Source organism: Neopararhizobium haloflavum (assembly GCF_002750855.1).
GTDB lineage: Bacteria > Pseudomonadota > Alphaproteobacteria > Rhizobiales > Rhizobiaceae > Georhizobium > Georhizobium haloflavum.
Genome location: NZ_NWUC01000007.1, coordinates 1 through 57671, shown reverse-complemented (window position 1 = coordinate 57671; position 57671 = coordinate 1). Strand labels below are relative to the sequence as shown.

Sequence of the window (57671 nt, the reverse complement as noted above, 5' to 3'; positions counted from 1 at the left end):
GATCTGCGAATTGCGGTTTCTGGAGCGAAATTGGCCTTTCGCTATCGAAGCCGCACCCCTTCCTTTCCATCACACCCTGCTGATCCGAACCATGGCGGCATACCGGACTTGTTCTCTTGGACGGGTCTAGGTCAATGAAATATCTGCGTGCGTTCTCGTTACGACCGAATAGAGGAAAGACGCGTTTCACGAAGCGCTCTTTCCAACAGTTCGGACCAATAGGCCACCGATCCGTCAGACGAAAGGAGGTCATTGCGAATCTCGAACTCAACGCAGGGAAGGCCGTTATTTTCCCCGTGGACGGGAATGGCGTAGTCGCTTTCGTCGCTGACCGCATAGGGCTCGTTGATGCCTATGATATGGTCGGAGTTCGCTTTCAGCCATTCGGCGATGGCAGGCGCGAACCGGCGATCGCGATTGAAGAGGACTCCGATCTCCCACGGTCGAGTACGACCCTGGAATACCGGTGTGAAGGTATGTATTGTCACGAGATTGGTTTTCCGACCCGCAGATTTTCGTCGCCCCAATGCCTGTGAAACAGCGTTATGAAATGGCCAGAATATCTCGTCGGCCCTCTTTTGGCGCTGTGCGGCTGTAAGATCGACATTGGCGGGCACGATCGTATCCTCACTGCGCTCAGGCGTGAAGGACGGCACATCCGGCCGCCGGTTGCAGTCGCAGACGAGGCGGGAATACCGCTGCATGTAAAGTGGGCAACCCAGTCGTTGGGACAGTGCGACCGCCAGTTGGCGTGCGCCGATGTCCCACGCGATATGGCGCCGCCGGTCATCTTCACCCAGTCCCATATCGCCGAGCGCACCGGGAATCATCCGCCCCGCGTGCTCGCAAATCAAAAAGAAGTCAGACTGCGCCTCACGGTACAGGATTTCAGTTGGATCCGGATCGCCTTCTTGCAAAAGGGTGCCAATGGCTCTGTCCTGCGACACATCGCGCCTCCTCAATAAATGTATCAAACCGTACAAATGAACCAATTCATTTACAATATGTATCTTTTGGTTGACGTCGAAACGACCAGCCGCCTATCTTCTTCGGCACGATAGGAGTTTCGCATTGCAGGCAGACGCCGCACCCAAGTTGGAGATCAACGACCTCAGCAAGCGCTTCGGTGGTTTGCTGGCCGTGGATCGCTACAACCTGGTTCTTCGGCAGGCTGATCTTGTCGGGCTGATCGGACCGAATGGCGCCGGCAAGACGACAGCGTTCAATCTTGCAACTGGGATCCTTCGACCAACGGCCGGCCGGATTCGGATTGCCGGACGCGACCTTACCGGCGCGCGGCCTCACGTCATCGCGAAAGCGGGACTCGCTCGGACCTTCCAGAACATCCGTCTTTTCGCCGATCTGACGGTGGCGGAAAACATCATGTGCGGCGGACATGCCCGGCATGCTGCGGGAACCGTTTCGACGCTGCTCCAACTCCCAAGTTTCTGGCGAGCGGAGCAAACGCTGCGCAACGAGGCCTATCGGCTGATCGAAAGCTTGGACTTGGGAGCGCTTGCCGCTCGCCGGGCCGGCGATCTTTCCTATGGCGATCAGCGCCGTGTGGAAATCGGCCGGGCCTTGGCGACCCAACCGGATGTTCTGTTGCTCGACGAGCCGGCTGCCGGCCTCAATCCCTCGGAAACGTCTGAACTCATGGCGTTTATTCGCAAGGTGAACGAGACCCTTGGCATCGCCATTCTGGTGGTCGAGCACGACATGAGCCTGATCATGGGCCTTTGCCAACGTCTGCAAGTACTCAATCGCGGGGCGCTCATTTTTGAAGGCGCGCCTCAGCAGGCGCAAACGAACGAAGCTGTCATCGAGGCTTACCTCGGCACTAGGCGCAGGGCGAAGGCCAATGCTTGAGGTTCGAGAGCTCAACGTGTTCCGCGGCGCGACCCATGTGATCAAGAACGTGTCATTCAATGTGGAAGAGGGGCAGATTGCAGCGCTCATCGGTGCAAATGGCGCAGGAAAATCAACAACTTTGCTGACGCTGTCCGGACTTTTGAGACCAAGAAGCGGAACGGCAGTCTTCCGACCCGACGCGCAAGAAGTGGACCTGACATCTGCGCCTTCAGAAAAGATCGTTCGAGCTGGTCTGATCCACTGCCCGGAGGGACGGCAGATCTTCCATTCGATGACGGTGCGCGAAAACCTCGAGATGGGCGCCTATGCCCAACTCGACCAGAAACTTGTATCAAAGACGACCGCGGAGGTGCTGGAGCTTTTCCCAATTCTGGCCGAACGGTCTGGCGGTATGGCGGGGTCGCTTTCGGGAGGGGAGCAGATGATGCTCGCGCTCGGGCGCGCGCTGCTCGCTCAGCCGAAGCTTTTGCTGCTTGACGAACCGTCGCTGGGTCTTGCGCCTCTGGTGATCGAACGTATTTTCGACGTGATCGCTGAACTCAGGCGGCGAGGCGTTACTATTCTGCTGATTGAACAGAACGCAGCCATGGCACTTGATCTCGCCGATACCGCCTTCGTCATGGAAACCGGCTCGATTGTGCTGTCCGGCAGCGGCGCGGATCTGGCGCTGAATGACAAGGTGCGCCAATCCTATCTGGGGGGAGCGGCATGACGCAGTACGTCTTTCAGCAGGTCATCAACGGTCTGGCGCTGGGTAGCCTCTACGCACTGCTCGCCATCGGATTCTCGATGATCTACGGCATCGTCCGGCTCATCAATTTCGCCCATGGCGATCTTGTGATGATCGGGGGCTTTGCAACGCTTGCCCTCGTGTCCGCCGGTGTTCCCTGGCCGGTGATCTTGGTGTTCGTCCTTTGTGTGGGAGCCATGGCGGGCATTGCGATCGAGACGGTCGTTTTCCGGCCGATGCGCGGCGCCGATCAGGTCACAGGCTTCATCGCGACACTTGCCGTTTCCATCGCCATTCAGAACAGCACGTTGATGGCTCTATCTGGCCAGCCGCGAAACTTCTCTTTCCCTGCCTTCATGCGACAGCGGATCGACATTGCAGGGTCGAGTGCATCTCTGACGGATCTAACGATCATCGGATTAACTCTTTTGCTGATCGGTGGTCTGTTCCTGATCGTCTACCGGACCAAAATGGGCCAAGCGATGCGCGCGACAGCTGAAAACCTGACTGCGGCCAGGCTGATGGGCGTGGCGGTCAATCGGACGATCATGACGGCGTTCGCCATCGGCAGCGCGCTTGCCGCGGTCGCAGGGCTCTTCTGGGGCGGCAAATTCGGGCAGATCGACCCGTTGATGGGCTTCGAGCCAGGCTTGAAGGCGTTCGTGGCCTGCGTTATCGGGGGTGTCGGCTCTATAGGCGGCGCCATGCTCGGCGGCTACATTCTCGGATTGGCCGAGATCCTGTTTGTGGGCCTTCTGCCCCAAGAATATTCGGGCTACCGCGACACGTTCGTGTTCCTCCTCCTTATCGTAATCTTGCTCGTGCGCCCCTCAGGACTTTTTATCCGTCAAACCGAGGAGCGGGCCTGAGATGATTCCTGATGCCTCGAGTACGAGTGTCGAAGCGTGGTCAAGGCCCCGTGCACCGCAATGGAGCTTCATTGCCAGCCTAGTAATTGTGTGTCTTGGTGCAGTGGTCGTTTTCACGATGACCCAATGGCTTGATCGATATGCGGTCACATTGTGCGCATTGCTGCTCATAAACGCAGCGCTCGCTGTATCACTCACCGTCTCGAACGGACTTTCTGGCCTCTTCTCCCTCGGTCATCCGGCATTCATGACCATCGGTGCTTATGTCGCGGCGATCCTTACGTTCCCTGCCACGCGCAAAGGGACAATGCTTCCCGATTTACCTGAATGGCTCGCTGCGATCGAAGCGCCAATGCTGCCGGCGGTGCTCCTCGGCGGCGGCGTCGCGGGATTGGTATCACTAGTCGTCGGATATGCCGTATTGAGGCTCAAGGGCCACTATCTGGCCGTGGCGACACTTGGTCTAATCATTGTAGTACAGGGTCTTGTTCGGAACTGGGACGGACTCACACGAGGTGGTTCCGGCCTGAGCGGCCTGCCGCGTCATGTTGATATCTGGTGGGCTTATGGTTATTTGGTCATTGTCGTCGCACTTGCTTGGCGAATAAAGTATTCGTCTCTGGGCCGCGCCATAATGGCGGTTCGTGAGAACGAACTCGCGGCCGAGTGCAGCGGTATCAACTCGGCGCGGCTGAAAATACTGGCGTTCAGCGTCGGGGCGGTGCTCGCAGGTGTCGGCGGTGCACTGACAGCGCATCTCATTAGCGTGATCACGCCGGGCACATTTTCGATCGTGCTGGCCTTCAACCTTGTTGTGATGGTGGTCATTGGCGGCGCAGGCAGCATCACGGGCGCCGTTCTTGCCGCCGCTGGGATAACGCTTCTGTCTGAAAGCCTGCGGCCAGTCGAGGAGGCCGCCAACCTTTACGGCCTCAGTCAGGTCGTCGTTGCCGTTTGCCTGATCGCGGTACTCTACATGCGACCTTCCGGTCTCTTCGGCAGCGGAGAGCCTTCAATCGTTAAGCGCATATTTGGTGGGCGGGGCCAAGCATGACCGGTCCGAGGGCAAAGGATGTCGTTTCCTCGCGCGAAAGACAAATGGACCCACATACGACGTGCCTGCTCGTCATCGACGCCCAGAATTGGGTTATGGACGAAGTAGCGCGTCCACCTCGTCCCGAATTCTACGCTGATGCCAAAGCCTGGGTCATCCCCAACATCGCGCGCTTGATCGCTGCGGGTCGATCGGCCGGCCTCGAAGTCATCTATACCGTGATGGAAAACGCAACCAAGGACGGCCGTGACCGAAGCCTCGACTACAAGTTGTCCAATTTCTTCATTGAGCGAGGTTCCTGGGACTCGACGGTAATTGAAGAGCTGGCAGCGGGAGATGACGAACTGGTCATCCCGAAAACATCGTCCAGCTTGTTCAATTCAACAAACTTTGAATACCTAATTCGCAACATCGGCATCGACACCGTCATTGTCAGCGGTTTCTTGACCGACCAATGTGTGGATCACACGATCCGTGACGGTGCCGATCGTGGCTTTCACATGATCTGTGCGAGCGACGCCTGTGCAACGGACACGCGCGAGCGGCATGAGGCGGCACTGCGCGCTTTCGGAGGTTACTGCCGAGTTCTGTCTAGCGAGGCCTTGCTCCAGGTCATCAGCGGATCCGCAGCATCAAGATCCTAGTAGGCGAGACGGTACCGCTCACATTGCTCTTCGATTGAGAGATCGCTCATTGCGCTAGCCTCGAAACGCTTGTGCGCAAGATAGGCGGCGATGAATTCCTCACCTAGGAAAGAAATGAGTTTCTCTTCCGCTTCAAACCGATCCAACGCTTCCGACAGCGACTGAGGTAGCCGTTCGATCGACAGTTCCCTGCGCTCTGAATCGCTCATGTTCTGCGGAGCTCCATGGCACACGTGTGGCGTTGGCAGAGGCTCATCGAGTCCATAAAGACCGGCGGCGATCAAGGCGGCCATGACAAGATAGGGGCTGGCGGCGGCATCGGCGGCCCTGAACTCGAAATGAAACTGCCGTGATATATCAGCGCCCGAACCTGGAAAGACCGGACAAATTCGCAGCCCAGCCTCGCGATCGCGCTCACCAAGATTGTTGTATGCCGCGCTCCAGCGGTTCGGGGTCAAGCGTAAATATGAGATGGGTGAGGCCGCCGTCATGGCTGTGATTGCCGGCATGAGCGCCAAGACACCTGCCAGGAACCGGCCGGCAGTATCCGCTACGCCATTTGGCCTCTGGGGATCGTAATTCGACGGCTGCCCGGTAGCCGCGTCAAAAAGACTAAAATGAACATGAACGCCATTGCCCACAGCGTCGGGTCGAAGGATTGGCGTGAAAGATGCACGGGTGCCCAGATGATGGGCCACGGCGCGTGCGATCTCGCGCACGGCGATCGCCTGATCAGCAGCCGCTATTCCTTCTGCTGGCCCGACGGTGACCTCGTATTGTTTAGGCCCGTACTCAGGCATGAACGTGTCCAACTCGAGGCCGGCAGTCTTCAATGCGGCCAGGTAGGTTTCAGCAAATATCCCCTGTCGCCGGAATGAATCGAGCGCATAACTGGCGTTGGGTCGTTCCTCGACCGATTCCAGGATAAATTCATGCTCGAAGGCAGCCTTGACCTTAAGTCCATGGCGCTGCTCCAATGCGTCCAACAATGCCTTGCAAAGTCCGCGCGGGCAAACGGGCCATCTTTCGCCGTCCAAAGTGCGAATATCGCCCATCACGAAATGGGTCGCAGCCGAATCGGGACCAAAATCCACTCGCACGCGCGATGACCCATCCGGGATGAGAACAGTATCCCCGAAAGGACCCCAGGGGGTGGGTGCGATGGGTCCGTTGGCGGTGATCATGCTGTTTGTGGGGGTCCAGCCGATGCCCTTTCTAAGGCGGGAGGCTAGGTCGGCTGCCGGAAATCCTTTTCCCCTGACCTGACCAGCCAAGTCAGCCGTACACAGCATGATGATCTCTTCGCGCTTCATGTCGCCCCCTTCTTTGATCTGTGCTTTGACCGGCCTGTGCCGTTGAAACCGGAAGCAAGGTCGGATCGAAGCGTTTCCAATTGTTCGATACGCTTCATGCCGGCCTCATCAGCCCGTTCTGCCACAGCGCCGACCAGAGCTTCTGCGAGTCCCATGCCGAGCGTGAGCATGTCGAAAATAGATGGGGAATCAACCGCGAAGGGTAGAACGACTTTGGATACCCGCGCCGCAGGTGACTGCCACACATCGGTCAACAGAATGATGGTCGCACCGCGTCGTGCGGCAGCTTCGGTGAATGCGACTACGTCTGATTGGTAGCGGCGCACGTCGAACACCACAAGAACGCTCGACCGGCCCATATCCAAGAGATGCTGGGGCCACGTCTCAGTCTGCCCGGAGATCGTTTCCACCTTGCCTCGGACTGCTGTCAAGAGGTCTCCCGTGTAGCGAGCCACGTTGGTAGAATATCGTCCGCCAATCAGATGAATATCGCGCTTTGGATCAGCGAGAAGCGCCACGGCGCTGTTGAACTCCTCGTCAGAAATATGATCGGCAAGCGAATCCAGATGATCCTTGATCCGCATAATCGTGCGAGAGAGAAACGAGGTCCCAGATGGCTCGCCTTTCTCCTTGCGCTCGCCGAGTCTCAGCAGCGGCGATTGCAGCGTTTCTTCAATGTGCGCTCGCAAGGCCTCTTGGAACTCCGCGTACAAGGGAAATCCGAGCCGGCGCACCAGCCGCAGTACTGTAGCCGTTGACACATTGCTCTTCCCGGCGAACTCGGCCACCGTGGTCAATCCCGCCATTGGATAATTTGCCATAAGGTGTCTCGCTGCTCGTGCCTCGCGCGCGCTGAGGTCGGGCAGCGTTTTCCGCAATGTTTCGAGCACGTTCATCCGATCGCAGTCCTCAGAAGAAAAGAGTGTGAAGCATCTACCGACCATTCCAGATGTATCAAATCAGACAAATTCGACATATCAAAGAAAAATGTACCATTCAATTGACGTGATCCCCCTCGAGAGTCATGTTGATGATAAGCGCGGACACATACCGAAATAGTCCGCGTCAAAGGGTGAACATCTAACAAGACCGGGAGACGGACATGAAGCTTCTATTCGCTGCATCGGTGGCCTCAATCGCGTTGCTGGGCGCCGCCGGCGCGCAGGAATCGATCAAGATCGGGGCTCTCTACAATGTAACTGGCGGCATGTCGTCGCTCGATGGGCCTTCGCTAAAAGGCGCTCAACTCGCAGTGAAGCAGTTGAATAGCAATGGCGGGCTGCTCGGTATGCAGATTGAACTGATCGCACCTGACGGACAGACAGATCAGCAAGAAACCGCCATCGCGGCGCAGCGTGTTCTCTCGGAAGGCGTCGTTGCCGGTATCGGCCAATCCGACACGACCTTCGTGATGGCCGCCGCACCCCTGTTCCAGGAAGAAGGTATACCCTTCGTCACATCCGGGGCGACCCACCCGGAACTGCCCGCTTGGGTCGGCGACTACATGTTTATGACGCCCTTTGGCGATGACGATCAATCCTATGCGATCGCCGACTATGCTTACGACGAACTCGGTATCCGAGAAGTTGCGGTCTGGACAGACAATTCGATGGATTTCACGAAGGCGCTGTCTTCCTTTTTCACGGAAAGGTTTGAGGAGCGAGGCGGCGAGATCGTCGGCACGGATCAGTTCATGATGGGCGATACCGATTTCTCCGCACAGATCGCGCGTCTGGCAGCCATTGATCCGGCGCCTGATGCCGTCTTCGTTTCGGCAATTCCATCCGAGGCCGGCCTTTCAGTGAAACAGATTCGCGAACAAGGCATCACGATGCCCATCATCTCCGGCGATGGTTTTGATACCGACCTGGTTGCGACCGTACCCGGGCCGGAGATGGCAGATGACGTCTACTTCTCAACGCACACCTACCGGGCGGACGATCGCGAGGAAGTGCAGACTTTCATTGCCGATTATCAGGAGGAATACGGCATCGAACCAGAGAATGCCTTCGCCCCCTTGGGATACGATGCGATGATGCTGGTTGCCGACGCCATTGAACGAGCGGGGTCGGTGGAACCAGCTGCAATCCGCGATGCCTTGGCAGAAACTAACGGTTTCAAGGCGGTGACAGGCGAAATTAGCTATACGCGTGATTCGATGGTTCCGCCGAAGCCGGTCTCGATCATCTCGGTTCAAAACGGTGAATTTGAAGTCGAGGAAATCTGGACACCGGATACTGCCGAATAGAGGTAGGTTACACACTGCCGGCGGCGGCAAGCCGCTGGCAGACCCCAGATTATCATCTGCAGAGAGCGCAAGTTAATGTCTAAGAACGCCCAGGGCACGCTGGCGCGACATGAAGGTCGTGACCGTATGCTCAATCCTGCCCAAACCGTGGTATTGGTTGTCGATGCCCAGAACGCGGAACTGCAGCCGGAGATTCTGATGAGGCACCCGGAGTTTGCCGATGCACTTGAGCAGCGTGCCTTGCCGGCCATGGAGCGGTTGCTCAAACAGGCGCGAGTTCGGAACGTGGAGATCGTCTATACAGTGATCGAAGCATTGACCAAGGATGGGCGCGACCGATCGCTCGATCACAAGCTGTCGAACATCCTTGTGCCTCGCGGATCAAAACTGGCTGGCGTGATCGATCGTGTCGCTCCATTGGAGGATGAGATGGTTCTTCCGAAGACCTCATCTGGTGTTTTCAACTCCACGTCGATCGATTATGTGCTCCGCAATCTCGGGGTCCAAAACATCATTGTCTGCGGATTCGTGACCGATCAGTGCGTCGATATGGCAGTCCGTGACGGCGCAGATCGCGGCTATTATATCGTTTGTGCCGAAGATGCGTGCGCAGCCTACACCAATCAGCGACACGAAAATGCGCTCCAAGCCTTCGGGGGTTATTGTCGGGTGCAGAAGGTGGACGAGGTAGTGGCAACTTTGAATGGCGGCTGATACGGTCGGGATGCGGTGTTGAGTTCGATGCCGCGCCAACCTCCTTCACTTGCCGCTTAAACATTGCAAGTCCAGCAGCCAATAGCTTGGCTGGTAAGTCGACAGTGAGTGGCACCAACTCGACATTACCCGGCTTTCGTCAAGAGCCAGACAGATAAGACCTACCTCCTAAAACGATTCGGTTGTTGTGCCGTCGGTCGGCAGCATTCTAGAAGCTTCGGCGGGCTAGAAACGAGAATTTTTGCCAAGGGAGGATGTCAATGGCTTTCGAACTCGACCGCCGCCGGTTCATGCTGGGAGCTTCTGCTCTTGCTGCAGGGTTGGCAGCACCTGCAACGCTGCGTGCGCAAAGCTGGCCTTCAGGGCCTGTGACCATCGTGTGCGGGTTCTCGCCCGGCGGCACGACCGATACGCTCGCACGCCTTCTGGCGAGCAGCCTCAGTGAGCGCTTCGGTCAGCCGGTCATCGTCGAAAACCGCACGGGCGCGGCTGGCGCAATAGGCATGACGGCAGTTGCCGATGCTGCGCCGGACGGCCAGACACTGCTCTTTTCCGCTGTGGGCCAGATAACGGTCGTGCCGCATGTGTCGAAGAGCCTGACGATCGACCCGGTCAACGACCTCGCCCATATCGCGCTGCTCGCCGAAGGCGACTTCGTGCTCAACGCCAGCGTCGGGTCGGGCTTCAATACGATCGACGAGCTCATCGAGGGCGCCAAGTCCGGCACCGTGCTATATGGAACGTCCGGTGCGGGCGGCAATCTTCACCTTTTCACCGAAGCGTTCCTGCATGCCGCCGGCATCGAGTCGCGCGGTGTGCATTACCAGGGCGGTTCGGCGCTGATGCCCGATCTTCTGAACAATCAGGTCCAGTTCGCGCTCAACTCGTTCAATCTGAGTGCGCCCTATATCGAAGAAGGCCAGCTGAAGCCGCTGTTGATCGTCGGCAAGGAGGGCAACGCGGCGCTTCCCGATGTTCCGACCGGACCCGAGGTCGGGCTGGATCTACTCGCTGCCTGCATGGACTGGTTCGGCCTTCACGCGCCCGCGGGCACCCCCTCCGACGTCATCGCGATGCTGGCGGAAGCCACGCGTGCCAGCCTCGACGGTCCCGAAATGGCCGCGCGCATCGAAACCGGCGGTCTGCGGCCCGTCGGCAGCACGCCGGAGGAATTCGCCGAGCGGATTCAATCCGACTACGCGCTCTTCGGCGAGATCGCCGAAGCTTCGGGAATGGCGGAGGGCTGACGCCCGCTAAAAGACGGTAACGCTCGATGGACACGGCCGGCCGGCAACGCTATGGCGCCACCGCGCTTCACGGCTTCGCCCGGTCCATCCTCGTTTCGGCGGGGATGGAGCCGGCGGGTTCCGGAAGCGTCGCGGATGCACTCATCCAGGCTGATTGCCGGGGCGCGGCCTCGCATGGCCTGATCAGGCTGCCGTTTCTGGTCAAGCGGCTCGTCGATGGCGGCGCAAATCCGCGCCCGGTTTTCCGCGTCGTAGGCGAGGCGCCGGCCACCGCCGTCGTCGATGCCGATGCGGCACTTGGTCCTGTCGCGGCGGAATACGCCATGCGGCTTGCAAGCGCCAAGGCGACCGACGCGGGCATCGGGGCCGTCACTGTGCGCAATAGCGACTTCATCGGCACATGCGCGCATTCCGCCATGATCGCGCTTGAAGCGGGCCATCTCGGCATGACCTGGACGAACGGCCATCCAGGCATGGCGCCCTGGGGCGGGCGAGCCAACGCCCTCGGCAACAATCCGCTGGCATGGGCGATCCCCGGAGGCTCGGGCGCGCCAGTGGTTCTCGACATCGCCATGAGCGTCGTCGCCGGCGGCAAGGTACGGCATGCATCCAAGACCGGTAAGGCCATCCCCGAGGGCTGGGTCGTCGATGCCGCCGGCAACGACACGACACGGCCGGAAGACTTTCCCGAGGGCGGCGCGCTGCTGGCTATGGGCCACAAGGGCTACGGGCTCGCCGTGATCGGGGAAATCCTGGGCGGCGCGCTCGCTGGCGCGGCCATGCTCGGCGGGGTGTCCCAATGGTTCACCGCCACCGACCGGCCGACCGGCAATGGCCATTTTCATTTGGCCATCGATCCGGACCGCTTCATCGGGCGCGACGATTTCAACGCGCGTATGGATCACCTGCGCGAGACGATCCGTCAGACGCCGCGACGGCCGGGGATCGAGGCGATCGTGCTGCCCGGCGAGGGAGCGGCCGCGCGCGAGAAAGCCGCGCGGGCCGATGGCGTGGCGCTCCCGCGGGAAGTGGCAGCCGACCTCGAGGAACTCTCGATGCGTTTTGATGTAGAGATGCCGACCGTAATGGCGAATTGAATGCTTGTGACCACGAAAGGCTTCGCCAACATGCGCAAATCGCTTGCCCACCTCACCCTCGGCGCGACGCCGGCGGAAAACATCGAGGCGGCCGCCGCTGCGGGGTTCGGAGGTGTCGGTATCCGCATTTGCGGGCGCTATGTCGGCGACAACAGCTTCCTCGACATCATCGGGGACGAGGCGGAGACCGCGCGGCTTGCACGTCTGGCGCGTGACGCGGGCATCGTCATTTCAAACGTTTCGGCTTTCCAGTTCTATCCCGGCCTGACGACCGACCATTTGCGGCGCGTCGTCGACACGGTCGTGGAATTGGGTTCCAATACATTGGTGGTGAATTGCTTCATGCCCGATCGCGGCGAGGCGCTGGACCTTTTCGCCGCCTATGACAGCATGGCGGAAAAGGCGGGTGCGAGCATTGCGCTCGAATATCTTCCTTATAGCACCATCACCGACCTGGCGGATGCCCGTACCTTTATCGCCGAGAGCAAGGCGACGACAGCGCGGTTGCTGATCGATGCGCTGCATCTCGACCGTGCAGGGGACAGCCTCGATGCGTTGGCGGCGCTGCCGCGCAAGGAACTCGCGTTTTGGCAGATTTGCGATGCTATGCGCCTGCGTGGCCAGCGCCCGGGCAATGAGGACCTGATGCAGGAAGCCCGTACCGCAAGATTGCGGCTGGGAGAGGGCGAATTGCCGCTTGGCGAACTTATGGCGGTCCTGCCTGACGATCTGGAGATCGAGTACGAGGTTGCCGACGCCGCCATTCGCCATCTGCCGGCGGCGGATCGGGCGAAGGCGGCTATGGCCGATCTGGATCGGTTTCTCGCAACGGCGAAAAGAGCGAACTGAAAATGCGGCCACTTGGGGCGCGGTGGCGACAAACTGGAGGGGCCTTCGGGCTTGACTGTCCATGAACGATAAAAATCTCCGCGTAGGCCTTCTCGGTTGCGGTCATATCAGCCGCGACCATCTCATCGCATGGGCCGATTGCCCCGGCGCCGACGTCGTGGCGGTCTGCGATCCGGTGAGAGATCGTGCGAGCGCCCAGGCAGAAGCGTTCGACATCGCCTCCGTCTATACCGATCCCGCTGCGATGATGGCCGAGGCGGGTCTCCACGCCGTCGATATCGTGACGCCGCGTCAGACACATGCCGGAATGATCCGGCTCGCGGCAGAGCACGGTCTCCACGCGCTGTGCGAGAAGCCGCTTTGCCCGACACTCCAGGAGGCGAAAGAACTCGTCGACGAAGTTGGTGAGCGCATCCGGATGATGGTAAACGAGAATTGGCGTTATCGCCGGTACTTCTGTCAGATCCATAGTTGGATCGCCGAAGGAAGGCTGGGAACCATCACCCAGGCCCGCATCGCCCTCTGGCGCTCCAACATGCTTCCGAGGTCCGACGGCATGGTTCCCGCCCTCAGCCGCCAGCCTTTCGTGGCCCGGGAAGAGCGCCTGCTCGTCGCCGAGTCGCTGATCCACGAACTGGACACCATGCGTTCGCTCTTTGGCGAAATGCGGGTGGTCGCCGCAAGGCTCGGTCGATATAGCGACCGCATCATTGGCGAAGACGCGGCCGCCATCCTTCTTGAGACCGACACCGGTCATGCGGTTGTGGTCGAAGGAGTTATGACGTCGGCGGGCCATGCGTTTCGTGCACCGAACCGCCTCGAAATCGCAGGCACGCGGGCCAGCGTCACGCTGGACGGTGGGCAGTTGCGACTGCACGGTCCGGACGAGGACGAGACCATCGCCTATGACGAGAATGAGGTCCGGCAGGGCTGTTTCAACGGCGCAATCGCGCATTTCGCTGCATGTCTTCGCACAGGAGAGCCTTTCCTGACGTCGGCACGCGATCAGCTCAACACGCTGCGTCTGCTGGAAGATGTCTATGGGGCGGCAGGACCGTTGCGACGACCGCATGGTGCGCCGGCCAATCAGGGCGAAGGCGTCAGCTCATGACCCGCGCACGGTTGATCGAGGCCGGCGGCGGCGGCATCCTCATCGCCTTCGGTCTCGCCTTCGCCATCGGCGCGTTCCGGTATCGGATCGGCGATTTCCTCGAGATGGGACCGGGCATGTTCCCGCTGATTGTCGGTCTCGCAATAACGTTCATGGGTGCCGTGGTGCTGCTCCTCGGCGTCGTCGGAGGAAATGAGGATCCCGAGCCGTTCGATGCTGCGGTGTTCAAGCGTCGAATGCGGGTTCTCGGTCTGGTCAGCTCATCCTTGCTGGTCTTCGGCCTCCTGATCCGCAGCTTCGGCATGTTTCCTGCCATTATGGCGCTGGTGTTGTTAGTTGGCCTGACGGAGCGCGAGCGACGCCCGGTCGTCTCCGTGCTGACGGCGATCGTGCTGGCCGTCCTCGCCTGGCTCATTTTCGCGAAGGGTCTTGGTCTCAATATTCCCGCCGTCCGGTGGGGGTTGTGATGTCAGATATCCTCGCCAATCTCAGCATCGGGTTCGGGGCGGCACTTTCGCCCATGAACCTTTTGTATTGCTTCATCGGCGTGTTCCTAGGCACGTTCGTCGGTGTCCTTCCAGGCATCGGCTCGCTAGCCGCCATATCGATGCTGATGCCGCTTACCTTCTACGTGCCGCCCGATACGGCCCTGATCATGCTCGCGGGCATCTATTACGGGACGCAATATGGCGGATCGACCGCCGCGATTCTGCTCAACCTTCCCGGCACGCCGTCTTCGGCGGTGGCCTGTCTCGATGGCTATCCGATGTCGCAGCAGGGTCGGGCGGGCGTGGCGCTCGCCATGACCACCATCGCGTCGTTCGCAGGCGCCACCGTCGGCATCCTCGTACTAACGCTCTTTGCCCAGAGTCTAGCCGGTTTCGGCATGTCCTTCGCCGCCGCGGATTATTTCTCGCTGATGCTGCTCGGCCTCGTCGCGTCATCGACGCTTGCGGCGGGCTCGCCGATCAAGGGCATCGCCATGGTGCTTGTCGGCATCGCGCTGGGTTCGGTTGGCAGCGACGTGCAGACGGGCGAACTGCGCTACACGTTCGGTATGCTCGGGCTCAGCGACGGGGTCAATCTCGTGGCGCTTTCGATGGGGTTGTTCGGCGTCGCCGAAGTGATCGCCACGATCGCCGGCAAGGAGAGGAGTGGGGTGGTGCAGCGCGTCAATCTGCGTGCGCTCCTGCCCACCTTCGACGACGTTCGCCGATCCGTCGGCCCCATCATCCGGGGAACGGCGTTGGGTTCGGTGGTCGGTGCACTGCCCGGTACTGGCACGAACATCGCTTCCTTCATGTCCTACGTGGTCGAAAAGCGCGTATCGAAGACGCCTGAAAAGTTCGGCACGGGCGCGATCGAAGGTGTGACGGCGCCGGAAGCTTCCAACAATGCCGCGGCGCAGACGTCCTTCGTGCCCACCCTGACGCTCGGCATTCCGGGCGACGCCGTCATGGCGCTGCTGCTCGGCATGTTGATCATCCACGGCATCCAGCCCGGTCCGCGACTGATCGAAAGCCAACCTGTGCTGTTCTGGGGCCTCGTCGCCAGCTTCTGGATCGGCAACATCATGCTGGTGATTCTGAACCTGCCGCTAATCGGCATCTGGGTGCGAATTCTCACCATCCCGCGCCGCGTGCTCATGCCGGCGATCCTGATGTTCATGGCGATTGGCGTCTACAGCGTCAACAACAACGCCTTCGACGTCTGGATCATGATCCTTTTCGGCATCGTTGGTTATTTCATGTCGACCTTCCGGTTCGAGGCCGCGCCGTTGCTGCTCGGATTTATTCTCGGGCCGTTGATGGAACAGTATCTCAAGCGGGCAATGCTGATTTCGGGCGGCGATCCGGCGGTCTTCGTCCAGCGCCCGATCAGCGCCACGCTGCTTGCCGCTGCGCTGCTCGTCCTTGTGCTGACGCTTTGGGGCGTGGTGCGGCGGCGCAACGCTGAGCCATTGATGGAGATCGGCAAGTGAACCGCAAGAAAATACTGCTCACTCATCCGGCCGGGTCCCGCCCTTGGTGGTACGGTGATGCCGCGATGGATGGCCTTCGCGCGCAAGGCACGCTTTATCTCAACGAGACGGACACGGAACTGGCGGGTGATGCGCTGGTCGCCGCTGCCGGGGGGTGCCAGGTGATCGTTCTCGACCGCGCGACGACGGTAGGCGATCCCGAAATGGCAGCTCTGCCGGACTTGGTCGCGATCCTTCGTAGCGGGGTCGAGACCCGGCACGTGGATGTCGAGGCAGCCAGCCGGCACGGGATCGTCGTGACGCGGACAAATCCCGGTTATGTGGCCTCGACAGCTGAACTGATCCTCGCCCACATGCTCAACGTCGCGCGTGACATTCCCGACCATGTCGCGGCCTATCGGGCCGGCAGCCAACGGGCGCCGAGTCACGGCCGGGAACTGTCCGGCGCGACGGCCGGGCTCATCGGCTTTGGGCGCATCGCCAAACATCTGGCCCGGATTCTCGACGTCATTGGGATGCGGGTGCTCGCCTACGATCCGTTTGCGACGCCTGCCGCACCGGCAACGGCGGCTTCATTGGACGATCTTCTCGCCGGGTCCGATTTCATCGTGCCGACTCTTTCGGCGACGCCCCAAACGCGCAATCTCATCGACGCGAAAGCTTTCGCCAAAATTAGGAAAGGCGCTTTCCTGATCAACGCCTCGCGCGGCGACGTGATAGATGAGAAAGCCTTGCTCGACGCTTTGGACGTCGGTCAGATCGCCGGTGTGGGATTGGATGTCGGAATGGGGCCCGACCAGACACCCTCGTCCTTGCTCGGGGCTCACCCACGTGTAACTGCGACACCGCACATCGGCAACCTGACCGTCGAGGCGGCGGCGCGACATCCCGCCGACACCGTGGCTCAATGCGCACAGGTTCTCGCCGGTGAAATGCCGTTCGGTGCTCTCAACGCTGACGCGGCGACACGGCTCCTCAAACGCAAGACATAACTGTCCTTCAAAAACCGGAAAGGTTCTCCATGCCCCTGATCGGCAAAGGTATCGTCGCGATCTGGAACGACATTCTACCCGAAATGCGCGACGAGTTCTTCGAATGGCACCCTCGCGAGCATATGCAGGAGCGAATGGGCGTGCCCGGTTTCCTCCGCGGCCGACGTTATATCTCGACCGGCGGCGGCGAGGAGTTTTTCACGCTCTATGAGGCGTCCGAACCGGAATTGCTAGTAAGCGAGGTTTACCGGCAGCGTCTTGCCAATCCCACGGAATGGTCACTCAAGGTGCTTCCGAACTTCCGCAACAACCTGCGCGGGGTCTGCCGCATCGCGGGCACGGCGGGTTATGGTGATGGCGGCAGTCTGTTGACCATTCGCTATGCCGACGAGGCTGGTAAAGGCGATGCGGCGCTGTCGGAACTGGTTGGAAGTCTCGTGGAGCGGCCGCGCATCACCGGGGCGCATTTCGTGATTTGCGACCGGGAACTGAGTTCGGGCAACCAGTCGCTTCAGCGGGGTCGCACGATCTCACTTCCCGACCGCGTGGTACTCGTCGAGGCGTCAACGGTGGCCGAACTGGATGTGTTGAAGGAGGACCTTGCGGGCAAGGTTGATGCGGCGGTGGGGGCGACTGAGCCGATATCGGCGATTTACAGCCTCGAATACCAGGTGATGAACCTTCCTGCCTGAACCGGCCCAACGGAAGCTCGCCGGGGCGTAATGGCCTTCGCCTTGCGTCCCCGCGCGATACTCCCTATCTTCCGCAGCGCTGCCGCCACCTGCCGGGCAGGTGGCATAGCTGTTCGGGAGCCGCACAATCAATCTCCGTCAATTGCGCTATTTCGCCAAGACGTACGAGACTGGCAGTTTTTCCAAGGCCGCAGAAGATCTGCACATCGCCCAGCCAGCCTTGGGGCTCCAGATCCGTCAACTCGAAAACGACTTGGACGTCAAGCTGTTCATTCGCCATGCACGGGGGGTGTCTCCGACCACGGCAGGTCGTCAGCTCTATCTGCGCGCAAACGAGATTTTGGACCTCGTGGATCAGGCGCGCGCCGAGGTATGCAATATTGACGCGAACGAGCGTGAGCCAGTCGTTCTGGGCCTAACTAATGGCGTCACTAAGATACTAGGCCACCAGGTTCTGATTGATGCGCAGTCTGAACTCCCGCGGCTTCACGTAAGTCTTGTAGAGGAAATGTCCAGCGTTCTGATTGATGCGATCGATCGCGGTGAGGTGGATGTGGCGCTGGCCTACGACGCACCGGATCGCCCCACCTATCGTCGCATACCGCTATTAGACGAGGAGATCGTCTATGTCCGCGCCGCCAAGGAGGACCGCGATAGTCGACCGATTTCGTTTACCAGCATACTTGATCTGCCCCTCGTTCTACCGAATGAACGCGACGTCATCCGAAACCGCATGCAGACCATCGCTGACCAGATGAGGCTGCCGATGCGCATCGGTTATGAAGTGTCGTCGATCGCCATGCTGAAGCGCCTGGTCGCTGATGGCGGAGTGGCGACGGTCATGCCCTTTGCATCGGTCTCCGACGAGTTCGAAGCAGGCGTTCTCCACATCCGACGCATCATCGAACCCGTACCGTTGCGACGACTATATCTTCTTCACAGCACCCGGCGCGGGCCGCTTGTGAGAGACGGTGATCTGCTCGACCTAATACAAAGGGAATTGGGCAGCTTCGCAACGCAGCTTGGTGATCTAGTCCAACTGCTTCCGGCATTCCACCACCCAATATCCGAACTGCCATCTGAGCTGGATAAAGGCGTTGCGCGATAATTGACCGAGGCCATTTGCTATCACGTAATCCTGTAGAAATGATGGCCCATTTGGTGCTGCCATTACCGTCTAGTTTCAGTCGGTTACGGAGGCATGAGACGGCGATCCCCCGGCAGGCCAACCACGCGCGAGCATCGCACATCGACGCCGACAACCGTGCCGAACGAAAGAAAACAATCCGGATCGGTGCATTTGGCGCCTCAAGTTGTGGAAGCGCTGATGCCTTTCGCGCGTAGCATGGTCCTAAGCTAAAATGGGATCAGCCTGGGCCAGAATTCTGCCCCAAGCCACTTTTCGGCCATCACACGTAGTCTCTAGATTGTAATCTACCGATTTTTCAGCACCACAAACCATTTACGCATCACACGAGATCGTCGTGGCCTCGACGGGGCGTCTTGGTTTTCAGTTCGTCGCAAATGTCGGCCCAATCTTGGGCCATCTGGACCCGCTCATCCCAATACGAATAACGGTTGTAGGTTCGTCTCACGACGTTCGGGTCTAAATGCGCCAGCGATGCCTCGATGACATCGCTGGGATAGCGGCGGCCGTTGAGAATCGTACTCGCACTGGCACGGAAGCCGTGCGATGTGTGCTCGTCCTTGGCGAAACCCATGCGTCGCAGGGCTGAATTCATCGCATTCTCAGACAGCGGTCGCTCAAGATTGCGGATGGAGGGAAACACGAGGCGAACGTGCTTTGAGACCCCCCGCACTTCTTTGAATACGGTCACTGCTTGCCGAGAAAGCGGGACGATAAAATCCCGACGCATCTTTGTATGATCGGCCGGAATGAACCATTCTCGCTTCTCAAGGTCGATATTCGACCATTCTGCTTTCCTAAGTTCAATTGGTCGCGGATAGCAGAGGGCCATAATCTGCAATGCAGCACGCAGCGTGATCCATCCACTGTATCCATCAACTGCTCGTAGAAGTCCGCCAAATGAACGCTCCTCTACGATAGCGGCTTGCGGTGATCAGTTCTGAGCTCGCAGCGCGCCCTTCAATGCAAAAGTAGGATCCGTTTCTGCTCTCAGTGTCGCCACAGCTAGTCGGTAGACGGCACTAATCGCAGATCGGACCCTATGGGCACTATGGATGCGTCCGCTTGCCTCGATCTTCTGAATCAACGCGAGTATCTCGGCGGCTGTGATGTCCCGGATCGGTTTTTCGGCTAAGGGGGACGCGAGCGTCTTCAATAGCCATTCGTTCTTCTCGACGGTGACATCGGCCCGACCCTCCCGACGCAGTCGATCGATATATTCGTCGGCCAAGTTGCCGAACGTTTCCTTTTGAAGGACCTCATTTCTGGCTGCTTCCTGCTTGCGGACATCAGAAGGGTCAACACCGCATTTTACTAGCTCAGCCGCCGCGTCACGAGCGTCGCGTGCCTCGCGCAGTTTTACGGCGGGGTAGGTCCCTAGTGACAGTGTCTTTCTCTTGCCACCGAGACCGTAGTCAAAACGCCACCAAACCGCCCCGTTGGGGCGAACTATCGCATAAAGACCCCGTTCATCGAACATCCGGTAAGGCCTGTCGCGTCCTTTCGCTTTGCGGATTGCTAACTCGCTCATCGCCATTCACTCATGCTCCCTATGCAGTAGCCCGATCGGACCTGCAGTAACTTTGGCAAAAAGTTACTGCAAATCAAGCGGGATTGGCTGGGGTGGGATGCAACGAGCTGGGATCGCGAAATTGCAAAAATCGAGAAAAAAGATTTTATAATCAGCCGTTTATGCTCACATATGAACAGCTATGGGGCTTCCTGAAATAGCGAAAGTGGTGCCGCCTACGTGACTCGAACACGTGACCCCATCATTACGAATGATGTGCTCTACCAACTGAGCTAAGGCGGCTCACCAAGCGCAGGGCGACCTACTATCGCCCTACTATTTTCTTCGTTTCACTGCCAACCCTTTGGCTTCGAACCTCATTCTCTAGCGGACCCGCTAATTACGAATGATGTGCTCTACCGACTGAGCAAAAGCGGCCCGGGCGCGGGCAACTGTCTGGCGCGCGCCGAATGTGCGGGCTGATAGCGCGAATGAACGGGCATTTCAAGACGGCAAACGCAAAGTTGCCGTCCCGGTTCGCGCAGCCTCACATGCAAAGGCGATCGCGCGCCGCGCGGTATTCACGCTCCAGCCTGTCGACGAGGTCGGCAACGGGCGCGACGTCCTTGACTGCGCCGATGCCCTGGCCGGAGCCCCAGATGTCCTTCCATGCCTTGGCCCTGGAATCGGAGCCGTTGAAGTTCATTTTCGACGGATCGGCTTGCGGCAGCGCGTCCGGGTCCATCCCGGCGCGGGCGATGGAGGGTTTGAGGTAGTTGCCCGGTATGCCGGTGAAATAGTTCGAGTAGACGATATCCTTGGCGGTGCCCTCGACGATCATCTGCTTGTACTCGTTGATCGCGCGGGCTTCTGGCGTCGCGATGAAGGGCGAGCCGATATAGGCCATGTCGGCGCCCATGGCTTCGGCGGCGAGGATCGCACCGCCCGTCGCAATGGCACCGGAAAGAAGCAGCGGACCGTCGAACCACTCACGGATTTCCTGGATCAGCGCGAAGGGCGATAGCGGCCCGGCGTGGCCGCCGGCCCCGGCAGCGACCGCGATGAGCCCATCGGCGCCCTTGTTGATGGCCGAATGGGCGTGCCTGTTGTTAATGATATCGTGGAGAACGATGCCGCCATAGGAATGGATCGCATCATTGACCTCCGGAACGGCGCCGAGAGAAGAGATCACCACCGGCACCTTGTATTTCACGCACATTTGAAGGTCGTGTTCGAGGCGCTGATTGGAGCGGTGGACGATCTGGTTCACCGCAAAGGGGGCCGAGGGCCTGCCTGGGTGCTTTGCGTCGTAATCCGCCAGTTCCTCGGTGATCTCGGCCAGCCATTCGTCGAGCTGTGCTTCCGGCCGCGCATTGAGCGCAGGAAAGGAGCCGATGACGCCAGCCTTGCACTGGGCCTTGACCAGCGGCGGATGCGAGACGATGAACAATGGCGCGGCGACGGCCGGCAGGCGCAATCCGAGCTTGAGAATATCCGGCAGAGCCATGCGCACTTTCCTCCAGAGAATTGACGTTTACGAAAACGTCAAAATGCTTAGCAAATTCGAACGGAGGAGAGAAGCCTTGGTCGTGTTTCGAGGCCGTCGCCGCGGATGCCTTGCGACCGGTATGTGCTGGCCCGCATCGAACGGCTTGCGCGGCAGCTTGGCACAAGGTACCGAACGGCAACGACATTTTAACCAAGCGCGGCGTCAGGCATTGACGCGGCGGCAGCCAGGACGAACGGGAATGACGATCCCGCAACCATCGGATCGTCAAGCCTCTCGTCCCGCCGGTTCGAAAGGCACGACCGTTGGACGGTTTGGAAACAGCCATCAGGAACGCGCTCGCCCGGGCCGGCAACCCGGATGCAACGGCCCGCGCCCGAATCTATGAGTCGGCGCGCGCTGCACTGGAAAAATCATTGCAGAAGCAGAGCGCGGATGCACAGACGCTGGCCGCGCAGCGCCAGCGCGTCGAAGGCGTGATCACTGCGATCGAGAGCAGCTACGCAGACAAGCCTGCGCCGGCTCAGGTTGGCCCGGATACGACAATATCCACGGATGAACCGGCATTGACAGAGGTCCGGGCTGAGCGGAGCGATGCGCCCGGAGCCGCCGATCCTGTGTTCAGCGAAGACGTCGCGCCGGAGCGCGAGGCGCCGCCGGTCGCGCTCGATCCCGTTTCGCGGCAGTCGCCGGCGACAGCCGAAGCACTCGCGGTTGACGCAGTGTCCCGTGCCGGCGGCGAGGTCGCGCATGGCGGGGTTGATGACCGGCTCGGACCGGAGGTGGTGGGGCGGGCCAGATCCACAGGGCCGTCTCACGGTGAGCCCAGACCGCGCCGCCGGTTCTTTTCGCGCTCGGGCCGCGCCAAACCCGTGAAGGAGCCGGCCACGGCGAAGACGCGGAAGCGGCGGCGCGGATCCAGCGTTCTCTCGCTGATCGCTCAGCTGGCATTTCTTTTCGTCTTCATCGCGCTCGGCCTTTGGTGGATTTCCGCCAATGGCGGCGTGGAACAGGTCGGGCGCCGCCTGGCCGATTCCGGCGTCGGCATGCTGAGTGAGGATGGCGGCGATGCGGCCGTGGATGCGCCGGCACAGCGCGTCGGCGCGGGCCAGTTTTCCGGGACCTGGCAAACGGTTTTCGATGCGGATGCTTTCGAAAGTGCCGTCGCGGGCGGCGCGGCGACCGTCGAGACGGTCGAGGAGGGGGAAGCGCCGGCCCTGCGCATCGCGTCGATCGATGCCGGAGCGCCCGGCGAAGTGCGCATTCCGCTCGATCCCGAGGTTCTGGGCCAGCTGGCGGGAGGGGCGGCGTTGGTCGCGCTGACCGTGCGCGCGGCAGGCGACGAGGCCACCCAGATCTATGTCCGTTGCAGCCTCGGAACCGGTGAGGATTGCGGGCGCCGCCGTTTCGACGTCAACCAAACGCCGAGCGACCTCGTTATCGACGTCGATCTTGCGGCCGGCGTGTCGCCCGAGCCGGCGCTGATCGTCAACAGCGACGTGGCCGGCGAAGGCAAGCGCATCGACCTTTTCAGCGTGCGCGCCCAGCCGGCCTCATGACTTCGGTTCGAGGATCGAGGGCGGCCCGATGACCTTCTCGTCCAACGCGCCGATGGCGGCCACATCCCTGCCATCATAGGGCAGTCGCGTCAGCATGTGGCGAATGAGGTTGAGCCGCGCTCGCCGCTTGTCGTTGGCGCGCACGACCGTCCACGGCGCATGGGTCGTATCGGTATGCTCGAACATCAGATCGCGCATACGCGTGTAGTCGTCCCATCGCGTCAGGCTCGCAATGTCCATCGGCGACAGTTTCCACGCCTTGAGCGGGGTGTGGCGACGGTCGTGGAAGCGCTTGATCTGCGTCTCGCGCCCGATATTCAGCCAGAACTTGAACAGGTAAATGCCGTTGGCGACGAGCATCCGCTCGAAATGCGGTGTCTCGTCCAGAAAATGGACGTGCTGTTCAGGTGTGCAAAACCCCATCACCGGCTCGACGCCCGCGCGATTGTACCATGATCGATCGAACAGAACGAACTCGCCCGAGGTCGGAAAGTGGTCGACATAGCGCTGATAGTACCACTGGCCCTGTTCGCGTTCGGTCGGCTTTGGCAAGGCGACGATGCGGGCGCTGCGGGGATTCATGTATTCGCGGACGGCGCTGATCGCGCCGCCCTTGCCGGCCGCGTCGCGTCCCTCGAACAGGGCGATGACGCGGTGCCCTGAATGTGCCAGCCACGCCTGCACCTTGACCAGTTCGATCTGCAGCCGTTCCAGGTCCGCCGCGTATCGCGACTTGTCCAGTTTTTCGTCATAGGGATAGCCGCCGGCGGCAAGGTGGCGATCGTCGACCCAGTCAGGCAGACTGGAGACATCGATGTCGAAGCGGCGGACCGTGCCTTCAAGCAGAAGTTCGACGGCGTCCATCGTTTCCGGTTGTGTCATATTCTTCTTGCTTGAGGGGCTCATTGTCCGCTTCCGGTCATGTTGTCGGCGCTGATTCCGCCCACAGCATCAGCCGGATTGCAAGGCATCTTGCGTTCGGCAAGCACGAATGCCTAATGGGCGCAAAGGACGAAAGAGAGGTTTGACGATCTCCGATTTGCCATCAGACGAACGGGTCGGCGCGACGGACGAAAATGGCGCGTTGCGCCTTCTGTCAGCGCGGCTCAGCGATGCGCGCCACATCCTCGCGCTTGCTTTTGTCGTGCTTGCCTTGCTGGTCATTGCGGGACGGTTGGCCCCGCTTGCAGGGTTTGCCGTCATGGCCGCCGTTGCGATCGGGGCGGCGCTGCCTCGCCGGTCGCGAACCATGCGGCTTGCGCAGCGGCGGCAACGGCAGTCTGAGCTGTCGTGGCATCGGGCCATCGAGTTGCCGCTGAACGCAATGGACGAGGCCGCATACATCCTGCGGGCCGACGGAACCGTGAAATTCCAGAACGACGCGGCGATCGCCATGTTCGGTGTCGTGGAACCGGACGCCCATCTTTCACGGCGCATTCGCTCGCCCGCCATCCTTGCCATCGTCGAGAAGGTTATCCGGGACGGGGATCCGGCAACGGTCGAACACAACGAGCGCGTGCCGGCCGAGCGATGGCTGACCGCCCGCTGCGCGCCGCTTTCGGGAACGCCCTCGCAAGAGCCGACCGCGCGCCTTTATCTCTTGACGTTCAGGGACATGAGCGAGGCGCGGCGCATGGACCGCATGCGCACGGATTTCGTTGCTAACGCGAGCCACGAACTGCGCACTCCGCTGGCGTCGCTCACCGGCTTCATCGAAACGATCCGCGGACCGGCGCGGTCCGACGCGAAGGCGCAGGCGCAGTTCCTCGATATCATGTACGACCAGGCCACGCGCATGACGCGGCTCGTCGACGATTTGATGTCGCTGTCGCGCCTCGAACTCAAGGCCCATGTCGCCCCGACCGCAGCGGTCGATATCGCGCGCGTGCTGGAACATGTGTGCGGAGCGCTTCGCCCGCTGGCAGACGAACTCGGTGTCGCGCTTGCGTTCACGCCGCCGGAAACCAGGCTCCATGTGCGCGGCGACGAGGACGAACTGATCCAGGTCTTCCAGAACCTTGTTGAAAATGCCTGCAAGTACGGCCAGTCGGGCGGGCGGGTCGATCTGTCGCTGCGTGCGATGGCAGGGAACGAGACGGAAACCGGCGAGGACATGGTCGAAGTGACCGTGCGCGATTATGGGCCGGGTATCGCTGCGGAGCATGTTCCGCGGCTGACGGAGCGGTTCTATCGCGTCGATATCGAGTCCAGCCGTTCCAAGAAGGGGACCGGGCTCGGCCTTGCCATCGTCAAGCACATCCTGACACGTCACCGCAGCCGGCTGATTGTCCGGTCTCAGAAGGGGCAGGGCGCATCCTTCATTGTCAGATTGGCCCGTGTGGCTCGATATCCCGATTCCGGGAAATCTGAAGAAAACATTTTAAAAACAGATATTTGAGCTGTCATACAACCGTAACCGAACTGTCATAAAACCTAAGCGTCGGGAGTGCTAGAAGGGCCTCGCCGCACAAAGGTCGGCACCAAGCGGTTGCCACCAGGCGCCCCAATCAAGCCCACCAGGGAGACTTCCATGAACGCTCTTAAACTTTCGGTTGCCGCACTCGTCGCGTCGACTGCCTTCGTCGGCTACGCCGCCGCGCAGACGCGTGAACAGATCCAGATCGTCGGATCTTCGACAGTATTTCCCTATACGCAGGCCGTCGTCGAGCAGTTCTCCAACACGACCGATTTTGCTGCGCCCGTGCTGGAATCGACTGGTACTGGCGGTGGTATGCAGATTTTCTGCGAAGGCGTCGGTGAAGAATTCCCCGACATTACCGGTGCGTCGCGCGCGATGACCGAGGGTGAATATGAGCTTTGCGTGGAGAACGGTGTCGAAGACATCACGGAAGTCCAGATCGGTTCGGACGGTTTGTCCATTGCCGTTAGCCGCGATGGTGAGACCTTCGACGTCACCAAGGCGCAGCTGTTCCAGGCTCTCGCAGCGCAGGTCGAAGTCGACGGCGAGATCGTCGACAACCCCTACACAAACTGGTCGGAAATCGACGATACGCTGCCTGATGCTGAGATCGAAGCCTTCGGCCCTCCGCCGACCTCCGGCACGCGCGACGCTTTCGTTGAGCTGGTCATGATGGAAGGCTGCAGCGAGTTCGAGGCAATCGCTGCCTTGGGCGAAGAGGAAATGGAAGAGACCTGCTCGCGCATGCGCCAGGACGGTCCGTTCGTCGAAGCGGGTGAAAATGACAACCTGATCGTCCAGCGTCTTCAGCAGAACCCAGAAGCTGTTGGCATCTTCGGCTATTCCTTTCTTTATGAGAACATGGACACGCTTCAGCCGGTGTCCATTGAAGGCGTGGAGCCATCCGCCGAGACGATCGGAGACGGATCCTACGGCGTTGCTCGTCCGCTCTTCTTCTACGTCAAAAACGCTCACCGCAACGCCATTCCTGGTCTTCAGGAATTCGTTGAAGAGTATGTGTCGGAAGAATCGATGGGCGAGAATGGATATCTCGTAGAACGTGGCCTGGTGCCGGCCGATGAAGCACGCCGCGAGGAAGTGCGAACGGCTGCTACCGAGGGCGGCGAGTTCACCCGCTACGCGGACTAAACGCTCAACACTTGATTGGACCTGGCCTGGTGACGATGTGTCGCCAGGCCAGATTTTTTAGACCGACCTGATCGTCCAGAATGCTTTCGGGAGTTTCCCAGCCATGACCGTCCTGACCCTCACCGGTCTGATTCTTGTCATCGCGTTGCTAGGCTATGCAATGGGTGTTGCGCGATCCCGGTCGGCACTTCAAGCCGGAAGCGTTCTTCATTCGAGGCCGCAATATTCGGGCGCTTTCGTGGCATTCCTGTTCGCGCTGCCCGCCGTCTGCCTGATGCTGGCCTGGGTTGCGATCGATGAAGGTATCATCCGCTCGTTGACCATTGCATCGCTGCCGTCCGACGTCACGGAGGGGATTGACCGCCGTCAGGCAGGGGCTCTCATTCGAGAAGTCTTTCAAGTCATCTCGGGCCGAACGTTCGGCGAGCCTGAGCCATATATGCGGGATGCGGCGGCCTACTATGTCGAGGCTCAGGGATGGTCGCGCACGCTGATGTATGTCAGTTGCCTTGCACTGGGCGCCCTATGCGCTGGTTGGGGCTTCAGTCGTATTGCTCCTGAATTTCGGGCGAGAAACAAGGTCGAAGCAATCGTCAGTGGCCTGTTGGTCCTTGCCTCGTGCATAGCGATCCTCACGACTGTCGGTATCATCGGTGCGTTGGTCTTCGAAAGTTGGGCATTCTTCACTCTGGTGCCGGTCAACGAGTTCCTTTTTGGGCTGAACTGGGAACCGCAGATTCCCATCCGGGAAGATCAGATCGCGGGCGCTGGAGCCTTTGGCGCCGTCCCCGTTTTCTGGGGAACGATCTTCATCGCGTTGATCTCGATGATGGTGGCCCTGCCTATCGGACTGTTCTCGGCGATCTATCTTGCCGAATTTGCCTCGCCGCGTGTGCGAACCATCGTAAAGCCGGTTCTTGAAATCCTCGCCGGTATTCCGACGATCGTCTACGGCTTCTTTGCCGTGCTCACGGTTGCCCCTGCGTTGCGACGTTATGGAGAGATGGTTGGTCTCGACGTGGCCGCCAATTCGGCGCTGGCTGCAGGCGGGGTCATGGGCATCATGATTATTCCCTTTATCTCCTCGCTTTCCGACGATGCGATTACCGCCGTGCCGCGCTCGCTGCGCGATGCTTCGCTTGCCATGGGGGCGACCCGGGCAGAGACGGTTTCGCGTGTCCTCTTGCCTGCAGCGCTTCCCGGAATCGTCGGTGGCGTGCTGCTGGCAGTGAGCCGGGCAATCGGTGAAACGATGATCGTCGTCATGGCCGCCGGCCTGATCGCTCGTTTGACACTGAATCCATTCGAAGGGGTAACCACTGTCACGGTGCAGATCGTGACCCTGCTTATCGGTGATTCATCCTTCGACAACCCCAAGACGCTGGCCGCTTTCGGACTGGGGCTAGTGCTTTTCATCTCTACGCTTGGTCTGAACGTCTTCGCACTGAACATCGTCAAGAAATACAGAGAACGCTATGACTGACACGACCCGACCACCGGCGTCAGGCTGGGCCGACGAGGCAAATCGTAGCAATATCGGCCTCAAGCGGCGTCACGCCAGGAGCCGGCGACTGCAAGGTTTCGGTATTGGCGCCATCGCCCTCGCGATCTTGATGCTCGGTACGCTTTTGTGGACGATGGTCTCGACCGGCTATTCTGCTTTCGTTCAAACACATTTGTCAGTCGAGGTGACCCTGTCACCCGAGGAAATCGACGCGCAGAGCCCCGGCGATGCGAACTATCGCGATATCATGCAGCGGGCATGGCTATCGTCATTCGACAACGTGACGGAGGAGAATGAAGGCGACTTGCTGTCCATGTTGTCGCGCGGCGCCGAGCTGCAATTGCGCAACCTTGTCATCGACGATCCATCGCTGATCGGCCAGACAATCCAGATGGAAGTGCCGGCGGCTGACGATCTCGACCAAGTGGAAAAGGGGTTCGTATCGCGCGCGACGCCTGAAGAGTACCGGATCGTGAACGACCGACAGATCGAGATCTTCTACGAGCTCAAGCAGGACGGGCGCGTTTCCACGCCTTTCAACACGGCCCTCTTTACGGAAGCCGACAGCCGCTTTCCCGAACTTGCCGGTCTGAAGGGCGCACTCATAGGCTCCTTCTTCGCCCTGCTGGTCTGCTTCGTCCTGTCCTTTCCGATCGGGATTGCAGCTGCGATCTATCTGGAAGAGTTTGCTCCCAAGAACCGTTGGACGGACCTCATCGAAGTCAACATCAACAATCTGGCTGCGGTGCCCTCAATCGTGTTCGGCCTGCTCGGCCTTGCCGTCTTCATCGGTTTTCTTGGGTTCCCGCGTTCGATCCCTTTGGTAGGTGGGATGGTGCTGGCTCTGATGACGCTGCCGACCATCATTATCTCAACGCGCGCTGCATTGAAGGCGGTTCCGCCCTCGGTGCGTGAGGCAGCGCTTGGGGTCGGCGCATCCAAGCTTCAAACCGTTCTTCACCACGTGCTGCCGCTTGCCTTGCCAGGGATCATGACAGGCACGATCATCGGCATGGCGCAGGCGCTTGGGGAGACTGCTCCACTCCTCCTGATCGGGATGAACGCGTTTATCACTGCCGCGCCCGACAGCATGATGTCACCTTCGACCGCCCTGCCGACGCAAATCTATATATGGGCGGACAGTCCGGAGCGGGGTTTCACCGCGCGCACGTCCGCAGCCATCATGGTTCTGCTCGGCTTTATGATCATAATGAACGGCATTGCGATATACCTTCGCAAACGCCTCGAAACACGGTGGTGAACCGACCATGGCCAATTTTCATACCGATGCACTCGCCAATTCAGGCAATGGTACCGCTCATGCGAAGCAGGAGGGTGCGAAGTCTGCGAACACCCGCGGTGTCGCCAAGATCAAGGCCGAATCCGTCAATGTCTTCTATGGCGAGAACCAGGCGATCAAGAACGTTTCCGTCGACATCGACGAGCGTCAGGTCACGGCTTTCATTGGGCCATCCGGCTGCGGCAAGTCGACATTCTTGCGCTGCATCAACCGGATGAACGACGTTATCGAGAGCTGCCGCATCGAGGGCCGGATCTTGATCGACGACAACGACATTTACGCCAAGGGTGTCGACCCGGTGATCCTGCGTTCGCATATCGGCATGGTCTTTCAAAAGCCCAATCCATTCCCGAAATCGATCTATGAGAATGTTGCATACGGCCCCAAGATTCACGGCCGTACGCGCAACAAGAGCGAACTGGACAGCGTGGTCGAGCAGAGTCTGCGCCGTGCCGGACTGTGGGACGAAGTGAAAGACCGTCTCGCGCAACCAGGAACGGGCCTATCGGGCGGCCAGCAGCAGCGCCTTTGCATCGCGCGCGCCATAGCGGTCGACCCCGAAGTCATCCTCATGGACGAACCCTGCTCGGCCCTCGATCCGATCGCCACCGCGCGGGTGGAAGAGTTGATCGACGAATTGCGCCAGAATTTCACCATCGTGATCGTGACGCACTCCATGCAGCAGGCAGCGCGCGTTTCACAGAAGACGGCGTTCTTCCATCTCGGACATCTGGTCGAGGAAGGGCCGACGGATCGGATCTTCACCAATCCCGAAGACAAGCGCACCCAGGATTACATCACCGGCCGCTTCGGCTGACCGGTTTTCGACGCATCGAGGTATTCGACATGTCCGACCCCCATATCGTCTCTTCCTTCGACGACGAACTGAAATATCTGATCCGCCGCGTCTCGGAGATGGGCGGCATCGCGGAGCGGATGGGCGGCGACGCGATCGCTGCGCTCGTCAATTCCGATGCCGGGATGGCGCAGCGCGTGATCTCGGAGGATATCGTGCTGGACGAAGCCGAGCGCGACATCAACGAGCGATCGATCCTCGTCATCGCCAAGCGCCAGCCGATGGCACACGATCTGCGCGAGATCATGGGATCCATCCGCATAGCGGCCGATCTCGAACGCGTCGGCGATCTGGCCAAGAATATCGCCAAGCGCGTCGTCGCTGTGGAGGGGTCGGGTCAGCCCAAGAAGCTCGTTCGCGGGCTTGAGCACCTGGCCGAACTGGCGTTGACGCAGCTCAAGGAGGTGCTTGACGCCTATTCGACGCGCTCCACCGCCATGGCGAGCTCGGTGCGTCAGCGCGACGAAGAGATCGATGCGATGTACACCTCGCTCTTCCGCGAACTCCTGACCTACATGATGGAAGACCCGCGCAACATCTCGGCCTGCACCCACCTCCTGTTCTGCGCCAAGAACATCGAACGGATCGGGGATCACGCGACGAACATTGCGGAGACGGTCTACTATATGGCGACCGGCGCGCAGCTTCTCGGCGAACGACCCAAGGTCGACGAGACCCCGTCGGTCACGGCTGCCGGGAAATAGCCATGGCGATGGTTCCCCGCATTGCCGTTGTCGAGGACGAGGAAGCGCTGAGCATCCTCCTCAAATACAATCTCGAAGCCGAAGGTTACGCAGTGGATGCCCTGCTGCGCGGCGACGAGGCGGAGGTTCATCTGCGCGAGCGCGTGCCGGATCTCCTGATCCTCGACTGGATGCTGCCCGGCGTTTCGGGCATCGAGCTCTGCCGCCGATTGCGCACACGGCCGGAGACCGAGCGGCTACCGATCATCATGTTGACAGCGCGCTCGGAAGAGAGCGAGCGTGTGCGAGGCCTCGCGACGGGCGCCGACGATTATGTCGTGAAGCCGTTCTCGACACCGGAGCTCATGGCGCGGGTGCGCGCGATGTTGCGCCGGGCCAAGCCCGAGGTGATTTCCTCCCTGCTGCAAAACGGCGACATATCACTTGATCGCGAGACGCACCGCGTTCACCGCAAGGGCCGCGAGATCCGGCTGGGACCAACCGAGTTCAAGCTGCTGGAATTCCTGATGACCTCGCCGGGCCGGGTCTATTCGCGCTCGCAATTGCTCGACGGCGTCTGGGGCCACGATATCTATGTCGACGAGCGGACGGTCGACGTGCATGTCGGACGTCTGCGGAAGGCGCTCAACGTCGCCAACATGCGCGATGTCATCCGTACGGTGCGCGGTGCCGGCTACGCTTTGGAAACCTGAACCGCTTCGGGCGCATCAGCGCGCCCGGCGCCGTTCCGCCGAAGGCTGGAAGGCCAGCCGGGCGTGGTACTGGCAATACGGTGTGTGCTCGCCGGAGTCGTTGCCGCAGAAGTGGAAATCTTCCTGCATCGGATCGCCCACCGGCCATTTGCAGGTGCGCTCCGTCAATTCCGTCAACGCCAGCTTGCGGGAAATGGGCACGACCACGTCGCTGTTCAGGTTTGCATGCTGAACAGGCTCGTAGGCAACGTCCTCGCGCAGTGCGGGCGCTGCACCGCCGCGAGAAGGACGCGGGGCCGCAGGCCGTGCGTTGAAGTTTGAGGCTGGCCGCGCAGCGGGTGCCGGCCGTTTGGCGCGGGGGGCCGCCGTGCCGCCGGACTTTGCCCGGCCGGGCAGGTTGAGACGGTGCACCTTGCCGATCACAGCATTGCGCGTGACACCACCAAGTTGTGCCGCGATCTGGCTCGCACTCAGGCCGTCCGCCCAGAGTTTCGTAAGCTTTTCCACGCGTTCGTCTGTCCAATTCATGTCCGAAACTCCAAGATTGACGACAGGCGCAGCAGAATCCGTTCGCGCTGACGCGGAGTAATCCCCGCGCCGCAGCGCATCAATACTATTGGGTGACTAGGTCCGCCGCATGCAGTCTAGTGCTGTTATTCAACTTAATGGGCGGCTGACTCCGTGACAAGAGTCCCTGGAATCAGCCGAATCGCTTTTTGGAGTTTTCCCCAACTTGCCGGTTTCGCCGCTGGTCGGACGCGTGCCTTCGTCCGCGTCGATTTCTTGACAGTCAAGCGATAATCGAGGAATAGTGCGCGCGAGCCGCCCCGTGGGCGGCTTTTCATTTTTCGGCCATCACGAATGCCGCGCGGGCCCTCGATCGCCAAAGGTCGTCTGTCGGGAGGCCGGCCGTTCAAGGGGAGTATCGCTGTCATGAGTTCGGTGTCGCTTTATGAAACCTACGTTCGCGCACCGATCCGCTTCGAACGCGGCGAAGGGGTCTGGCTGACCACGGAAGATGGCACGCGCTATCTCGATTTCGCTGCCGGTATCGCTGTCAATTCGCTCGGGCATGCTCACCCGCATCTCGTTGAGGCCCTGAAGACGCAGGCCGACAAGCTCTGGCATCTCTCAAACCTCTACGACATCCCCGGCCAGGAGGAACTGGCCAGGCGGCTGACCGAGGCAACCTTCGCCGATCGTGCGTTCTTTACCAATTCGGGCGCCGAAGCGTTGGAATGCGCCATCAAGACGGCGCGGCGCTATCACCACAGCCGCGGCGATACGGGACGGTTTCGCATCATCACATTCGAAGGGGCGTTTCACGGCCGCACGCTTGCAACCATCGCTGCCGGCGGCCAGGCGAAATATCTGGAAGGCTTCGGACCGAAGGTCGAGGGATTCGATCAGGTGCCGTACGACGACGATGCGGCGCTGAAAGCGGCGATCACCGAAGAGACGGCGGCGCTCCTGATCGAACCGCTCCAGGGCGAGGGCGGCATCCGGCCGATTCCAGACGAGCGTCTGCGTGCCATCCGACAGCTCTGCGACGATGCGGGCATATTGCTTGTCCTGGATGAAGTGCAGTCGGGCGTCGGGCGCACCGGCAAGCTCTTCGCCCATGAGTGGGCGGGCATCACACCCGACATCATGGCTGTCGCCAAGGGGATCGGCGGTGGTTTTCCGCTTGGCGTCTGCCTCGCGACCGAAGAGGCCGCGTCCGGCATGGTCGCCGGCACGCATGGCTCTACCTATGGGGGCAATCCGCTGGCCATGGCTGTCGGCAACGCGGTGCTCGATGTCATCCTCGAGGATGGTTTTCTCGATCATGTGAGGGACGTGGCGCTGGTGATGAAGCAGGGCCTGGCCGCAATCCAGGACCGTTATCCGGATGTTATCGATGAGATAAGGGGCCGGGGACTGATGATCGGTATCCGAACGGTCATGCCCAACACCGAGCTTGTCGGCGCAATGCGCGCGGAACACATGCTGAGTGTTCCGGCGGGCGACAATGTGGTGCGGCTTTTGCCGCCGCTGACAACGAGCGTCGAAGAAGCGCGCGAGGGGCTGGCGCGTATCGAGGCGGCCGCGGCGCGGCTCTCCTCGTCGAAGAAAGCGATATCCGCCTGAGGCGGCTGCAGGGTTTGAGGAAAAGTTCAATGAGCGTCAACGGCAAGCCACGCCATTTCATCGATCTCTCCACGATGCCGGCGGATACGCTGCGAACGATCATGGACGGGGCGCATCGAACCAAGAGCGCGCTGCGCGAGGGCACGGCCGACAAGCCGCTTGCCGGGAAGATGCTCGCCATGATCTTCGAGAAGCCGTCGACGCGCACGCGCGTTTCGTTCGATGTCGGCATGCGCCAACTCGGCGGCGAGACGCTGTTTCTGTCCGGCACGGAAATGCAGCTCGGGCGCGCCGAGACGATCGCCGACACGGCCAAGGTCCTCTCACGCTATGTCGACATCATCATGATCCGTACCACGGAGCACAGCCGGCTCATCGAACTTGCCGACCATGCGACCGTTCCCGTGATCAATGCGCTTACCGACGACACGCATCCATGTCAGATCATGGCGGACATCATGACGTTCGAAGAGCATCGCGGGCCGATTGCGGGCAAGACGATCGCCTGGTCCGGCGATGGCAACAACGTGCTCCACTCGCTTGTGGAAGGGTCGGCGCGGTTCGGATACCGGATGAATATCGCCGTTCCGGAAGGATCTGAGCCGGCCGGCAAATACATCGAGTGGGCCAGGGCCAATGGTGGAACGGTGCTCGTGACGAACGACCCGGAAGAAGCCGTGTCCGGTGCGGACTGCGTCGTGACGGACACCTGGTATTCCATGGGGCAGGAGCATCGGGCGCGCGGGCACAATGTCTTTCAACCCTTCCAGGTGAACGAGGCGTTGATGGCCAAGGCCAACCCCGATGCGCTCTTCATGCACTGTTTGCCGGCCCATCGCGGCGAAGAGGTGACGGACGGCGTCATCGACGGTGCCCAATCGGTCGTTTTCGACGAGGCCGAAAACCGGCTGCATGCGCAAAAGGCCATTCTCGCCTGGTGCATGGGCGTTTGATTACCAAGGGATGCGATCCTAGATACGGGGCAAGAAGTCTCGGGGCGCGCCTGATCGCGTCCCAATCTCCCGGAGCCATTTGTGATGAATGACGATAGCCCCAGACTGGGTGAATTCGACTATGCCGGCGACGATCATGTCCTGCCGTTCCATGTCGAGACCCTCGACGCCAGGGGTCGTGCCGTGCAGCTCGGGCCGATGCTCGATACCATCATGGCCCGCCACGACTACCCCGAACCGGTGGCGCGGCTTCTGGCCGAAGCCGTGACGCTGACGGTGCTGCTTGGCACCTCGCTCAAATTCGATGGAAAGTTCATCGTCCAGACGCAGGGCGATGGCCCGGTGGACCTGCTTGTCGCCGATTTCACGTCGCCCGACGCGGTCAGGGCTTATGCGCGTTATGATGACCAGGCATTGGCAGAAGCGGTGGCGAAGAACCGGCTGGAGCCGCATGAGCTCCTTGGCAAGGGCGTGCTCGCCTTCACGATCGACCAGGGCGCCTATATGCAGCGCTATCAGGGCATCGTGGAAATGGATGGCGCGACGCTGGAAGAGATTGCCGGCGCCTATTTCCGGCAGTCGGAGCAGATTCCGACGAAGGTCCGTCTCTCCGTTGCCCAACTCTACGAGCGTGACAGCCAGGGCGAGACCCAGCATCACTGGCGGGCGGGCGGTGTGATCGTGCAGTTCCTGCCCGACGCGCCGGAGCGCATGCGGCAAGGCGATCTGCCGGGCGGCGATGTTCCCGAAGACTTCGAGGAGATGGAATTCGAGGACGACGACGCATGGGTCGAAGCGTCGACGATGGTCTCCAGTGTCGACGCCGACGAGTTGACGGACCCGCAGGTTGGACCGGAACGCCTGTTGTTCCGGCTCTTCCACGAACGCGGCGTGCGCGTTTTCGAACCGGCACCGGTTTTCGACCGCTGCTCGTGCTCGCGCGAGAAGATCAAGGCTGTTCTCGACAATTTCACCGAGGAAGAGGTGGATGCAAGTGTCGAAGATGGTCGGATCGCGGTCACCTGCGAGTTCTGCTCCACGGAATATACGTTCTCCCCGGATGAGGTCGGAGAAAAGCAGGCTGGCACTGCTGCGCAGCCCAACGGCGCACAGTCGCACTGATCTGCGTCATCCATCGGCCCCTGGCCGCGACATGACAAAACTTTAATTTGCCTTCGAGGTCGGCATGCGGCATCTCGATAGGTGAATGTTGCAGCCGTGCGCCGGGGACGTCGGTCGGATGGCGGTGTTCGCAAGGACAACGCGAAAAAACAGCGGGCCTTGCGTCTATCCCAGACGATGACCTTTTGAGGTGCCCCGCGCATGAACATGTCTCCCCGACAGGATTCCGAACTCGTCACTGTGGAAGACGCCCGCCATCGGCAGGAGTCTCGTGCCTACGGCGTGAAAGCAGCGCGCATCGGCCTGCAGGCGATGTTGATGCTGGTCGTCCTGGCAGGCTCTTATGCCGTAATGAACGAAGTCATCGCGGCTCGGCCCGAACGGCAGCCGCGCGTGTTCGAGCCGACAGTCTATGCGGTCGAAGCGGTCAGCGCCGAGCGCGCAGATCATCGGCCGCAAATCTCGCTCTACGGTGATGTCGTGGCGGGCCGTGCCGTCGACCTGCGTCCGCAGGTGACCGGTGAGATCGTCGACGTCAATCCGCAGCTGAAGGTGGGTGAGCGGATCGAGGCCGGCGATTTCATTCTCGCTATCGATCCCTTCGCCTATGAGGGTGCGCTGACGGAAGCGCGCGCCAACCTCGCTCAGGCCGAGGCGGCGCTGCGTGAGATCGAGGCACGGATCGCGGCCGAAAACGATCAGCTCCAGGCCGCAGAGCTCCAGCTCGAAATCGCGGAGAGCGATCTGACGCGCGCCCGGTCGCTCAGCGAGCGAGGCGCGGCGACACAGCAGACGATCGACGAGCGGCGCCTTGTTGTTTCCCAGCGCCAGCAGGCCGTCAGTCAGAGCCGCAACGCTCTCGTCGTCGAGGAAGCCCAGCGTGCGCAGCAGGAAGCGAACATAGAGCGTCTGGAATGGCTCGTGCGCCAGGCCGAGCGGGACCTTGCCAGCACGAGGATCACCGCCCCGATTTCCGGCGTGGTCAGTGCCGCTTCGGCGGAAGCGGGCCGCACGGCGGGAAGCGGCGACATCCTCGCATCCATTTACGACGATCAGGCGCTTGAGGCGCGCTTTACGCTCACCGATGCGCAGTACGGCCGCATCGTCGCCGAGGATGAGCCTTTGATCGGGCGACCCATCGAGGCCGAATGGAACGTCGGCAGCAGCACGTATCGCTATGGTGGCACGATCGATCGTCTCGGCGCGACCGTCGCCTCCGACCGTGGCGGGATCGAGATCTTCGCTAGCCTGCAGCCCGGCGCGGACGCCGTCGCCTTGCGCCCGGGAGCCTTTCTCGGAATCTCGTTGCCAGATCGGCTCTACACCGACACGCTGCGGCTGCCGGAGAGTGCCCTTTATGATGGCGACCATGTCTTCGTGATCGTCGACGGCGCACTTTCACGGCGCGAAGTCGAGGTGAAGGCCCATGACGGCGACCAGGTGCTGGTGGCCGGCGCGGTCGAAGACGGCGAGCAGGTCCTGACCACGCGCCTGACAGAGGCTGATGATGGTCTGCCGGTGCGCATCGCTGGGGATACGTCACCCACGGCGGCAGCGCGCGAGGACAAGGCGCACGGCGATGCCGGCGATCGCGGGTCGCCAGGACCAGGCCGACGGGCGTCGATGCGCGCATTCGGAGGCTGATCCGATGGCCCGTCTCCCCTTGCGTCAATCCATGGCGAAACGTGTCGAGGCGGTGCGCCGCGGCGGCTTGCTCGGCACGTTCGTGCGCCACCCCAATGCCGCCAACATGCTGATGATGCTGATGATCCTTTTCGGGATTTTCAGCCTCGGACAGATCAACACGCAGTTCTTCCCGTCGGTGGAGCAACCCAACATCAATGTTTCGCTGAGCTGGCCGGGCGCCAGTGCGGAGGACGTCGAGACGAATGTGCTCGCCGTGGTGGAGCCTGCGGTGCGATACATCGACGGCGTCGACGAGATGACTTCGACGGCAAGCGAAGGGTCCGGCTCGATCCGCCTCGAGTTCTCCGAGGGAGCCGACATGCAGCGCGCTCTGGCGGAGGTCGAGACAGCCGTTCGCGGTGTTTCGAATCTGCCCTCGGAAGTGGAGACGCCACGCATCACACGCGCCCAGTTCTTCGAGGGTGTCGCCAAGATTTCCGTGGGCGGAACGGCATCTGAGAGCTTGAAGCGCGACTGGGCCAAGCGCATCCGTGACGATCTCGTCGATCGGGGAATCGACAAGATCGATTTCACCGGCTTGCGGGCACCTGAGATCGCAGTCGACATCCCGGAGCGCTCGCTGCGACGTCTCGGCATGACGATCGACGAAGTGTCGCAAACGGTCGCCGCCAATAGCCGCGATGTGCCGTCGGGCAATATCGAGGGCAGCGTCGAACACCAGGTGCGCCTGCTTGCCGAGCGCGAGACGCCGGATTCATTGGGTGCGCTCGGGGTTCGTACATTCGCCAGCGGCGAGCGCATTACGCTCGATGACATCGCCGCCATTTCCGGCGGTTACGACAGCGACGCCGATCGGGGTTTTTCGGCCGGCACGACGGCGATCGAACTGGAAATCCAGCGTGCGGCGACAGCCGATACCCTGGAAACCGCCGCAATCCTGAAAGAGTACCTCGCTGAGATCCGTCAGCAATTGCCGCCCACCATCGAGCTGGAAACCTACGACGTTGCCTCGGACGCGCTGGAGGAACGGATCTGGCTTCTGATAGAAAACGGCATTGGTGGCCTGGCCGTCGTGCTGCTCGTGCTTTTCCTCTTTCTCGACGCCCGTGTCGCGCTGTGGGTCGCAATGGGCATCCCTGTCGCCATCCTGGCGACGGTCGGACTGATGTATGTGTCGGGCCAGTCGATCAACATGATCACGATCTTCGCGCTGATCATGATGCTCGGCGTGATCGTTGACGATGCGATCGTCGTCGGCGAGCACACCAACACCCGCCTGGAAATGGGCGACGATCCGCTCACGGCGGCGGAGAACGGCGTTGGAATGATGACGACGCCGATCCTGGCTGCCATGATCACGACGCTTGCCGCGTTCGCACCGATCATGATCCTCGGCGGCTCGATCGGCCAGATGATGGGCGCGCTGCCGCTCGTCGTCATCGCGGTCCTGATCGCCAGCCTCGTTGAATGCTTCTTCGTCCTGCCGGGACACCTTGCCCATTCCCTGGGGCGGGCGCGGGGACCGCGATGGTCGTACTGGCGCCAATTCTTCATCGCGCTGACTGTTTCGCTTCTGGTGGCTGTCGTGATCGGCCGGCCCGGCGATATCGAAGGAGACGGCGGTTCGCTGCTCGCTTCGGTGGCGCATGTGCTCGCCGGAATGCCGCCATTTGCCGGCGCGCTGATGGTCGCCGGCGCCGGGCTGGCCATTGCCACGATCATCGAATACGCGCTCCTGCGCCTTGGCAAGTCCAGCCATCATCGCGGGGAGGCGGCCGGACGGGGGCAACGTCACAAGAGCCGGTTCCGGCGGGTGTTCGACCAGACATTCGACCGGTTTCGCAACGGCCCGTTCGATCGCGCCGTGCGCCTTGCCTATCGCTGGCGGTACGTCACCGTTTCCCTCGCGGTAGGCATGGGAATGATTTTTGCGGTCGGTCTGCTGCGTGGCCAGCACGTCGATTTCGTCTTCTTCGAGTCCCCCGAAGCGGAAAGCATTACCGGCAGCATCGTCTTCAACGCCGGGTTGCCCGAGGACGAGGCCGTGGCGGCGATCGCGCGGGTCGAGGACGCTTTGCGCCGGGCCGAGGAGTCTCTGGCCAGTAAAGGCGATCTCATTGACGCGACTTTCACGACACTTGGCGCCTCGGGGCGCAGCGGCAATACGACCGCGCGTATCGACGTCCAACTGACGACGTCGGAGACCAGGCAGGTGCGAACGCCGGAGATCGTCGAGACGTGGGAAGATGCCGTGCCCGACATCGCCGGGATCCGCCGTTTCGCCGTCTTCCAGATGCGTGGCGGTCCCCAGGGCCGCGATATCGAGATCCGTCTCCAGGGCGATCGGATCGGCGCCTTGAAGGCAGCGTCGCAGGACGTGATAGCGTTACTCGACACACTGCCGGGGGTCAGCGGCGTTGAAGACGACCTGCCTTACGGCAAGCCGGAGCTTGTCATGGAACTGACGGAGCGCGGCGTCGCTCTCGGCTTCAGCGTCGAGGAGGTGGGCCGCCAGATCCGCAATGCCTTCCAGGGTGCCGTGCCGTTCCGCTTCGCGCGGGGCGACGACGAGGTGACGGTGCGCATCTCGCAGACGATGCGCGACGAAGGGTCGGGCGCCATCCGCAATTTCGAGCTGAGGAACGAGGAGGGGACCTACGTGCCCTTGTCGGAAGTCGTGGAGCTTTCCGAACGGCAGGGCTTTTCCTCGATCCGGCGCCGTGACGGGCAATCCACGCTTTCAGTGACAGGGGACGTCGACCTTTCGGCCACGACACCGGACGGCGTGATCGATCAAGCCACGGCTTCCGGGCAACTCGACCTGATCGCTGCGCGCCACGGCGTGACCTACACGTTCGGTGGCCGCGCCGAGGAACAGGCCGAAGCCTTTTCAGACCTGACGATTGCGACGATCGCCGCGCTCAGCGTGATCTACATCGTGCTGGCGTGGGTCTTCGCCAGCTACTGGCGGCCGATCGCGGTCATGATGATCATTCCGTTCGGTCTCGTCGGAGCCGTCTTCGGACATTGGTTGCTGGGGTTCCCGCTTACCATCATGTCGATGATCGGTCTGCTCGGGCTTGGCGGCATCCTCGTCAACGATTCCATCATTCTCGTCAGCCGCATGGAAGAGCGCCAGCAAACAGGCGACACCATCGCCGAAGCGGCGATCGGTGCAAGCCGCGACCGGTTCCGGGCTGTGCTGTTGACGTCGCTGACGACGATGGGTGGCCTTGGCCCGCTGATCTACGAGACGAGCGTGCAGGCTCAGTTCCTCGTCCCCATGGCGGTGACGATCGTGTTCGGTCTTGCTTTCTCGACCGCGCTCGTTCTGTTTCTCGTGCCCGCCCTGGTCGGAATCGGCGACGATATCCGCAGAAGCTTCGTCGCCGTTTACGGCCGAAGCACCAAGCCCGAGGCGATCGCCGCGCAGTGACGGCGGTTCAGGTGCGCCAGAACCGCGGCATGAAGAGCACGAGGATGGTGAAGAGCTCAAGCCGCCCGAGGAACATTCCGGCCGCCAGGATCCATTTGGCCGCGTCGCTGAGCGAGGCGTAGTTGCCGGCCGGGCCGATGATCGTGCCGAGCCCGGGCCCCACATTGGAAAGCGCGGAGCCGGCCCCGGACAGCGCCGTCGTCGTGTCGAGGCCGACCGCGATCAACGCAAGCGAGAGCACGGCGAACGAAACGATGAACAGAAAGAAGAAGCTCATCACGGAGGTGATGATCAGCGGGTCGATGGGGCGTCCGTTGAACTTCGGCCTGAAGATGCCGTTCGGGTACATGACCTTGTAGATGTGCTCGCGGATCGCTTCGAACAGAACCAGAAACCGGAAGATCTTGATGCCGCACGACGTCGAGCCGGCGCAGCCGCCCGCGAACATGATGACGAAGAAGAACGCCACCGCATGGGAGCCCCAGAGCCCGTAGTCGGTCGATGCGTAGCCTGTTCCGGTCACGACGGATATGACGTTGAAGGCGGCGTGTCGCAGGGCATCGTGTCCCTGGTGGTAGCCGCTGTTGTCGGCCATCAGCCAGGCGATCAGCGACGCAACGAAAACGAAGCTCAAGAATGCGCGGACCTGCGCGTCGTCGAAGAGCGACCGGGCCTTGCCCTGCAGCAGCTGCACGTAAAGCAGGAACGGGATCGAACCGGCGATCATGAAGGCGACGGCGATCCACTCGATCGTCGCATTCTGGAAGAAGCCGATCGACCCATCCTTGGTGGAAAAGCCACCGGTGGCGACCGTCGTCATCGCGTGGATGACCGCATCGTTCAGCCCCATGCCCGCCGCCGCGTAAAGCATGGCGCAGGCGGCGGTGATCGCGATGAACACGAATGTGATCGAGGAAGAGATCTGCTTGGCCCGCGGCAGGATCTTTTCTGCCGTGTCGAATGCTTCCGCCTTGAAGAGCTGCATGCCGCCGATCTGCAGCATCGGTAGAACGGCGATCGCCATGACAATGATGCCCAAGCCGCCGAGCCATTGAAGGATACCGCGCCAGAAAAGCACGCTCATGGACGTTGTATCGAGCCCGACCATGACGGTGGCGCCGGTTGTCGTCAGTCCCGACATCGCCTCGAAAAAGGCATCGGTGTAGGTTTCCACGGCACCGGCCCACACGAACGGCAGGGAGGCGAAGAACACCAGTGCCAGCCATGAAACCACGGTCATCAGCATAGCCTGGCGCGTGGAAAGCCCGCGAGGGACGCCTCGGGTTGCTGCGAAAAGCGAGGTGCCGACGAGCGTCGTGATGATCGAAGAGACGAGGAAGATCGACCAGTCCGGGTCGCGGTTGGCTGCGCCGACCAGGGCGGGCAGCAGCATCGACAGCCCGAGCGCGGCCAATAGCGTACCCGTGACGAGCAGCACCGGCCTGAAATCGAGGACGTCGGTCAATTCAATGTTCTCGCGACACCTGGCCGATCGAGAGAAAAGGCCGGAATGTCGATCTCGAAGCGGTCGCCATCCTCGCTCTGCATCTGGTATCGCCCCCGCATGACGCCGGATGGTGTATCGAGCGGGCAGCCGGACTGATATTCGTAGCTGTCGCCGGGGCGAAGGACGGGCTGTTCGCCGACCACTCCCGGGCCGCTGACTTCATCGACCCGGCCGTTCTCGTCGGTGATGTGCCAATAGCGACCGCGCAGTTGCACCACCGCATCGGAGTGGTTGACGATCACGATCCTGTAGCCCCAGACATAGCGATTGTCGTCAGGATCGGACTGGTCCTCGAGATAGAATGGTTCGACCGTGACCTCGATGTCGCGTGTCAATGCACGATACATGGCGTTCCTTCAGCGGGCGGACGCGAAGCGGCGGCTCCTGCGGTCTGGTATTCTACAGCAGTCCCGATCCGTCAAGAATCATCGTTTCGATAAACTTAACGCGAATGGCCGCGCGGCAAGTGATTGATGCTTACTCGTAAAAAGGAGGAGGCTGGCCTCCCAAGGTTCCATACCCTATCAACCGGCGGAGGATGCACTTGGTGTCGGAAGGTCTCGACCATGCTTGACGGTGTTGCAAAGCGGTCATTGAACCCACTTCTGGACAGTGCCGGCCAGAGTTTGGCCCGGCGTGGCATCGGTGCGGACAGCGTCACGATTGCCGGCTTCGCTCTCGGCGTGGCTGCGGGGATCGCGATCTACGCCGGTTGGCTGCTTGCCGCGCTCGGCCTCATTCTTGCCAGTCGGCTGCTCGACGGGCTGGATGGGGCGGTGGCGCGGGCGAGCCGGCCGACCGACCGGGGCGGATTCCTGGACATCGTTCTGGATTTTGCCTTTTACGGCACCATACCGCTTGCGTTCGTTCTCCATGATCCAGCCGCCAATGGCGCGGCAGGCGCATTCTTGCTCCTGGCCTTCTACATCAACGGTGCAAGCTTTCTCGCCTACGCGGTGCTTGCCGAAAAGCGAGGACTGACCAGCGAGGCCCGCGGCCGGAAATCGCTTTATTTCACGACCGGACTGGCCGAGGCGACGGAGACACTGATCGTCTTCATCGCCTTCTGCCTCTTTCCATCATGGTTCACCGCCATCGCGACATTCTTCGCGCTGATCTGCCTTTATACCGCCCTCTCGCGCATCATCCTTGCCTGGCTGCAGTTCGGCGATGGCACCGGCGGTTCATAGGCCGGAAAGTGCGCGATCGAGGTCGTCGATCAGATCCTCGACATCCTCAAGTCCCACGGAGAGGCGCACGGTGCCGCCCGAGATGCCCAGTTCCTGACGGGCTTCCTCCGCCAGGTTCTTGTGGGTGGTCGTGGCCGGATGGGTGATGAGGCTCTTGGCATCGCCGAGATTGTTGGAAATCTTGATGGTCTCCAGCGTGTTCTGCAGCTTGAACGCCGCCGCCTTGCCGCCATCCAGTTCAAAACAGATCAGCGTCGAGCCACCCGTCATCTGCTTGGCGATGATATCGGCCTGCGGGTGATCGGGACGTCCGGGATAAAGCACACGGCTCACGGCCTTCTTGCCGGCGAGGTGATCGGCAAGACGCGAGGCGCTCTCGGTCTGCTGGCGAACCCTCAGCGGCAAGGTTTCCAGTCCCTTCAGCATCGTCCAGGCGTTGAAGGGTGACATGGAGGGGCCGGTGTGGCGAAAATAGTCGTGCAGATGCTCGTCGATCCATTTCTTGTCCGACAGGACGACACCGCCGAGGCAGCGTCCCTGACCGTCGATATGCTTGGTTGCTGAATAGACGACGATGTGGGCGCCGAGTTCGAGCGGCTTTTGAAACATCGGCGTGGCGAAGACATTGTCGACCACGACGCGCGCACCGATCGAGTTTGCCAGTGCCGCGACACCGGCGATGTCGATGACTTCCAGAGTCGGGTTGGTCGGGCTTTCCAGGAAAAGCACCTTGGTCTCCGGTCGGATCGCCTTTTCCCAATTGGCAAGGTCCGTGCCGTCGATCAGCGTTGTCTCGATCCCGTATTGCGGCATCAGCTTCTCGACGACCCAGCGACAGGAGCCGAAAAGCGCGCGGGCCGCGACGACATGATCGCCTGCCTTGACCTGGCACATCAGCGCGGCACTGACGGCAGCCATGCCAGTGGCCGTGGCGCGGGCATCTTCCGCCCCTTCAAGCGCGCACATGCGCTTTTCGAACATGTCGACGGTCGGGTTGGCGTAGCGCGAATAGATGAAGCCTTCGTCCTCGCCCTTGAACCGTGCCTCTGCCGCCTCGGCGGTGTCATAGACATAGCCCTGCGTCAGATACATCGCCTCGGCCGTCTCGCCGTGCTGGGAACGGGTTGTGCCGCCATGCACGAGGGCGGTTGCGGGACGCCATGTCGTCTTGGTCATCGTTCTTTCCATCACCAGATGTCCGTAGGCGGACACAAAAAAACCGGCCGCAAATCGCTGGCCGGTTCATCACCCCGACCTCTTTAGCGACTTCTTTAACGTGGCTGCAAGCCGGCCGGCCAAATCACCACGGGATAAGAGCACTATACTGCGCGTGAGCGCTTGCGTCAATTCTCGGTGGCTGCGAATGATCCCGGATCGGCTGAAGGGAGAGGGCGGTGCAGGCAGGCATTCTGGCAGACAAGGGGATCGCGGCGCTGTTCGACGCCGGGGCACTCATGTCGGAGCGGCCGCTCGATGCCGACCAGATCCAGCCGGCCAGTCTCGATCTGCGTCTTGGGCGCAAGGCCTACCGCGTGCGCGCCAGTTTTTTGCCGGGGCGCGAGCGGTCGGTGAGCGACAAGCTCGAACGGTTCAAGCTGCACGAGTTCGACCTCACTGATGGAGCGGTGCTCGAGACCGGCTGCGTCTACATGGTCCCGCTGCTCGAGACCTTGAGGCTGCCCGACGGTATCTCCGCGTCCACCAATCCCAAGAGTTCGACGGGCCGTCTCGACATTTTCACGCGTGTCCTGACCGACGGGACCCAGGAATTCGACAAGGTGCCGGCCGGCTATTGCGGCCCGCTCTATCTCGAAATCAGCCCGCGCACCTTTCCCATCGTGGTGCGTGCGGGATCGCGATTGTCACAGATCCGCTTTCGCGCCGGGTCAACGCAGCTCTCCGGTGAGGACCTCACCGCGCTGCACGAGAGCGAGCGTCTCGTGACGGACGAGACGGCGAACGTATCGGGCGGCGGGATCGCGCTGTCGATAGACCTTGAGGGCGGTGAAGACGGACTGGTGGGCTTTCGCGGCAAACGGCATACATCGGTGATCGATGTCGACCGGAAGGCGGCGCACGACGTGCTCGATTTCTGGGAGCCGATCCATAACCGCGGTGCGGGGGAACTCATCCTCGATCCGGACGAGTTCTATATCCTGGTATCGCGCGAGGCGGTCCACGTTCCGCCGCTCTTTGCCGCGGAGATGACACCGTTCGATCCGCTGGTCGGCGAATTCCGCGTTCACTATGCCGGATTCTTCGACCCCGGCTTCGGCCATTCGGCGGCCGGCGGTAACGGCAGCCGCGCCGTGCTGGAGGTGCGCAGCCATGACGTGCCGTTCATCATGGAGCACGGGCAGATCGTCGGCCGGCTGATCTACGAGCGCATGGCCGAGCGTCCTTCGGCGCTCTACGGGACAGACCTCAAATCAAACTATCAGGCGCAGGGCCTCAAGCTTTCGAAGCACTTTCGCCCGCTTCGCTGAGCACGGCATTTCCGCCGGCCGAAAGGGCGGCCACTTCCGCGCGCAATGCCCGCACTTCGCTGAGGATGTTGGCCTGGTTGTCCTGCAACGATTCCCGCTCCGTCGCGGCTGCCGCCTCGTGCTCTTCCTGCATGGCCGAGACGATGATGCCGATGAAGAGGTTGAGAACGGTGAACGAGGTGGCGATGATGAAGGGAATGAAGAAGAGCCATGCGTGCGGATAGGCGTCCATGACCGGGCGCACGATACCCATCGACCAGCTTTCCAGCGTCATGATCTGGAACAGCGAATAGGCCGAAGCGGCGATCGAGCCGAACCATTCGGGAAACGCCGCGCCATAGAGCTTGGTCGCCATCACGGAGAAGACGTAGAAGACGAGACCGAGCAGGAGGACGATCGACCCCATTCCAGGCAGCGCAGCGATCAGCCCGCCGACGACGCGGCGCAGGGACGGCACGATGCTGATCAGGCGCAGGACCCGCAGGATGCGCAGCGCGCGCAGCACGGAAAGATTGCCGGTCGCCGGCAACAGCGCGATGCCGACCACGATGAGGTCGAAGATGCGCCAGGGATCCTTGAAGAAGGAAAGGCGGTAGACCGCGAACCGGGCAAGAAGCTCAACGACGAAAACAGCCAGGATCAGGCGGTCGAAGATCAGGATCGGCGTACCGAACCGCTCCATCACCTCAGGCATCGTCTCCAGTCCAAGCGTGACGGCATTGACGATGACGAGCACGGTGACCAGCCATTCGAAGCGCCGGGATTCGATGATCGATTTGAGCGAAGCCATGAAGTCATCCGCGTTTCCTGTCGGCGCGGTAAGTGCGGGCATCACAAATCGAAGTCAAGAGCTTGACAGCCGCGCACCACACGGCGAATGCTTTGTCCCTCGGCGGGCGTAGTTCAGTGGTAGAACGCAAGCTTCCCAAGCTTGATGTCGTGGGTTCGATCCCCATCGCCCGCTCCAATCGACCACACCAGATGGTTTCATGGTGTTTCGTTCTGTTTCCATATCTATCTGATAATTAATGGAAAATACGGAAGCCTGCTGACGTGTCGTACCGCGTCGTCCCATTCCATCCCGCGCCATCTCACGCGATTTACAGTACGATTCGACATGCGTACCGTCGCACCGATCAGACCGTACTGTATTCGATGGGAAAACACATGGCTTTGACAGATGTAAGGGCGCGACAGGCCAAGCCGGCTGATCGGCCCTATCGCATCAGCGACGCAAACAATCTCTATCTCTACGTCCGGCCCAGCGGGAAAAAGGTCTGGCGGTATGACTACTCGCTGAACGGGCGGAGAAATACACTGACCCTCGGCGCGTATCCCGAAGTGTCCCTCAAGGACGCGCGCCGCCTCCATTCGACGGCGTTTGATCTACTGAAATCGAACAAGGACCCCGCGATGGAGCGGCGGCGGGAGGCGGCAGCACTAAAGGCAGAAGCTGCCAACACTTTTGGGGGAATTGCCGACGAGTATCTGGAGCGACTGGTTCAGCAAGGCCGCACCCGGAAGACAATCGTCAAGAATGACTGGTGCCTCAATCGTCTGGCAGCAGAACTGAGGCCGATGCCGATCCGTCAGATCACCCCGGCCGATGTGCTGCGTGTCATCAAGGCAGTGGAAGCGAGCGGAAGAATTGATACGGCCCATCGCACGAGGGCGGCGATCAGTGCTGTTTTCCGTCTGGCTGTTGCCACGCTGCGTGCCGACAGCGATCCGACTTATGCACTCCGTGGCGCCTTGCTCCCCAACAAATCCACGCCTCAGGCGGCCATCACCGATGAACGTCGGTTCGGAGCTTTGCTCGCCAACATCGAAGACTACGATGGATGGCCCACATTGAGGGCGGCCTTGAAGATGATGGCCCTCTGCTATCCCCGCCCAGTCGAACTGCGCAAAGCGTGCTGGGAACATTTTGATTTGAAGCGGGCGGAGTGGACGATACCTGCCGAACATTCCAAACTGCGCCGTGAGTTTGTGATACCGCTTAGCCCACAGGCCATTGACATCGCCAGATCCGTGGCGGCTTTCTCAGGTCGTCGTGGTCTCGTGTTTCCCTCAGTGCGCAATCCCGATCGGCCGCTCTCGGAAAACGCGATGAATTCAGCGCTGAGGAGGATGGGCTATGCCAAAACAGAGCACACCTCCCATGGCTTCCGATCCAGTGCCAGCACTATTCTGAACGCGCGTCGGTTTCCATCGGATGTAATCGAGGCCTCATTGGCTCACCTCGATCCGAACAGGGTGAGGCGCACATACAACCGTTATGACTATTGGGATGAACGCGTCGCCATGGCACAGCAATGGGCAGACATCTGCGATCAGCTCAGGCTCACAGCGCTGCGTCGCGACAACAGCGATCTCGTCTAGGCCGGGCGTAAAGCGTTTCACTTTGTTTGCTGCAACCTACAAATGGACGATTAGCGCCCCGATACTGACCGTTTGGACTCTGTCAATGAACGGCGAGAACGTGCCCAGACCGCATGAATAAACCCTGTTTCCAACCATGTAGGATGACCTGCGACTTTTCGAAAGCGGTGGTTTGGGCATCCCGTGACAATGTCGCGCTCCTGGGAGAACCACAGCTCCTGACCTATTGTTGGGCAGGTAACCGATGAAATCGCTTTGCCGGTGCCGCGCGTCGGACTGATGCGCCAGATTATCATCCGTTGGGAGTGCGGGCCCGGACAGACATTAATGCGCCGCGCTAGGCGACTTCTCTGTGGTGAGGAGGAACATGCCGGAGTGAGGCCAGTTAGACAGGCTGTCCCCAACGAGGCTCTCAATCACCGGTGTATCATTCAGATTCATGCCTTAGTGCGAAGTTGCACGCTTCTACGCTACCAGACCGATGGCTTTGCGTTGGCTCGCACATCGGATGGCAGGACGAGGCCAGCGCCGCATTGGTGACGTCGATGATTTCGGTCTCGCGTTCCGCGGCTGAGTTTGGTGTTTGATGTCAACGCCGGTTTCCCCAGTCAAACCATGCGCGGCTGCTCATCGCATTAGCGATGGAATGAAAGCTGTCGAGCCATGCCTCATCTGTCGCTGCGGTCACGGGAGGCCTGTTAGCAGACCGTGCAATTGGTTCGACCCATCCGCACAGGCGCTGAAGCCCATCGTGGCTATCCCCGCGCGAAATGAAGTGGCCCGCCTACCACGGCTTCTTGCGGCTTTAGAGCAGCAATCTCTGCCGTCGGGAGACAAGCTTTCGGTCCTCCTCCTGATCAACAATTCGACGGATGGGTCGGCTGCGTTGGCAAAAGAGTTGGCGAGTCGATCGAACCACGTCGACCTGACAGTGCACACAGTGAACTTTGCGCCTCAGATCGCAACCGTCGGGATGGCGCGTAAGACAGCTATGCATCGTGCACTGACGTTGGCACCGTCGGCCTCACCCGTGCTGCTGATGACGACGGACGCCGATGCCGAACCGCATCACGACTGGGTTGCCGCAAATCTGAGAGCTGCGCATACAGGCGCGGATCTCGTCACTGGCATGATCTTGGCAGACCCATCGGAAGAGGCGTCGCTGGGGGGCGCCCTGATCAACCGAAGCCGCGCCTTCGGTGCCTATTGCCAAGCCCGCAGTCTCTTGGAATCAATCATCGACCCCGTCGACCATGACCCCTGGCCGCGCCACCTTTTCGAGATGGCAGGGAGCATTGCCGTTCGGAGTGATGTCTACGCCGCAGTGGGTGGGCTTGATCCGCTCGCATATCGCGAAGACCTTGCCTTCGTCTCGAAGGTGCGAGCATCTGGCTACTTGGTGCGTCATAGCGTGGAGGCGGTGGTTTCTGTTTCTGCACGTACATGCGGCCGTGCGCCTCAAGGTATGTCCCAGAGCCTGGCACGGTGGAAAGTCGAAGCGGAGCGTGGCGAGCCGCTGCTCGTGGAGGATCCTGATAAGACCATCGCGCGATTCCTGCTTCGCAAGGACCTGCGTACCGCCGACTTGCTGAAGCTGCGGGCGCGGCTCCAGGCGGAAGGAATCAAACGGCTGAGATCGCCGTCCTGTGAACACGCTGAAAGAGCAGCTGCCATCGAGGTTCTGGCAAAGGACAATCCAGATGCATGCGAAGTTCCCGTGGAGTTCGCAGTTTCGCAGTTTCAACGCGCGATGTTCCGGTACGTCGACAAGGATACGAGCGGAGAACTCGCAAGTGTCGTATGATTTGGCGAGCTTGACCAAGGCAATCAACGTGGAGTCTGCTGTATGCGATGCTCAGGGCAGCTTTCCAGAGGCTGCATTTGAGGCACTGGAGGCCGCTGGTCTTATCGCGCAGCCGCCGGTGAAGACGGAGGCAACGCCTGAACTGCTTAGGCTTCTTGCCGCAGTCGGCCGCGGAGATATGAGCACAGGCCGTCTTTACGAAGGACACGTCAACGCGGTCATCCTCGCTCGCCAATTTTCGCGCGGTGCTGCGTTGGAAAGAGCGGAGCGGCTGCTAGCGGCAGGTGGTACGTTTGGTGTTTGGAACACAGACGCCCCTCAGGAGCCGTTGGTAATCGAGAATGGAGTGCTGTCCGGCAAAAAGAATTTCGCGTCCGGCGTCGATCGGTTGAGCCATGCGATCGTTACTACCGGAAGCATGGCGGAACGCATGATGTGGCTCGTTCCAATCGAGAACCTCTCGATCGACCGTTCATGGTGGAAGCCCATGGGCATGCGATCTTCCGGTAGCCACGTCGTCGATTTCAGCGGTGTGGTTCTAGAGGACGATTGGGCCATCGGATTTCCAGGGGATTATACGAGCGAGCCCTTGATATCCGCTGGAGCGATCCGCTTCGTCGCAGTTCAGGTGGGTGGCATGCATGCGATCCTGGATGTCACGCTCGACCATTTGAGACGCTTGTCCAGATGTGAAGATCGTCTTCAGCAACAGCGACTGGCGAAAATGGCGATCGCCGTCGAGACCGGATATCTGTGGCTTGATCGGGTAGGAAGAGAGTGGCGGCAGCCGAAGCTTGCGAAGACAGTGATCCCATCGACGGCGGCTGCACGCGGCGTGGTCGAAAACGCAGCCATGCTCGTCCTCGATCTGGCCGAAAAGTCCGTGGGCGCCGCCGGTATGATCGCGCCCCATCCGCTGGAGAGGCTGGTTCGCGACCTGCGCACCTATTTGAGGCAGCCTAACCCCGATGGGGCGGCGGACGTCCTCGGGAAGTCGGTCGCTGACCTTGAGTGGGCCCCGGGGCTTGGACGCGCCACGCCATGAGCCGATTTGTCGTGACCGACCTCGGCGAACCGATCCTCGTCGTTGCGCCTCATCCCGACGATGAAACGCTTGGATGTGGCGGCTTAATCGCGCTGGCCATGAAGGTCGGAATCAAGGTGCACACGTTGTTCGTTACCGATGGCAGCGCCTCGCATCCCGCATCCAAGAAGTATACTCCCGACCTCATGGCTGACATCAGAGCGGCAGAGGCTCAGGAGGCGTTGCGGCGTCTCGGCGCGAAAAATCAGCCAAGCTCTTTTCTCAAACTGCGAGATGGCCGGATGCCTGTCCCAGGCCAAAACGAATATGCTGATGTGGTAGATTTCGTCTCTGATCTCGTCTCAGTGTCGAAATTCAAGACCGTTATCGTGCCATGGCGACGGGATCCGCACACGGATCATCGCATCTGTTGGCAAATTGCAACCGATGCTGTGCGGCGTAGCGGGAGGCAAACCACCTTCCTCGAATATCAGATCTGGCTCGAAGAAAGCGGGCGGCCGGAAGATTGGCCGGGAGAAGCAGAAGTGGACGATGCAACGCTCGATATCTCCGAAGTGGTCGATATCAAGCTTCACGCGCTTGCAGCGCATCGGTCCCAGATGGGTATGGTGGTCGATGACGACCCGAGCGGTTTCGTTCTGTCTTCAAAGACAATTGCACGCTTGGTTGTTGATACCGAAAGCTACTGGGTGAGCCGATGGCCGGTCGCATAGACATCGACGGCTTCGAAGATCTGTTCCGAAGCAATCCTGACCCTTGGGAATATGAATCGTCGCCGTTCGAAGCGCACAAGCGTAAGATCTTGCTAAATCATATAGGTTTGAGATGCAGAGGCCGGGTGCTTGAGCTTGCCTGTGCAAACGGCGTTACAACGCAGGCTCTGTTGAGATGCGCGTTGCGCCTGACCGCGCTGGATAGCTCGACGACCGCGATCGCACAGGCAAGGGCGCGTTTGACCGATGCAGATCGTTTGCGGCTGATACACGGAGAGTTACCTTACGGCATGCCAAAGCAGCAGTTTGATCTGATCGTCGTTTCAGAGATCGTCTACTATCTTCACCGCAGCGCCTACACTTTTCTGGCAAGAGAACTCTTAAAGCGCCTAGCCCTTGGCGGACGAGTTGTGGTTCTGCACCATCATGTCAATTTTACCGATGCCACGGTACGTCCCGAACAAGCGCATTGCGATTTCGTAAGGTTACTCGGAAAGAGATTGTTGCTGGTTAGATCAACTCGTACAGCGCGATATTCGGTTTCGGTCCTTGTCGCAGTAAGACACGGCTAGCGGATCTCGCTGCGTGAATCGGGAGCAGGCCGCCGAGGTCGAAGACTTCCAGACTTTGCGAACGCAGCGCGTCCTCTAAATCACAATCGAGGTTAGGGGGTGAGACGGCGCCACAGTATCTACGTTGGGAGACTTCCCCCATATCCTCGGGAGAATTGATAAATCCGAGCGCATCTGAAGGTGGAGCCAGTCGCGGAGGGAGCGCTGCCATCGACACATCTGCTGCACCCCTTTTGAGCAAACGCGATCGCTGTTGCCCCGATCGAGAGAAGAGCGTTTGCCTTCGCCTAACCCTTCGGGCGCAAGCGAACGTCAACCTTGCTTGAACACTGAGTGCAAAGCGGAAATCGATCTCCGCTCGGTGCTGCAGCCGTTCTAGTTTGCGTTGAGGCAGCTTAGCGCGCCAATTCCAGCCTATCGATCGCGCCAACAGCATCAGTTTCTTAACAATCAACGACTAGGATCTCGATCTTTACAGGGACAAGGGACATTGTCGAATGGCGAGGCTGTGTGAAGGCTGCCGCGACGGACATGAGATCGATCTGTCTTTTTCGATGGCGTTCCAGCCGATCGTAGACCTCGATAACGGCATCGTCTTCGCCCATGAAGCTCTCGTCCGTGGACCGCAAGGCCAAGGCGCAGCGACCGTTCTATGCCAAGTTGATCAGAATAACAGATATGCCTTTGATCAGCAGTGTCGAGTGAAGGCTATTCAACTGGCAGCAAGGCTCTATCACCGTGACAGCCCGACCAAGCTTTCGATCAATTTTATGCCCAATGCCGTTTATGAGCCACGCGCGTGCATCCGACTTACACTTGAAACTGCCATGAAAGTCGGCTTCCCACTCGATCGGATCATATTCGAGTTCACCGAGAACGAACAGCTCGACACCAAACACGTCCTTCACATTCTGCGCACCTATCGTGCCATGGGATTTAGTACCGCGATTGACGATTTCGGGGCGGGCCACGCCGGCCTGGCGTTGCTTACACAGTTTCAGCCGGACATTGTGAAACTGGACATGGGTCTCGTCCGAGGCATCGATACGGACCCGGTCAAACGCGCTGTGGTCAAGCATACGCTCAATCTTCTGCGCGACTTGGGCATCACACCGCTTTGCGAGGGCGTAGAGACGTTTGCAGAGCTTGAGGTTTTGCGCGATTTCGGCGTTTCCCTCGTGCAGGGCTATCTTCTGGCAAAACCGGCATTCGAAAGTTTAGCCACGCCTGTCCACATCCGTGGCTCTGCCCGTGCGTCAACTTACTGACCTAGTGGATGCGGCCGGCTGTCTCGAAAATTCTGGAGAGGTTCTGATGCAAATGCACATTTCTCCCCCTGTTTCGATATCAACGTATAACCTGGATCTCCTGCTAGGGTCCAATCCGAACCTGATAGCCGTGTTCGATGCTAGCGACCGCCTCATTCTCGCGAACGCCTCATTTCGAGAGGTTTACTTCTGTGATCCTGCGCAGAGACCGTACTGGCACGAGTTCATGCGCCAGAACTTCATTCATCGCCGCGGCCCGCTGATCGAGACAGACGATATAGAGGCCTGGCTTACCGCTGCTGATGCTCGCCGTGGCACAGTTCCCCACCGCGCTTTTGAAGCAGAAATGGTGGATGGACGGATCTTCTGGATCACTGAGACATTGGATCTCAAGGGCTTCCTGGTTTTAGTCGCCAGTGAGATCACTGCTCTGAAGGCGCCGGGACGCAACATCCGCGTGGAGCGCGATGAAGCACGCCGCGCATCCTGGACAGATGAACTGACGGACGTCGCCAATAGGCGTTACGTCATGAAAACTTTGAGAGACTGGCTATCTCAAAGGCTTCAAGAGGAAACTTTTGGTGAGCATGCCATTGCTCTCATCGACATTGATCGCTTCAAAGATGTGAACGACCGGTATGGCCACGATTTTGGCGACGTCGTCCTTATCGAATTCTGTCGGCGTTTCGTTAGCGGCATTCGGCTCCAGGACCTTTTCGGAAGAATGGGCGGCGAAGAGTTCCTTCTGTTTTTGCCCAATTGCTCGGTTGCCGATGCCACTTTACGCCTGCAGGCTATATTAAAAGACATTGGAAGCATTCGGTTCGCCCAAGCCCCCGACTACTCGTGCAGTTTTTCAACCGGGATCTGCTCCGTGCGGCCGGACAGGCGGCCGGACAGGACACTGGATCATACCCTTAGCACGGCAGACCGTTTGCTGTATCAGGCAAAGGCATCGGGCCGCCGATGCATCGTGTCCGAAGAGCCGGCTGAATAGCGACCCGATTTGGCTTGATGGCCGGCTGGTTTGTTGCTCGAATCGACAGCTAGTTGGTCCGTTCAATCTCATAGAGCACCCCCCCGCGCCAACAGATGCACTGCCATGATGGCGAGCCAAGCCGTATCGTCGCCTGCCTCGGCGTCGCCTTGGTGGTCCCTGCCACGATTATATCGTCATCGTGCGGCATTGTGCCTGTCGCGTTGTCGTGATCGTGCGCTTGGTCTGGCGGTTGAGCGTCCCGTTGATGTCCCGCATCTCCTGCACCGTCTCGAACCCGATGAGGTCGTGGCAGATGATGGTCATTGTGCCGGATGCCGGGTACGATGGCTGACCTCCCACAATCACAACTTTCCGCAACATCACCGGGTAGCCATTGGGCTGGCTCACACCTCCGATCTCGCGCAGCGCGCCATCCACATTTATGGCTGTCGCGTTCCAGTCTTCCATTCTGCAGTCTTCCGATTTCCGTAGGCGCTACCACGAGCTCATGCGATCATGCTTCCGATGCCGGCGCTCTCGTGTCGGCCGCCACCAGGAAAACGAACATGGCCAAGGGTCAGCAAAAGGGTAACAAGGAAGCGCGAAAGCCGAAGAAGGAGAAGCCGAAGACGACAGCCGCGGCGCCGTCTCAGAAGGACCTTCTCGGCGAGCACAAGAAGCAGAAGTAGCGCGGTGTGAGCCGCGCCTAAACCACCATGATCGCCGGCAGGTCATCCGGCACGAGCAGCGGCGCCAGGATACCGAAGATCGTCGTCGACATCGGCACATTGACGGTCTCGCCCTTGGCATCGCCAACGACGGTCCACTTGATGCCCTTCACCTGAGTCAGCACCTTCCGCTCGGCGGCGGTGTACGTCTTCGAGAAGAACCCCGGCGTGCGCCGTTCGATCAGTGCGGCCTCATAGGCGGCATGCTCGACACGCAGCGGGATCAATCGAATGACGGCCGGGGTCTGTTCCAGACCGAATGCGCAACCATAGGAATCTGACCCCGATGGCGACGCTTGAACGCCTTGCCTCTGCGCTGGCCAATCGGCTTTCTGCGTAGTGCCCGGCCTGCGGAATCCCCGACTAAGGGCAAGCGGATGTCGAGACCCATACCCTGCGAATGGTGCGGAAGGCCAAACCTCATGGTCCGCGATCGGGTTCTCAACTGCGTCGCTTGTTGTAGTCCAGAGAACTGAACGGCCGGCTGTGGGAACAAACTGGGGAGCGGCGGCGTAATCCGGACATGACTTTGCAGCACATGAACGGGACAGGCGAAATTTCCTTCTTCACGGTTGGTCACTCGAACCGCAGCATCGAAGAGTTCATCCAGATCCTACGCGATGCCAATGTTGGCATCGTTGCTGATGTGCGGCGGTTGCCGGGGTCGCGGAACTATCCGCAGTTCAACGGAGATAGCCTCGCCTTGTCGCTTAACGAAGTGCAGATCGCCTATGAACATCTGACACGGCTCGGCGGTCGCCGTGGCAAGGTGGGGGCCATTCCGGCCGAAGTGAACGGTGTCTGGCGCAACAAGAGCTTCCAAAATTATGCGGACTACGCACTATCGGAGGAATTCCGGGAAGGTTTCGATCGCCTGATCAAACTGGGGGCGGAGCGACCCTGCGCGATTATGTGCTCCGAAGCCGTCTGGTGGCGATGTCATCGACGTCTCCTTGCGGATCATCTCCTGGCATGCGGCAAAGGCGTGTTTCACCTCATGGGCAAGGGGCGGACCGAGCTTGCCACTCCAACGCCGGGAGCCGTCTTCCGCGAGGATGGTACAGTTGTCTATCCGGCAACTGGAGCTTGAGCGTTGCTGCCGAACGACAATGGCGTCGTTGAGGCTGGCCCGTGCTTGATGGCAGCTATTCGCTCATCGTGATCCAAAACTGGACAGTCCCGTTTCGCCCCCAAGCGGTAGTGTCCCGGAGTGTTTCTCTCTCGGCCGATCAATCGACAGCAAGCTTCGTGTCTGTGCCCTAGTCAGGATCAGGATCCGCGATGTGGTCGTTGGGGCGGAGATCAGAACTCGCGCGATCGTTGTTCAGTTAAAGACGGGGCGGCCAGTCCAGTTCGAAATCACAACCGACGTCAGAGCCAGCCGTCTAGCTTGGCTCGAACGACGTGGAGGATCCGTCGAAGACTATGCGTTTCCGCGCTGGGTGGATCACTCCCGCCATATGAGCACAAGGCAATTCGCGCGCCTAGTCGACGAATAGGTGACCGCGATTGGTCTGCGTTCGGACGAGTATGGAACACACTCACTCCGTTGCACCAAGGCATCAATGATCTACAGGGCGACGGGCACCATCCGGGCCATCCAAAACTTGCTTGCCCACTCCAGGATCGAGAACACGGTGCGGTCCCTCGGCGTCGATGTAGAGGGCGCACTGCTTTTGGCCGAACGGACCCAAATCTGACGTAGAACGGCCATCCGACTGAGCGCGGATGGCCGCTCACGGCATGCGCTCTGATAGGCTACTTCGGCCATTGTGGGGTGGGAAGCGGGAATCGGCGGCGGACTGGGAAAAGGGCCGTTCAGGTGGTCGCTGAGCTTCGAGCGCGAAATGGTGACGCCATGCTTGATATTTTGAATGAAGCATCCATTTACCATCCACAGGGATGGTTGAGGGCTGGCAATGAAAAATGTGACGGGTATACGGGAGCGC

The 57671-nt window shown here is 60.4% G+C and carries 54 protein-coding genes, 2 tRNA genes, 1 pseudogene and 1 riboswitch; of the genes and pseudogenes, 42 read left to right on the top strand and 15 right to left on the bottom strand.

The features are described from left to right. Nucleotides 1-158 precede the first annotated feature (158 nt). Entirely contained in the window at nt 159-947 is a 789-nt protein-coding gene (locus CN673_RS15330; protein ID WP_157928915.1) for an N-formylglutamate amidohydrolase, read from the bottom strand. Between the two features lie 124 nt (nt 948-1071). On the opposite strand from CN673_RS15330, the gene CN673_RS15325 reads away from it, so the two are divergent. The 5 genes from CN673_RS15325 (at nt 1072) to CN673_RS15305 (ending at nt 5169) form a co-directional block, all read left to right on the top strand. Beyond that, on the top strand, nt 1072-1869 hold the full coding sequence (locus CN673_RS15325; RefSeq protein WP_245409938.1) for an ABC transporter ATP-binding protein: 798 nt from the start codon (nt 1072-1074) through the stop codon (nt 1867-1869). Between the two features lie 16 nt (nt 1870-1885). Beyond that, nucleotides 1886-2584, top strand: a complete 699-nt coding sequence (locus tag CN673_RS15320; RefSeq protein ID WP_245409937.1) for an ABC transporter ATP-binding protein — start codon at nt 1886-1888, stop codon at nt 2582-2584. Beyond that, nucleotides 2581-3471 (top strand): branched-chain amino acid ABC transporter permease, encoded by an 891-nt coding sequence (locus tag CN673_RS15315; protein WP_099867265.1) that lies wholly within the window; start codon nt 2581-2583, stop codon nt 3469-3471. The genes CN673_RS15320 and CN673_RS15315 overlap by 4 nt, the downstream gene beginning before the upstream one ends. Before the next feature lie 118 nt (nt 3472-3589). Further along, nucleotides 3590-4525, top strand: a complete 936-nt coding sequence (locus tag CN673_RS15310) for a branched-chain amino acid ABC transporter permease (protein WP_157928914.1) — start codon at nt 3590-3592, stop codon at nt 4523-4525. Beyond that, nucleotides 4522-5169 (top strand): cysteine hydrolase family protein, encoded by a 648-nt coding sequence (locus CN673_RS15305; RefSeq protein ID WP_099867263.1) that lies wholly within the window; start codon nt 4522-4524, stop codon nt 5167-5169. Before CN673_RS15310 ends, CN673_RS15305 begins: the two co-directional genes overlap by 4 nt. Here CN673_RS15305 and CN673_RS15300 read toward each other — a convergent pair. Beyond that, a complete protein-coding gene (locus CN673_RS15300) occupies nt 5166-6482 on the bottom strand; it encodes a type I glutamate--ammonia ligase (RefSeq protein WP_099867262.1) in 1317 nt (438 codons plus the stop codon). The two genes, CN673_RS15305 and CN673_RS15300, sit on opposite strands and share 4 nt — an antisense overlap. Beyond that, nucleotides 6479-7378, bottom strand: a complete 900-nt coding sequence (locus CN673_RS15295; RefSeq protein ID WP_198586013.1) for a MurR/RpiR family transcriptional regulator — start codon at nt 7376-7378, stop codon at nt 6479-6481. Before CN673_RS15295 ends, CN673_RS15300 begins: the two co-directional genes overlap by 4 nt. Nucleotides 7379-7623: 245 nt before the next feature. Here CN673_RS15295 and CN673_RS15290 point away from each other — a divergent pair, with 245 nt between their 5' ends. The 11 genes from CN673_RS15290 (at nt 7624) to CN673_RS15240 (ending at nt 18521) form a co-directional block, all read left to right on the top strand. Then, nucleotides 7624-8730 (top strand): ABC transporter substrate-binding protein, encoded by a 1107-nt coding sequence (locus CN673_RS15290; RefSeq protein ID WP_157928913.1) that lies wholly within the window; start codon nt 7624-7626, stop codon nt 8728-8730. A 75-nt stretch (nt 8731-8805) separates the two neighbouring features. Beyond that, nucleotides 8806-9444, top strand: a complete 639-nt coding sequence (locus CN673_RS15285) for a cysteine hydrolase family protein (protein ID WP_099867259.1) — start codon at nt 8806-8808, stop codon at nt 9442-9444. 260 nt (nt 9445-9704) lie between these two features. After that, a complete protein-coding gene (locus tag CN673_RS15280; RefSeq protein ID WP_157928912.1) occupies nt 9705-10691 on the top strand; it encodes a Bug family tripartite tricarboxylate transporter substrate binding protein in 987 nt (328 codons plus the stop codon). A 26-nt stretch (nt 10692-10717) separates the two neighbouring features. Then, entirely contained in the window at nt 10718-11788 is a 1071-nt protein-coding gene (locus CN673_RS15275; RefSeq protein ID WP_099867257.1) for an Ldh family oxidoreductase, read from the top strand. Next, entirely contained in the window at nt 11789-12637 is an 849-nt protein-coding gene (locus tag CN673_RS15270) for a sugar phosphate isomerase/epimerase family protein (protein WP_099867256.1), read from the top strand. 61 nt (nt 12638-12698) lie between these two features. Beyond that, nucleotides 12699-13748 (top strand): Gfo/Idh/MocA family protein, encoded by a 1050-nt coding sequence (locus CN673_RS15265; protein WP_099867255.1) that lies wholly within the window; start codon nt 12699-12701, stop codon nt 13746-13748. Continuing rightward, entirely contained in the window at nt 13745-14215 is a 471-nt protein-coding gene (locus CN673_RS15260; protein ID WP_157928911.1) for a tripartite tricarboxylate transporter TctB family protein, read from the top strand. The genes CN673_RS15265 and CN673_RS15260 overlap by 4 nt, the downstream gene beginning before the upstream one ends. After that, nucleotides 14215-15729, top strand: coding sequence for a tripartite tricarboxylate transporter permease (locus CN673_RS15255; RefSeq protein WP_099867253.1), 1515 nt, complete (start codon nt 14215-14217; stop codon nt 15727-15729). The genes CN673_RS15260 and CN673_RS15255 overlap by 1 nt, the downstream gene beginning before the upstream one ends. Next, nucleotides 15726-16721: an NAD(P)-dependent oxidoreductase gene (locus CN673_RS15250; RefSeq protein ID WP_157928910.1), complete on the top strand. Its 996-nt coding sequence runs from the start codon at nt 15726-15728 to the stop codon at nt 16719-16721. Before CN673_RS15255 ends, CN673_RS15250 begins: the two co-directional genes overlap by 4 nt. Nucleotides 16722-16750: 29 nt before the next feature. After that, on the top strand, nt 16751-17413 hold the full coding sequence (locus CN673_RS15245; RefSeq protein ID WP_099867251.1) for a hypothetical protein: 663 nt from the start codon (nt 16751-16753) through the stop codon (nt 17411-17413). A 142-nt stretch (nt 17414-17555) separates the two neighbouring features. Then, nucleotides 17556-18521: a LysR family transcriptional regulator gene (locus tag CN673_RS15240; protein ID WP_099867250.1), complete on the top strand. Its 966-nt coding sequence runs from the start codon at nt 17556-17558 to the stop codon at nt 18519-18521. A gap of 361 nt (nt 18522-18882) precedes the next feature. On the opposite strand, the gene CN673_RS21355 is transcribed toward CN673_RS15240, so the two are convergent. From CN673_RS21355 to CN673_RS15225, 4 genes are all read right to left on the bottom strand, one after another. Further along, nucleotides 18883-19479 carry a tyrosine-type recombinase/integrase gene (locus CN673_RS21355; protein ID WP_280951194.1) on the bottom strand — a complete coding sequence of 199 codons (597 nt, stop codon included), beginning with the start codon at nt 19477-19479 and terminating at the stop codon, nt 18883-18885. 15 nt (nt 19480-19494) lie between these two features. Continuing rightward, nucleotides 19495-20097 (bottom strand): tyrosine-type recombinase/integrase, encoded by a 603-nt coding sequence (locus CN673_RS21350; RefSeq protein WP_245409934.1) that lies wholly within the window; start codon nt 20095-20097, stop codon nt 19495-19497. A gap of 200 nt (nt 20098-20297) precedes the next feature. After that, nucleotides 20298-20373: transfer RNA gene (locus tag CN673_RS15230), tRNA-Thr, on the bottom strand. A 244-nt stretch (nt 20374-20617) separates the two neighbouring features. Next, a complete protein-coding gene (locus CN673_RS15225) occupies nt 20618-21577 on the bottom strand; it encodes an NAD(P)H-dependent flavin oxidoreductase (RefSeq protein WP_099867249.1) in 960 nt (319 codons plus the stop codon). 305 nt (nt 21578-21882) lie between these two features. Between CN673_RS15225 and CN673_RS15220 the strand changes: the two genes are divergently transcribed. Beyond that, nucleotides 21883-23136, top strand: coding sequence for a hypothetical protein (locus CN673_RS15220; protein ID WP_099867248.1), 1254 nt, complete (start codon nt 21883-21885; stop codon nt 23134-23136). Here CN673_RS15220 and ppk2 read toward each other — a convergent pair. Then, complete coding sequence (gene ppk2, locus CN673_RS15215) at nt 23131-24018, bottom strand: polyphosphate kinase 2 (RefSeq protein ID WP_099867458.1); 888 nt, start codon at nt 24016-24018, stop codon at nt 23131-23133. The genes CN673_RS15220 and ppk2 overlap by 6 nt on opposite strands. A 148-nt stretch (nt 24019-24166) precedes the next feature. Between ppk2 and CN673_RS15210 the strand changes: the two genes are divergently transcribed. The 7 genes from CN673_RS15210 to phoB all read left to right on the top strand — a co-directional run bounded on the left by CN673_RS15210 (nt 24167) and on the right by phoB (nt 31760). Continuing rightward, a complete protein-coding gene (locus CN673_RS15210; RefSeq protein ID WP_370853062.1) occupies nt 24167-25534 on the top strand; it encodes an ATP-binding protein in 1368 nt (455 codons plus the stop codon). A 132-nt stretch (nt 25535-25666) separates the two neighbouring features. Continuing rightward, nucleotides 25667-26704, top strand: a complete 1038-nt coding sequence (locus CN673_RS15205) for a substrate-binding domain-containing protein (RefSeq protein ID WP_099867246.1) — start codon at nt 25667-25669, stop codon at nt 26702-26704. 103 nt (nt 26705-26807) lie between these two features. Continuing rightward, complete coding sequence (gene pstC / locus CN673_RS15200; protein WP_099867245.1) at nt 26808-28187, top strand: phosphate ABC transporter permease subunit PstC; 1380 nt, start codon at nt 26808-26810, stop codon at nt 28185-28187. Next, on the top strand, nt 28180-29469 hold the full coding sequence (pstA, locus tag CN673_RS15195; RefSeq protein ID WP_099867244.1) for a phosphate ABC transporter permease PstA: 1290 nt from the start codon (nt 28180-28182) through the stop codon (nt 29467-29469). Before pstC ends, pstA begins: the two co-directional genes overlap by 8 nt. A gap of 7 nt (nt 29470-29476) precedes the next feature. Further along, nucleotides 29477-30325: a phosphate ABC transporter ATP-binding protein PstB gene (pstB, locus tag CN673_RS15190; RefSeq protein ID WP_099867243.1), complete on the top strand. Its 849-nt coding sequence runs from the start codon at nt 29477-29479 to the stop codon at nt 30323-30325. A 29-nt stretch (nt 30326-30354) separates the two neighbouring features. Then, entirely contained in the window at nt 30355-31068 is a 714-nt protein-coding gene (gene phoU, locus CN673_RS15185; protein ID WP_099867242.1) for a phosphate signaling complex protein PhoU, read from the top strand. Between the two features lie 8 nt (nt 31069-31076). Beyond that, on the top strand, nt 31077-31760 hold the full coding sequence (gene phoB / locus CN673_RS15180) for a phosphate regulon transcriptional regulator PhoB (RefSeq protein ID WP_099867241.1): 684 nt from the start codon (nt 31077-31079) through the stop codon (nt 31758-31760). 15 nt (nt 31761-31775) lie between these two features. Here the strand turns inward: phoB and CN673_RS15175 are convergent, their stop codons facing one another. Then, a complete protein-coding gene (locus CN673_RS15175) occupies nt 31776-32288 on the bottom strand; it encodes a GcrA family cell cycle regulator (RefSeq protein WP_099867240.1) in 513 nt (170 codons plus the stop codon). Nucleotides 32289-32693: 405 nt separating this feature from the next. Between CN673_RS15175 and CN673_RS15170 the strand changes: the two genes are divergently transcribed. From CN673_RS15170 to CN673_RS15150, 5 genes are all read left to right on the top strand, one after another. Then, complete coding sequence (locus CN673_RS15170; protein ID WP_099867457.1) at nt 32694-33890, top strand: aspartate aminotransferase family protein; 1197 nt, start codon at nt 32694-32696, stop codon at nt 33888-33890. A 29-nt stretch (nt 33891-33919) separates the two neighbouring features. Beyond that, on the top strand, nt 33920-34843 hold the full coding sequence (gene argF, locus CN673_RS15165; RefSeq protein ID WP_099867239.1) for an ornithine carbamoyltransferase: 924 nt from the start codon (nt 33920-33922) through the stop codon (nt 34841-34843). A gap of 84 nt (nt 34844-34927) precedes the next feature. Continuing rightward, complete coding sequence (locus CN673_RS15160) at nt 34928-35965, top strand: Hsp33 family molecular chaperone (protein ID WP_099867238.1); 1038 nt, start codon at nt 34928-34930, stop codon at nt 35963-35965. Nucleotides 35966-36166: 201 nt separating this feature from the next. Further along, the gene (locus CN673_RS15155; RefSeq protein WP_099867237.1) at nt 36167-37609 is read left to right on the top strand and encodes an efflux RND transporter periplasmic adaptor subunit; all 1443 of its coding nucleotides are present in this window, start codon (nt 36167-36169) and stop codon (nt 37607-37609) included. A gap of 4 nt (nt 37610-37613) precedes the next feature. Next, nucleotides 37614-41048, top strand: a complete 3435-nt coding sequence (locus CN673_RS15150; RefSeq protein WP_245409932.1) for an efflux RND transporter permease subunit — start codon at nt 37614-37616, stop codon at nt 41046-41048. Nucleotides 41049-41055: 7 nt separating this feature from the next. Here CN673_RS15150 and CN673_RS15145 read toward each other — a convergent pair whose 3' ends face one another. Further along, on the bottom strand, nt 41056-42513 hold the full coding sequence (locus CN673_RS15145; protein WP_245409931.1) for a TrkH family potassium uptake protein: 1458 nt from the start codon (nt 42511-42513) through the stop codon (nt 41056-41058). Continuing rightward, complete coding sequence (gene apaG, locus CN673_RS15140) at nt 42510-42902, bottom strand: Co2+/Mg2+ efflux facilitator ApaG/CorD (RefSeq protein ID WP_099867236.1); 393 nt, start codon at nt 42900-42902, stop codon at nt 42510-42512. Before apaG ends, CN673_RS15145 begins: the two co-directional genes overlap by 4 nt. Before the next feature lie 219 nt (nt 42903-43121). Here apaG and CN673_RS15135 point away from each other — a divergent pair, with 219 nt between their 5' ends. Further along, nucleotides 43122-43745 (top strand): CDP-alcohol phosphatidyltransferase family protein, encoded by a 624-nt coding sequence (locus CN673_RS15135; RefSeq protein ID WP_099867235.1) that lies wholly within the window; start codon nt 43122-43124, stop codon nt 43743-43745. On the opposite strand, the gene CN673_RS15130 is transcribed toward CN673_RS15135, so the two are convergent. After that, the gene (locus tag CN673_RS15130) at nt 43740-44921 is read right to left on the bottom strand and encodes an O-succinylhomoserine sulfhydrylase (RefSeq protein WP_099867454.1); all 1182 of its coding nucleotides are present in this window, start codon (nt 44919-44921) and stop codon (nt 43740-43742) included. The genes CN673_RS15135 and CN673_RS15130 overlap by 6 nt on opposite strands. Nucleotides 44922-44983: 62 nt before the next feature. Then, nucleotides 44984-45062, bottom strand: a riboswitch (SAM riboswitch). 77 nt (nt 45063-45139) lie between these two features. On the opposite strand from CN673_RS15130, the gene CN673_RS15125 reads away from it, so the two are divergent. After that, a complete protein-coding gene (locus tag CN673_RS15125; protein WP_099867234.1) occupies nt 45140-46231 on the top strand; it encodes a 2'-deoxycytidine 5'-triphosphate deaminase in 1092 nt (363 codons plus the stop codon). Here CN673_RS15125 and CN673_RS15120 read toward each other — a convergent pair. Next, nucleotides 46197-47021, bottom strand: coding sequence for an ion transporter (locus tag CN673_RS15120; protein ID WP_099867453.1), 825 nt, complete (start codon nt 47019-47021; stop codon nt 46197-46199). The two genes, CN673_RS15125 and CN673_RS15120, sit on opposite strands and share 35 nt — an antisense overlap. Nucleotides 47022-47123: 102 nt before the next feature. Between CN673_RS15120 and CN673_RS15115 the strand changes: the two genes are divergently transcribed. The 8 genes from CN673_RS15115 (at nt 47124) to CN673_RS15080 (ending at nt 55012) form a co-directional block, all read left to right on the top strand. Beyond that, nucleotides 47124-47198 (top strand) — tRNA-Gly (locus CN673_RS15115). Between the two features lie 200 nt (nt 47199-47398). Then, entirely contained in the window at nt 47399-48613 is a 1215-nt protein-coding gene (locus CN673_RS15110) for a tyrosine-type recombinase/integrase (protein ID WP_099867233.1), read from the top strand. A 751-nt stretch (nt 48614-49364) separates the two neighbouring features. After that, entirely contained in the window at nt 49365-50417 is a 1053-nt protein-coding gene (locus CN673_RS15105; RefSeq protein ID WP_157928909.1) for a glycosyltransferase family 2 protein, read from the top strand. Nucleotides 50418-50427: 10 nt separating this feature from the next. Continuing rightward, on the top strand, nt 50428-51462 hold the full coding sequence (locus CN673_RS15100; RefSeq protein WP_157928908.1) for an acyl-CoA dehydrogenase family protein: 1035 nt from the start codon (nt 50428-50430) through the stop codon (nt 51460-51462). Then, a complete protein-coding gene (locus tag CN673_RS15095; protein ID WP_099867230.1) occupies nt 51459-52175 on the top strand; it encodes a PIG-L deacetylase family protein in 717 nt (238 codons plus the stop codon). Before CN673_RS15100 ends, CN673_RS15095 begins: the two co-directional genes overlap by 4 nt. After that, complete coding sequence (locus CN673_RS15090; RefSeq protein WP_099867229.1) at nt 52160-52747, top strand: class I SAM-dependent methyltransferase; 588 nt, start codon at nt 52160-52162, stop codon at nt 52745-52747. The genes CN673_RS15095 and CN673_RS15090 overlap by 16 nt, the downstream gene beginning before the upstream one ends. Nucleotides 52748-53244: 497 nt before the next feature. Then, nucleotides 53245-54015, top strand: coding sequence for an EAL domain-containing protein (locus CN673_RS15085; RefSeq protein WP_099867228.1), 771 nt, complete (start codon nt 53245-53247; stop codon nt 54013-54015). A gap of 46 nt (nt 54016-54061) precedes the next feature. Continuing rightward, nucleotides 54062-55012 (top strand): sensor domain-containing diguanylate cyclase, encoded by a 951-nt coding sequence (locus CN673_RS15080; RefSeq protein WP_099867227.1) that lies wholly within the window; start codon nt 54062-54064, stop codon nt 55010-55012. Nucleotides 55013-55180: 168 nt separating this feature from the next. Here the strand turns inward: CN673_RS15080 and CN673_RS15075 are convergent, their stop codons facing one another. After that, complete coding sequence (locus tag CN673_RS15075) at nt 55181-55462, bottom strand: hypothetical protein (protein WP_099867226.1); 282 nt, start codon at nt 55460-55462, stop codon at nt 55181-55183. 98 nt (nt 55463-55560) lie between these two features. Here CN673_RS15075 and CN673_RS21470 point away from each other — a divergent pair, with 98 nt between their 5' ends. Next, nucleotides 55561-55683: a hypothetical protein gene (locus tag CN673_RS21470; protein ID WP_280951190.1), complete on the top strand. Its 123-nt coding sequence runs from the start codon at nt 55561-55563 to the stop codon at nt 55681-55683. Nucleotides 55684-55700: 17 nt separating this feature from the next. Here CN673_RS21470 and CN673_RS15070 read toward each other — a convergent pair whose 3' ends face one another. Continuing rightward, nucleotides 55701-55949 carry a hypothetical protein gene (locus tag CN673_RS15070; RefSeq protein WP_099867225.1) on the bottom strand — a complete coding sequence of 83 codons (249 nt, stop codon included), beginning with the start codon at nt 55947-55949 and terminating at the stop codon, nt 55701-55703. A 311-nt stretch (nt 55950-56260) separates the two neighbouring features. Between CN673_RS15070 and CN673_RS15065 the strand changes: the two genes are divergently transcribed. Together CN673_RS15065 and CN673_RS21345 are read left to right on the top strand one after the other, a co-directional pair. Beyond that, nucleotides 56261-56812, top strand: coding sequence for a DUF488 domain-containing protein (locus tag CN673_RS15065; protein WP_099867224.1), 552 nt, complete (start codon nt 56261-56263; stop codon nt 56810-56812). 139 nt (nt 56813-56951) lie between these two features. Further along, a pseudogene (locus tag CN673_RS21345) lies at nt 56952-57422 on the top strand (tyrosine-type recombinase/integrase); the annotation flags it as partial. Nucleotides 57423-57671 lie beyond the last annotated feature (249 nt).

Excerpts from the sequence above, each read along its gene's own strand:
- CN673_RS15135 (WP_099867235.1), top strand. The coding sequence starts at position 43,122 with ATGCTTGACGGTGTTGCAAAGCGGTCATTGAACCCACTTCTGGACAGT.
- CN673_RS15225 (WP_099867249.1), bottom strand. The coding sequence starts at position 21,577 with ATGGCTCTGCCGGATATTCTCAAGCTCGGATTGCGCCTGCCGGCCGTC.
- CN673_RS15170 (WP_099867457.1), top strand. The coding sequence starts at position 32,694 with ATGAGTTCGGTGTCGCTTTATGAAACCTACGTTCGCGCACCGATCCGC.
- CN673_RS15275 (WP_099867257.1), top strand. The coding sequence starts at position 10,718 with ATGGACACGGCCGGCCGGCAACGCTATGGCGCCACCGCGCTTCACGGC.
- CN673_RS15090 (WP_099867229.1), top strand. The coding sequence starts at position 52,160 with ATGGCCGGTCGCATAGACATCGACGGCTTCGAAGATCTGTTCCGAAGC.
- CN673_RS15085 (WP_099867228.1), top strand. The coding sequence starts at position 53,245 with ATGGCGAGGCTGTGTGAAGGCTGCCGCGACGGACATGAGATCGATCTG.
- CN673_RS15075 (WP_099867226.1), bottom strand. The coding sequence starts at position 55,462 with ATGGAAGACTGGAACGCGACAGCCATAAATGTGGATGGCGCGCTGCGC.
- CN673_RS15205 (WP_099867246.1), top strand. The coding sequence starts at position 25,667 with ATGAACGCTCTTAAACTTTCGGTTGCCGCACTCGTCGCGTCGACTGCC.
- CN673_RS15295 (WP_198586013.1), bottom strand. The coding sequence starts at position 7,378 with ATGAACGTGCTCGAAACATTGCGGAAAACGCTGCCCGACCTCAGCGCG.
- pstA (WP_099867244.1), top strand. The coding sequence starts at position 28,180 with ATGACTGACACGACCCGACCACCGGCGTCAGGCTGGGCCGACGAGGCA.
- CN673_RS15095 (WP_099867230.1), top strand. The coding sequence starts at position 51,459 with ATGAGCCGATTTGTCGTGACCGACCTCGGCGAACCGATCCTCGTCGTT.
- ppk2 (WP_099867458.1), bottom strand. The coding sequence starts at position 24,018 with ATGACACAACCGGAAACGATGGACGCCGTCGAACTTCTGCTTGAAGGC.
- apaG (WP_099867236.1), bottom strand. The coding sequence starts at position 42,902 with ATGTATCGTGCATTGACACGCGACATCGAGGTCACGGTCGAACCATTC.
- pstB (WP_099867243.1), top strand. The coding sequence starts at position 29,477 with ATGGCCAATTTTCATACCGATGCACTCGCCAATTCAGGCAATGGTACC.
- CN673_RS15300 (WP_099867262.1), bottom strand. The coding sequence starts at position 6,482 with ATGAAGCGCGAAGAGATCATCATGCTGTGTACGGCTGACTTGGCTGGT.
- CN673_RS15065 (WP_099867224.1), top strand. The coding sequence starts at position 56,261 with ATGAACGGGACAGGCGAAATTTCCTTCTTCACGGTTGGTCACTCGAAC.
- CN673_RS15160 (WP_099867238.1), top strand. The coding sequence starts at position 34,928 with ATGAATGACGATAGCCCCAGACTGGGTGAATTCGACTATGCCGGCGAC.
- pstC (WP_099867245.1), top strand. The coding sequence starts at position 26,808 with ATGACCGTCCTGACCCTCACCGGTCTGATTCTTGTCATCGCGTTGCTA.
- phoU (WP_099867242.1), top strand. The coding sequence starts at position 30,355 with ATGTCCGACCCCCATATCGTCTCTTCCTTCGACGACGAACTGAAATAT.
- CN673_RS15130 (WP_099867454.1), bottom strand. The coding sequence starts at position 44,921 with ATGACCAAGACGACATGGCGTCCCGCAACCGCCCTCGTGCATGGCGGC.
- CN673_RS15305 (WP_099867263.1), top strand. The coding sequence starts at position 4,522 with ATGACCGGTCCGAGGGCAAAGGATGTCGTTTCCTCGCGCGAAAGACAA.
- argF (WP_099867239.1), top strand. The coding sequence starts at position 33,920 with ATGAGCGTCAACGGCAAGCCACGCCATTTCATCGATCTCTCCACGATG.
- CN673_RS15120 (WP_099867453.1), bottom strand. The coding sequence starts at position 47,021 with ATGGCTTCGCTCAAATCGATCATCGAATCCCGGCGCTTCGAATGGCTG.
- CN673_RS15110 (WP_099867233.1), top strand. The coding sequence starts at position 47,399 with ATGGCTTTGACAGATGTAAGGGCGCGACAGGCCAAGCCGGCTGATCGG.
- CN673_RS15245 (WP_099867251.1), top strand. The coding sequence starts at position 16,751 with ATGCCCCTGATCGGCAAAGGTATCGTCGCGATCTGGAACGACATTCTA.
- CN673_RS15265 (WP_099867255.1), top strand. The coding sequence starts at position 12,699 with ATGAACGATAAAAATCTCCGCGTAGGCCTTCTCGGTTGCGGTCATATC.
- CN673_RS15270 (WP_099867256.1), top strand. The coding sequence starts at position 11,789 with ATGCTTGTGACCACGAAAGGCTTCGCCAACATGCGCAAATCGCTTGCC.
- CN673_RS15315 (WP_099867265.1), top strand. The coding sequence starts at position 2,581 with ATGACGCAGTACGTCTTTCAGCAGGTCATCAACGGTCTGGCGCTGGGT.
- CN673_RS15080 (WP_099867227.1), top strand. The coding sequence starts at position 54,062 with ATGCAAATGCACATTTCTCCCCCTGTTTCGATATCAACGTATAACCTG.
- CN673_RS15310 (WP_157928914.1), top strand. The coding sequence starts at position 3,590 with ATGACCCAATGGCTTGATCGATATGCGGTCACATTGTGCGCATTGCTG.
- CN673_RS15150 (WP_245409932.1), top strand. The coding sequence starts at position 37,614 with ATGGCCCGTCTCCCCTTGCGTCAATCCATGGCGAAACGTGTCGAGGCG.
- CN673_RS15155 (WP_099867237.1), top strand. The coding sequence starts at position 36,167 with ATGAACATGTCTCCCCGACAGGATTCCGAACTCGTCACTGTGGAAGAC.
- CN673_RS21350 (WP_245409934.1), bottom strand. The coding sequence starts at position 20,097 with ATGGCGATGAGCGAGTTAGCAATCCGCAAAGCGAAAGGACGCGACAGG.
- CN673_RS21470 (WP_280951190.1), top strand. The coding sequence starts at position 55,561 with ATGGCCAAGGGTCAGCAAAAGGGTAACAAGGAAGCGCGAAAGCCGAAG.
- CN673_RS15285 (WP_099867259.1), top strand. The coding sequence starts at position 8,806 with ATGTCTAAGAACGCCCAGGGCACGCTGGCGCGACATGAAGGTCGTGAC.
- phoB (WP_099867241.1), top strand. The coding sequence starts at position 31,077 with ATGGTTCCCCGCATTGCCGTTGTCGAGGACGAGGAAGCGCTGAGCATC.
- CN673_RS15260 (WP_157928911.1), top strand. The coding sequence starts at position 13,745 with ATGACCCGCGCACGGTTGATCGAGGCCGGCGGCGGCGGCATCCTCATC.
- CN673_RS15175 (WP_099867240.1), bottom strand. The coding sequence starts at position 32,288 with ATGAATTGGACAGACGAACGCGTGGAAAAGCTTACGAAACTCTGGGCG.
- CN673_RS15280 (WP_157928912.1), top strand. The coding sequence starts at position 9,705 with ATGGCTTTCGAACTCGACCGCCGCCGGTTCATGCTGGGAGCTTCTGCT.
- CN673_RS15255 (WP_099867253.1), top strand. The coding sequence starts at position 14,215 with ATGTCAGATATCCTCGCCAATCTCAGCATCGGGTTCGGGGCGGCACTT.